49 protein-coding genes (1 of these 49 only partly in view) are annotated in these 56,457 nt (G+C 67.5%); 31 read left to right on the plus strand and 18 right to left on the minus strand.

The genetic code is table 11. The annotated features are described in order from the left end of the window. Positions 1-50: 50 nt before the first annotated feature. Both ACIPR8_RS00725 and ACIPR8_RS00730 read left to right on the plus strand, forming a co-directional pair. The gene (locus ACIPR8_RS00725; RefSeq protein ID WP_446539859.1) at positions 51-1,004 is read left to right on the plus strand and encodes a hypothetical protein; all 954 of its coding nucleotides are present in this window, start codon (positions 51-53) and stop codon (positions 1,002-1,004) included. A 226-nt stretch (positions 1,005-1,230) separates the two neighbouring features. Continuing rightward, positions 1,231-2,304 carry a chitinase gene (locus tag ACIPR8_RS00730; RefSeq protein ID WP_446539860.1) on the plus strand — a complete coding sequence of 358 codons (1,074 nt, stop codon included), beginning with the start codon at positions 1,231-1,233 and terminating at the stop codon, positions 2,302-2,304. 192 nt (positions 2,305-2,496) lie between these two features. On the opposite strand, the gene ACIPR8_RS00735 is transcribed toward ACIPR8_RS00730, so the two are convergent. Then, a complete protein-coding gene (locus tag ACIPR8_RS00735; RefSeq protein ID WP_446539861.1) occupies positions 2,497-2,820 on the minus strand; it encodes a hypothetical protein in 324 nt (107 codons plus the stop codon). Positions 2,821-2,926: 106 nt separating this feature from the next. Here ACIPR8_RS00735 and ACIPR8_RS00740 point away from each other — a divergent pair, with 106 nt between their 5' ends. Further along, entirely contained in the window at positions 2,927-3,700 is a 774-nt protein-coding gene (locus ACIPR8_RS00740; protein ID WP_132865832.1) for a lytic transglycosylase domain-containing protein, read from the plus strand. Positions 3,701-3,718: 18 nt separating this feature from the next. On the opposite strand, the gene ACIPR8_RS00745 is transcribed toward ACIPR8_RS00740, so the two are convergent. Next, a complete protein-coding gene (locus ACIPR8_RS00745) occupies positions 3,719-4,174 on the minus strand; it encodes a hypothetical protein (protein ID WP_446539862.1) in 456 nt (151 codons plus the stop codon). Between the two features lie 88 nt (positions 4,175-4,262). Between ACIPR8_RS00745 and ACIPR8_RS00750 the strand changes: the two genes are divergently transcribed. Next, a complete protein-coding gene (locus ACIPR8_RS00750; protein ID WP_446539863.1) occupies positions 4,263-6,347 on the plus strand; it encodes a gluconolaconase in 2,085 nt (694 codons plus the stop codon). Between the two features lie 117 nt (positions 6,348-6,464). Here ACIPR8_RS00750 and ACIPR8_RS00755 read toward each other — a convergent pair whose 3' ends face one another. From ACIPR8_RS00755 to ACIPR8_RS00770, 4 genes are all read right to left on the minus strand, one after another. Beyond that, the gene (locus ACIPR8_RS00755) at positions 6,465-9,446 is read right to left on the minus strand and encodes a TonB-dependent receptor (RefSeq protein ID WP_323439671.1); all 2,982 of its coding nucleotides are present in this window, start codon (positions 9,444-9,446) and stop codon (positions 6,465-6,467) included. 289 nt (positions 9,447-9,735) lie between these two features. Then, positions 9,736-12,837: a TonB-dependent receptor gene (locus tag ACIPR8_RS00760; protein ID WP_446539864.1), complete on the minus strand. Its 3,102-nt coding sequence runs from the start codon at positions 12,835-12,837 to the stop codon at positions 9,736-9,738. Positions 12,838-13,437: 600 nt separating this feature from the next. After that, complete coding sequence (locus ACIPR8_RS00765; RefSeq protein ID WP_446539865.1) at positions 13,438-16,464, minus strand: TonB-dependent receptor; 3,027 nt, start codon at positions 16,462-16,464, stop codon at positions 13,438-13,440. A gap of 382 nt (positions 16,465-16,846) precedes the next feature. Beyond that, positions 16,847-17,221 carry a YciI family protein gene (locus ACIPR8_RS00770; RefSeq protein ID WP_446539866.1) on the minus strand — a complete coding sequence of 125 codons (375 nt, stop codon included), beginning with the start codon at positions 17,219-17,221 and terminating at the stop codon, positions 16,847-16,849. Between the two features lie 163 nt (positions 17,222-17,384). Between ACIPR8_RS00770 and ACIPR8_RS00775 the strand changes: the two genes are divergently transcribed. From ACIPR8_RS00775 to ACIPR8_RS00825, 11 genes are all read left to right on the plus strand, one after another. Beyond that, positions 17,385-17,813, plus strand: a complete 429-nt coding sequence (locus tag ACIPR8_RS00775) for a YciI family protein (protein WP_446539867.1) — start codon at positions 17,385-17,387, stop codon at positions 17,811-17,813. A 24-nt stretch (positions 17,814-17,837) separates the two neighbouring features. Then, on the plus strand, positions 17,838-18,275 hold the full coding sequence (locus ACIPR8_RS00780) for a VOC family protein (RefSeq protein WP_446539868.1): 438 nt from the start codon (positions 17,838-17,840) through the stop codon (positions 18,273-18,275). Beyond that, positions 18,272-18,682, plus strand: a complete 411-nt coding sequence (locus tag ACIPR8_RS00785; RefSeq protein ID WP_446539869.1) for a VOC family protein — start codon at positions 18,272-18,274, stop codon at positions 18,680-18,682. Before ACIPR8_RS00780 ends, ACIPR8_RS00785 begins: the two co-directional genes overlap by 4 nt. A gap of 19 nt (positions 18,683-18,701) precedes the next feature. Then, positions 18,702-19,058: a DUF1428 domain-containing protein gene (locus tag ACIPR8_RS00790; RefSeq protein ID WP_192287792.1), complete on the plus strand. Its 357-nt coding sequence runs from the start codon at positions 18,702-18,704 to the stop codon at positions 19,056-19,058. A gap of 48 nt (positions 19,059-19,106) precedes the next feature. Further along, positions 19,107-20,348: an RNA polymerase sigma factor gene (locus ACIPR8_RS00795; protein ID WP_446539870.1), complete on the plus strand. Its 1,242-nt coding sequence runs from the start codon at positions 19,107-19,109 to the stop codon at positions 20,346-20,348. Positions 20,349-20,417: 69 nt separating this feature from the next. Continuing rightward, positions 20,418-22,067, plus strand: a complete 1,650-nt coding sequence (locus tag ACIPR8_RS00800) for a M28 family metallopeptidase (RefSeq protein WP_446539871.1) — start codon at positions 20,418-20,420, stop codon at positions 22,065-22,067. A gap of 167 nt (positions 22,068-22,234) precedes the next feature. Further along, positions 22,235-24,205, plus strand: a complete 1,971-nt coding sequence (locus tag ACIPR8_RS00805) for a WD40 repeat domain-containing protein (protein ID WP_446539872.1) — start codon at positions 22,235-22,237, stop codon at positions 24,203-24,205. A 29-nt stretch (positions 24,206-24,234) separates the two neighbouring features. Next, on the plus strand, positions 24,235-24,684 hold the full coding sequence (locus ACIPR8_RS00810) for a GNAT family N-acetyltransferase (protein WP_446539873.1): 450 nt from the start codon (positions 24,235-24,237) through the stop codon (positions 24,682-24,684). Between the two features lie 121 nt (positions 24,685-24,805). Then, complete coding sequence (locus ACIPR8_RS00815) at positions 24,806-26,143, plus strand: sensor histidine kinase (RefSeq protein WP_446539874.1); 1,338 nt, start codon at positions 24,806-24,808, stop codon at positions 26,141-26,143. Next, the gene (locus tag ACIPR8_RS00820; RefSeq protein WP_132865817.1) at positions 26,133-26,906 is read left to right on the plus strand and encodes a LytR/AlgR family response regulator transcription factor; all 774 of its coding nucleotides are present in this window, start codon (positions 26,133-26,135) and stop codon (positions 26,904-26,906) included. The genes ACIPR8_RS00815 and ACIPR8_RS00820 overlap by 11 nt, the downstream gene beginning before the upstream one ends. A gap of 22 nt (positions 26,907-26,928) precedes the next feature. After that, on the plus strand, positions 26,929-27,258 hold the full coding sequence (locus ACIPR8_RS00825; protein ID WP_225591819.1) for a hypothetical protein: 330 nt from the start codon (positions 26,929-26,931) through the stop codon (positions 27,256-27,258). Between the two features lie 73 nt (positions 27,259-27,331). On the opposite strand, the gene ACIPR8_RS00830 is transcribed toward ACIPR8_RS00825, so the two are convergent. Further along, complete coding sequence (locus tag ACIPR8_RS00830; RefSeq protein ID WP_132865816.1) at positions 27,332-27,934, minus strand: hypothetical protein; 603 nt, start codon at positions 27,932-27,934, stop codon at positions 27,332-27,334. A gap of 321 nt (positions 27,935-28,255) precedes the next feature. Here ACIPR8_RS00830 and ACIPR8_RS00835 point away from each other — a divergent pair, with 321 nt between their 5' ends. Beyond that, positions 28,256-29,176 carry an oxygenase MpaB family protein gene (locus tag ACIPR8_RS00835; protein WP_446539875.1) on the plus strand — a complete coding sequence of 307 codons (921 nt, stop codon included), beginning with the start codon at positions 28,256-28,258 and terminating at the stop codon, positions 29,174-29,176. A 235-nt stretch (positions 29,177-29,411) separates the two neighbouring features. Here ACIPR8_RS00835 and ACIPR8_RS00840 read toward each other — a convergent pair whose 3' ends face one another. Beyond that, positions 29,412-31,520 (minus strand): M13 family metallopeptidase, encoded by a 2,109-nt coding sequence (locus ACIPR8_RS00840; protein ID WP_446539876.1) that lies wholly within the window; start codon positions 31,518-31,520, stop codon positions 29,412-29,414. A gap of 303 nt (positions 31,521-31,823) precedes the next feature. Here ACIPR8_RS00840 and ACIPR8_RS00845 point away from each other — a divergent pair, with 303 nt between their 5' ends. Beyond that, a complete protein-coding gene (locus ACIPR8_RS00845) occupies positions 31,824-34,772 on the plus strand; it encodes a bifunctional diguanylate cyclase/phosphodiesterase (protein ID WP_446539877.1) in 2,949 nt (982 codons plus the stop codon). Positions 34,773-34,781: 9 nt separating this feature from the next. On the opposite strand, the gene ACIPR8_RS00850 is transcribed toward ACIPR8_RS00845, so the two are convergent. Continuing rightward, positions 34,782-35,669: a LysR family transcriptional regulator gene (locus ACIPR8_RS00850; protein ID WP_313252331.1), complete on the minus strand. Its 888-nt coding sequence runs from the start codon at positions 35,667-35,669 to the stop codon at positions 34,782-34,784. Between the two features lie 107 nt (positions 35,670-35,776). On the opposite strand from ACIPR8_RS00850, the gene ACIPR8_RS00855 reads away from it, so the two are divergent. Both ACIPR8_RS00855 and ACIPR8_RS00860 read left to right on the plus strand, forming a co-directional pair. After that, positions 35,777-36,577, plus strand: coding sequence for a DODA-type extradiol aromatic ring-opening family dioxygenase (locus ACIPR8_RS00855; protein ID WP_446539878.1), 801 nt, complete (start codon positions 35,777-35,779; stop codon positions 36,575-36,577). Between the two features lie 210 nt (positions 36,578-36,787). Beyond that, positions 36,788-38,431, plus strand: a complete 1,644-nt coding sequence (locus tag ACIPR8_RS00860; protein WP_446539879.1) for a Na+/H+ antiporter — start codon at positions 36,788-36,790, stop codon at positions 38,429-38,431. A gap of 75 nt (positions 38,432-38,506) precedes the next feature. Here the strand turns inward: ACIPR8_RS00860 and ACIPR8_RS00865 are convergent, their stop codons facing one another. After that, entirely contained in the window at positions 38,507-38,755 is a 249-nt protein-coding gene (locus tag ACIPR8_RS00865; protein ID WP_132865809.1) for a DUF3297 family protein, read from the minus strand. A 129-nt stretch (positions 38,756-38,884) separates the two neighbouring features. Between ACIPR8_RS00865 and ACIPR8_RS00870 the strand changes: the two genes are divergently transcribed. Beyond that, positions 38,885-39,427 carry a DUF6630 family protein gene (locus ACIPR8_RS00870; RefSeq protein ID WP_132865808.1) on the plus strand — a complete coding sequence of 181 codons (543 nt, stop codon included), beginning with the start codon at positions 38,885-38,887 and terminating at the stop codon, positions 39,425-39,427. Positions 39,428-39,552: 125 nt separating this feature from the next. Here the strand turns inward: ACIPR8_RS00870 and ACIPR8_RS00875 are convergent, their stop codons facing one another. From ACIPR8_RS00875 to msrB, 5 genes are all read right to left on the minus strand, one after another. Then, a complete protein-coding gene (locus ACIPR8_RS00875) occupies positions 39,553-39,828 on the minus strand; it encodes a DUF4031 domain-containing protein (RefSeq protein WP_446539880.1) in 276 nt (91 codons plus the stop codon). Between the two features lie 14 nt (positions 39,829-39,842). Then, positions 39,843-40,319, minus strand: coding sequence for a hypothetical protein (locus ACIPR8_RS00880; protein WP_192287779.1), 477 nt, complete (start codon positions 40,317-40,319; stop codon positions 39,843-39,845). 188 nt (positions 40,320-40,507) lie between these two features. Next, a complete protein-coding gene (gene motB / locus ACIPR8_RS00885; RefSeq protein ID WP_446539881.1) occupies positions 40,508-41,443 on the minus strand; it encodes a flagellar motor protein MotB in 936 nt (311 codons plus the stop codon). Between the two features lie 10 nt (positions 41,444-41,453). Continuing rightward, positions 41,454-42,308 carry a flagellar motor stator protein MotA gene (motA, locus tag ACIPR8_RS00890; RefSeq protein WP_132865804.1) on the minus strand — a complete coding sequence of 285 codons (855 nt, stop codon included), beginning with the start codon at positions 42,306-42,308 and terminating at the stop codon, positions 41,454-41,456. Positions 42,309-42,446: 138 nt separating this feature from the next. Beyond that, positions 42,447-42,914, minus strand: a complete 468-nt coding sequence (gene msrB, locus ACIPR8_RS00895; protein WP_446539882.1) for a peptide-methionine (R)-S-oxide reductase MsrB — start codon at positions 42,912-42,914, stop codon at positions 42,447-42,449. 102 nt (positions 42,915-43,016) lie between these two features. On the opposite strand from msrB, the gene ACIPR8_RS00900 reads away from it, so the two are divergent. After that, complete coding sequence (locus tag ACIPR8_RS00900) at positions 43,017-43,460, plus strand: classical arabinogalactan protein 4 (protein ID WP_446539883.1); 444 nt, start codon at positions 43,017-43,019, stop codon at positions 43,458-43,460. 162 nt (positions 43,461-43,622) lie between these two features. Here ACIPR8_RS00900 and ACIPR8_RS00905 read toward each other — a convergent pair whose 3' ends face one another. Continuing rightward, positions 43,623-44,102, minus strand: a complete 480-nt coding sequence (locus ACIPR8_RS00905) for a winged helix-turn-helix transcriptional regulator (protein WP_132865801.1) — start codon at positions 44,100-44,102, stop codon at positions 43,623-43,625. A 149-nt stretch (positions 44,103-44,251) separates the two neighbouring features. Between ACIPR8_RS00905 and ACIPR8_RS00910 the strand changes: the two genes are divergently transcribed. Then, a complete protein-coding gene (locus ACIPR8_RS00910; RefSeq protein WP_132865800.1) occupies positions 44,252-45,517 on the plus strand; it encodes a D-amino acid dehydrogenase in 1,266 nt (421 codons plus the stop codon). Next, positions 45,517-46,593, plus strand: coding sequence for an alanine racemase (gene alr / locus ACIPR8_RS00915; protein ID WP_446539884.1), 1,077 nt, complete (start codon positions 45,517-45,519; stop codon positions 46,591-46,593). The genes ACIPR8_RS00910 and alr overlap by 1 nt, the downstream gene beginning before the upstream one ends. A gap of 73 nt (positions 46,594-46,666) precedes the next feature. Here the strand turns inward: alr and ACIPR8_RS00920 are convergent, their stop codons facing one another. Then, positions 46,667-47,236, minus strand: a complete 570-nt coding sequence (locus ACIPR8_RS00920; RefSeq protein WP_446539885.1) for a DUF3016 domain-containing protein — start codon at positions 47,234-47,236, stop codon at positions 46,667-46,669. A 186-nt stretch (positions 47,237-47,422) separates the two neighbouring features. Here ACIPR8_RS00920 and ACIPR8_RS00925 point away from each other — a divergent pair, with 186 nt between their 5' ends. The 5 genes from ACIPR8_RS00925 to ACIPR8_RS00945 all read left to right on the plus strand — a co-directional run bounded on the left by ACIPR8_RS00925 (position 47,423) and on the right by ACIPR8_RS00945 (position 52,306). Further along, complete coding sequence (locus ACIPR8_RS00925) at positions 47,423-49,441, plus strand: hybrid sensor histidine kinase/response regulator (RefSeq protein WP_446539886.1); 2,019 nt, start codon at positions 47,423-47,425, stop codon at positions 49,439-49,441. A 63-nt stretch (positions 49,442-49,504) separates the two neighbouring features. Further along, entirely contained in the window at positions 49,505-49,810 is a 306-nt protein-coding gene (locus ACIPR8_RS00930) for a DUF3247 family protein (protein ID WP_132865796.1), read from the plus strand. Positions 49,811-49,872: 62 nt separating this feature from the next. Further along, positions 49,873-50,928 carry a class I SAM-dependent methyltransferase gene (locus tag ACIPR8_RS00935; protein WP_313252323.1) on the plus strand — a complete coding sequence of 352 codons (1,056 nt, stop codon included), beginning with the start codon at positions 49,873-49,875 and terminating at the stop codon, positions 50,926-50,928. Then, positions 50,925-51,632: a pseudouridine synthase gene (locus tag ACIPR8_RS00940; protein ID WP_446539887.1), complete on the plus strand. Its 708-nt coding sequence runs from the start codon at positions 50,925-50,927 to the stop codon at positions 51,630-51,632. The genes ACIPR8_RS00935 and ACIPR8_RS00940 overlap by 4 nt, the downstream gene beginning before the upstream one ends. Continuing rightward, positions 51,629-52,306, plus strand: a complete 678-nt coding sequence (locus ACIPR8_RS00945; RefSeq protein WP_446539888.1) for an HAD family hydrolase — start codon at positions 51,629-51,631, stop codon at positions 52,304-52,306. The genes ACIPR8_RS00940 and ACIPR8_RS00945 overlap by 4 nt, the downstream gene beginning before the upstream one ends. 101 nt (positions 52,307-52,407) lie before the next feature. Here ACIPR8_RS00945 and ACIPR8_RS00950 read toward each other — a convergent pair whose 3' ends face one another. Beyond that, positions 52,408-52,977, minus strand: coding sequence for a DUF1415 domain-containing protein (locus tag ACIPR8_RS00950; protein ID WP_192287771.1), 570 nt, complete (start codon positions 52,975-52,977; stop codon positions 52,408-52,410). Positions 52,978-53,168: 191 nt separating this feature from the next. Here ACIPR8_RS00950 and ACIPR8_RS00955 point away from each other — a divergent pair, with 191 nt between their 5' ends. The 3 genes from ACIPR8_RS00955 to ACIPR8_RS00965 form a co-directional block, all read left to right on the plus strand. Further along, positions 53,169-54,632, plus strand: a complete 1,464-nt coding sequence (locus tag ACIPR8_RS00955) for a benzaldehyde dehydrogenase (protein ID WP_446539889.1) — start codon at positions 53,169-53,171, stop codon at positions 54,630-54,632. 14 nt (positions 54,633-54,646) lie between these two features. Further along, positions 54,647-55,774, plus strand: a complete 1,128-nt coding sequence (locus tag ACIPR8_RS00960; protein WP_446539890.1) for an NAD(P)-dependent alcohol dehydrogenase — start codon at positions 54,647-54,649, stop codon at positions 55,772-55,774. A gap of 74 nt (positions 55,775-55,848) precedes the next feature. Next, positions 55,849-56,457, plus strand: partial view of a helix-turn-helix domain-containing protein gene (locus tag ACIPR8_RS00965; protein WP_446539891.1) — the 5' portion only. 498 nt of this gene lie beyond the right edge of the window; only the first 609 of its 1,107 coding nucleotides appear in the window; it begins with the start codon at positions 55,849-55,851; its stop codon lies beyond the right edge, outside the window.

Genomic DNA, 56,457 nt, shown 5'->3' on the forward strand with positions numbered 1-56,457 from the left:
GATGGCGGGCCGGTCGTCGTCCCGCGGATTCACCCCCTTGATGGAGATGCATGCGTTATCAGGCCTCGCCCGAGCCATTGTGGAACCGCGTTGCGGCGGTCGCGGTTGCGTTGGCTTTCCTCTCCACGCTGGCGCGGCTGTTGCTGCAGATGCCCGAAGCCACGCCGGTACGGCGCGAGACGCGGATTCAGCTGCGCTGGCTGGCCGCGGAAGGGACCTTGCCCGCGCCGCTGATCGTGGCCCCCGTGCCTGCACGGAGCGCCGCGCCCGTCGTGGCTGCCCGCACCGGGCCGGCCGAGCGGCCGGTCGCGGTGACCGCGCCGGCCACGCCCACCCCTGCGCCCGTCGCAACCGCGACCATCCCGGCCGGCACCTGGTCGCAGCGGCTGTATGGAAAGGACGGCACGCTGGCCGTGCCGGAGGCGTCGACGGCCCGGCAGAAGAGTGCGACCGAGCAGGTGTTCGAGCACCGCGACGCGCTGGCCAGCGGCGTGGGCGAGCGGCCGCTGGAAGGGGCGGTGACGAAGATGTTCGAGGACAGCAAGAAGCCCGGTGAGTCCCCGTATGCGATGGCCGCGCGCGTGGTGCATGGGCGCGACGTGCAGCCGGCGCAGGCCCGTCGCCCACCGCCGGTGGCCTTCAACCCCAATCTGCATGAGCAGAAGGCCGACCTGGGCAGCGAAGCCACCGGCGACGTCTACAAGGCAGCGCCGATCCGGTTCGAGAAGGCGCCCGACCTGAAGGGCGAAGCGAGTCGTCGCATCCGCGTCGCGGTGGGTGATCTGGAACGGCGCTACCCGCGCTGCAGTGCCGAGCAGCGCACGCGCTGGATGGTGCCGGTGCTGGCGCACCTGGACGCGCTGCAGCGGGTGGAGTACCGCTTCAACAACGGTGCCGATCCGGTGGAGGCCGAACACAGCCTGCCGAGCGCCGCTGACAGCGCCTATGACATGGCAAGGCGTGCGCTCTGGGACGCCGAGCGGCGGATGAAGACCTGCAGCTGAGTCGTCGCTGTCCCCTGCAGCGGCTGCGGAAGGGCAAGGGTGGGCAAGGCGTGGACATGCCGAACACATATCCACGGCCGCGCGCCGTCCCTGCTGCGCTGCACACGGGTCATCGCCAGGACAACCCGGCGCCATTATCGGACAGGTTTCATAACCAATTGTTTTTCCGTGATTTTCGGGGCGATCGTGTGCCTAGAATCGGGGTTCTTCCAACCCAGGGACCACGATGAAGTCGATCACCGTTCTCGCCTGTGCATTGGCACTGGCTTCCACGTTTGGCTGTCAGGCAAAGACGGAACCATCGCCTGCGGCGACGCAGGTCGGCGTCACGCCCGGGCATAGCCATGCATTGCCACGGCATGCGTTGGTCGGTTACCTGCACAACTTCGACAACGGCCAGGGCGTGTTGCCGGTATCGCAGGTCGACGACAGCTGGGACGTGATCGTGCTGGCCTTTGCCGACGACATGGGCGAAGGCAAGGTGGCGTTCAACCCCGACCCGGCGCTGGACCGCGCGCAACTCATCGCCGACATCGCCGCCAAGCGTGCCCGTGGACGCATCGTGGTGCTGTCCTTCGGGGGGGAGCTGGGCACGGTGACCTTGAACACGCAGCGCGATGAGGACAACTTCGTGCGCACCACCGCCGAGGCCATCAACACCTTCGGGCTGGATGGCATCGACATCGACCTGGAGAAGATCGCCGGCGTCACGCATGACGCGCCGGTGGTGCCGCACCTGATCTCGGCGGTGAAGCGCCTGCACGGCATGTACCCCAACCTGTACGTGTCGATGGCGCCGGAACACCCGTACGTGCAGGGGGGCTTCGTCTCGATGGAAGGCATCTGGGGCGCCTACCTGCCCTTGATCGATGGCCTGCGCGCCGAGCTGGACCTGCTGCACGTGCAGCTCTACAACAACGGCGGCCTGCCCACGCCCTATCGCGCCGAAAAGTACCCCGGTGGCAGCGTGGACATGATGGTGGGCTCGGCGAAGATGCTGATCGAGGGCTTCCCGCTGGCCGGGGGCAAGGGCCGCTTCGAAGGCCTGCGCGCGGACCAGGTGGCATTGGCGTTGCCATCGGGGCTGCGTGCGGCAGGCAATGGCTACGCGACGCCGGCCGATATCAACCGTGCCTTCGATTGCCTGACCATCGCTTCCAACTGCGATGAAGTCACCCCGGCGCAGCCGCATCCGACGTTCCGTGGCGTGATGACCTGGTCGATCAACTGGGACGTCACCGACAACCGTGCGTTCTCCGCACCCGTAGGCGCACACCTGCGCGCGGCCAGCACGCGCTGACATCCCCGGTAGGTGCCGGCCGAAACCCCGGGCGGCGCAGGCGGTCGGGGGGCCGCTGGCTTCGCGGCCGAGGCCACGCCTACGGCGTGGTGCAGGTCGTGGCGAACTGCGCCCTCCCTTTCGCGCAGCGAAGGGGGAGGGTGGGGGAGGGGTGGTTCCCGGCGTGTGCTGGCTTTTTGGCCGGGGCCGTTCCTACCAGGATGCGGGCCACTGGAAGTGCACGAGGGTGACGGTCTCGTCCTGCTCGAAGCCGGGATACAGCTGTTGCATCACGGCCAGCAGCCCTGGGGGCGTGCGGCAGGCCGGGTCGTGCTCATCGGCCAGGTCGGCCGCGGTCAGGGTGTCGAAGCGGCGCAGTTCGGTCCGCAGTTCCAGCGGGGCGGACAGCTGCCCCGGCGCATATTCGATGCAGGCCTGGGGCGCGCCATGCCAGCGCTGGCCACGCCGTACGCTGGTGTTGCGACCGGTATGGAACAGCGGGGTGGCGAAGCCCAGCAGGGGGACGGCGTTGGGCATGGTGGCAGGCCGGAAGGCGGCCATTCATTCTGCCGCACTTTTCATCACCTGCCGTTCAAACGCGCGGGCCCAGCATCATCGCCCCTTCCCATGATGTGGTTCCGGCATGTCACGCGCGGCTGCGGTTGCGATGGTGTTGCTGTTGTGCGGGCTGTGTGCGCCGTTGCAGGCGCGCACCGTCTACCGCTGCGTGCAGAAGGGCACGGTCAGCCTGGCCACCGCGCCGGAACCGGGATCGCGCTGCACGGCGATGACGGTGGACGACAACGCCGTGCAGGCGCCGAACCTGTGGGGCAACTTCGGGGTGTTCAGTGGCACGTTGTACGAGCGTGAGCAGGACGGCCGGAAGGTGTACTCCACCCGCAACCTGCCCGGTTCGACGCCCTACCTGCGTTTCACCGTGGCCACTCCGCCGGGCGAACCGGCGCACGCCGGCCTGGGACGCGTGGGCACGCCGCAGCTGGACCGGCATGCTCGGCAGTTCCGTGCCGCCGCCAAGGCCACCGGCGTGGATGATGCGTGGCTGCGCGCGGTGGCACATGCCGAGAGTGCGTTCGACGAGAAGGCCATTTCACCCAAGGGCGCGCAGGGCGTGATGCAGCTGATGCCGGAGACCGCGTCGGAGTACGGGGTGACCGATCCGTTGTCGCCGGCGCAGTCCATCAACGGTGGCGCGCGCTACATGCAGTCGTTGCTGCGTCGCTACAACGGTGACCGTACCCTCGCGGCGGCGGCATACAACGCCGGCATCGGCGTGGTCACGCGTTATGGCGGCGTGCCGCCGTACGCGGAAACGCGACAGTACGTGGACAAGGTGCTGGCGCTGTACAGCGCCTACCGGCAGGCGATGGGCAATGGCCCGGAGCGTCCCGCGCAGTAGCGGCCGGGCGTGATGGGCTCAAGCGGGTTGTGGCAGCTGCAGCTGCTGCCAGCCCACGTGGTGCATCAGTTCACGCACCACCACCAGCGCGGCGATGAAGCGCGGTTGCGCAGGCAAACCGGCACGATGTGCGGGCAAGCCGGCGGCCACGTCGGCCAGCAGGTTGAAGGCGCGTTCCACCGCGTCGATGTGCCAACGCGTGCGGGCTTCATCACCAAGTAGCGTTGGCAACGCAGCCAGGCCGTCATCGGCCACCCACAGGGCCTCCAGGGGATGCGCGCGCAGTGCCACCACATGTGGCATCAGTGCATCCTCGGTGGTGGCGATGGCCCGTTCGATCGCTGCCTCGCTCGGGGGAAAGCGCGCCAGCCCCTCGGCCAGCAAGCGGTCCAGCGACAGCGCCAGGGCGATGGCCTCGCCATGCGCCGGTTGCAGCGTGATGGGCGTGGTGTGCAGGTACAGGCGAGTGGTCATGGTGGGCTCCGGGGGTCGGGACCGATGGCAGGTTCCGCCCCGGTCGATCAGCGTCTATCGTGCCGGCTCGGCAATCATTTGGGTGTACATGGATCGCAAGCATTGGATTACGGCCGTCGTCGTCGTTACCGGAGCTGCCCTGGCGGCAAGTTTCCTGTGGGTACCGACGCCGAAAGGCCCGGTGGGCCCGGCGCCCACGCCGCTGGGCTGGCAGGCCCGCATCGACCTGCTGGGCGGTGACGGCGTTGCCGGCAATGCGGCAGGCAGTGCCGCGCAGGTGCGCTTCAGCGACCCGTGGGGCGTGGCCCTCGGTGGCACGGTGCTGTTCGTGGCCGATGCCGGCGACAACAACCGGATCCTCTACCGCGACCTGCTGGGCGGGGCCTTCACGCTGCTGGCCGGTGGCCGCGAAGGCTTTGCCGACGGACAGGGTGCGGCGGCGGCATTCAACACACCGTCCGGCATCGCGCTGGACCGCCACGGCAACCTCTACGTGGCCGATACCGGCAACCATGCCATCCGCAGGATCACCCCGCAGGGGCAGGTGAGTACCGTGGCGGGCGACGGTACGCCGGGCTTCGCCGACGGTGTGGGCGCGCAGGCACGCTTCAACGGGCCGATGGGCGTGACCGTGGGAGCGGATGACCGCATCTACGTGGCCGATACCTGGAACGATCGCATCCGCGTGATCACGCCCGATGGACAGGTTGCGACCCTGGCCGGCGGCGAACGCCCGGGGTGGGAGGACGGCGCCGGTGCGGTGGCGCGGTTCGACACGCCCACCGACCTGAAGCTCGACGCGCACGGCAACCTGTGGGTCGCCGACCTGCAGAACAATGCGCTGCGCGTGATCAGCCCCGAGGGCACGGTCAGCACGCGCGTGGGCATGCGCGACGGGGAGCGTGTGTTGTGGGGACCAATGGCGCTGGCGGTGACGCACGACGACGTGGTCTATGTCAGCGAGCGGTTGAGCGGTCGCGTGGTGCAGGTCTCGCCGCACGGCCACATCGTGGCGGTGGCGGGCAATGACGCACAGCGCTTCGCGCGACCGGCCGGCCTGGCGTTGGCCCCGGACGGCAGCCTGTTGATGGCCGATGCCGATGCCTACCGTGTCCATCACCTGGCACCGGCAGCCGGCGGCCTGCAGGCGTCGCCGCCCGTGCTGGGGCCTTCGCCGGACAACCCGTTGCCGGCCAACCAGCGGCGGTGGCCGCTGGCACCGCAACTGGGCTGGCATGAAGTGACCGGGACCTTGGGCGAGGTGCGTGGCAACTTCAGCGGCGAGAGCCGCCATCACCTGCACAGCGGTTTCGACGTGCGTGGCGATGTCGGCCAGACCGTGCTGGCGATTGCGCCCGGGAAGGTCAGCAGCCCCGCGTCGACCTGGTCACTGGGCGGCCAGGCCGAAGGGTTCTCGCTGGACAAGCTGGACTACATCCACATGAAGGTGGGGCGTGATGCCGGCAACCGCCCGCTGGACGCCGCGCGTTTCCAGCTGCTCGATGACGAGAGCGGCCGCCTTGATCGCGTGCGCGTGCGCCGCGGCACCCGCTTCCAGCCGGGCGACGCCCTGGGGAGCATCAACAACCAGGCGCACGTGCACCTGGCGGTGGGACCGTCCGGCTACGAGCGCAACGCGGTGCGTCTGGGGTTTGCCAACTACGCCGATCACGTCGCGCCGAAGATCGACGACATCGCGCTGCTCGATGCCAATGACCAGCGCCTGGTGACGAAGGTCGATGGCCGCCTGCGGGTGCCCCGTGATGACAGCGGCCTGCAACTGGTGGTGGAGGCGTGGGACCAGGTCGACGACAACCTGCCGCGCCGTCGTCTTGGCCTCTACGCGCTGGGTTACCAGATCCTGGACAGCAACGGTCGTGCATTGCCCGGCTATGCGCAGCCACGGATGAACATCCTCTTCAACCGCATGCCGCCACAACGCGAGGCGGTAAAGGTGGCCTATGCCGCCGACAGCGGCATCACCGTGCATGGCAGCAGCAGCACGCGTTTCCGCTACGTGCTGACCAACACCGTGCGTGACGGCCTGTTGGCCACCGGCCTGCTGCAACCAGCGGAATTGCTGCCGGGGAACTACACGATCCGCATCACTGCGAAGGATTACAGCGGCAATGAGGCGATGGCGGGAACCGAGCTTCCGATAAGGGTCCAGTAACGGCGATCCTCCGGCAGGTACATCGTGTCGTTCGGCAACAAAAAAGCCCCGGCAGATGCCGGGGCTTTTGTTCACCTGCAATCGACGGGCGATTGCCTTGCTGTTGCCTTCCTTCGATCAGAAATCGTAGGAAGCGGTCAGGCGGACCGAACGCGGTGCGGTGTAGTACGTGCCCATGCCGTAGGTTTCCGAGATCTTCTTCGGGCCCACTTCGTAGACGGCATCGCTCTGTACCGGCTTCAGTTCGTTGAACACGTTGAACACGTTCAGGCCGAAGGCCAGCTTGTGGTCAGCGAACGACGGACGGTACTGGACGCCCAGGTCCAGACGCTTGGTCCACGGCTGGCGACCTGCATCACCCGGACGCGAGGGCTTGCCACCGCAATAGTGATACGCCGCCTCGTAGCCCATCGGATCGCTGATGTCGGTGCCGTAGTAGCCCAGGCAGCTCTTGGGCATGCCGGAGGCGACACTCAGCGTTGCCGAAGCGGTCCACTCATCGTTGAACTGATAGGCGGCAAAGCCCTTCAGCTGGTGGCGACGGTCGTTGGCAAGGTAGCCACCGGCATACTCCATCAGGTACGAACCGTCCCAGTCCTGGGTCTTGGACACGTCATCCTGGCCGATGTCCGACTTGACCTGACCTTCGGTGTTGCCGAAGTTGCGCGACCAGGTGTAGTCCAGGCGACCGTACCACTTGTCGCTCATCGGATGCTCCAGGAACAGGTCGATGGCGACGTAATCGCGCTTGGCCTTGTTGTTGCCGAAGCCCCAGTCACTGCCGCTCATCTGCATCCGGGTGTAACCGGATCCATCGACGTTGGCCAGCATGAAGGTGTTGGTTTCGCCGGGGTTGAAGATCAGGCAGCCCGGGATGGTTACCGAAGCCGGGTCCACGCCCATGGCGGTCAACTTGTCGGCCATGCGGTCCGGATCGCAGACATCGTCGATACCGGCTTGCAGGCGACGGTAGGTGACCTTCGCACCGGAGTTCCAGGACTGTCCCAGGGTCTTTTCGAAGCCGAGGATCATTTCGTCCTGGTACTGCGACTTCAGGTCGGTCGGGGCCACCGAGTACGGATCCGGGGCCACGCCGTACTCATTGTTGGAAGACACCGGGCCCGGGCCCAGTGCGGTCAGGCCGGTCGGGTTGCCGTCGGCGTCGATGCCGGTGTACGTGAAGTACTCGCGGGTATAGGTCGAGGCCGACGCACCACGGATGGCGACGCTGTTGGGCAATGCCAAGTAGTAGCGGCCCAGGTTGGCAAACACCTTCAGCGAGGAATCACCGAACACGTCCCAGCTGGCGCCAATACGCGGAGCCCACTGGTCACCGCTTTCCACGTACGGGACGGCGGCGCTGTTGAAGTTGGTGAACTTGTCGTTGCGCAGGCCCAGCGTGACCAGCCAGTTCGGGGTGATCTGCCAGCGGTCTTCCAGATAGTAGGCCTTCTGCTCAACGCTCATGCTGGTGGTGGTGGAGAAGATGTACTTCTGCACCATGTAGCCCTCGCCGCCGGGCGGGGTGATGTTGAACTTGCTGTTGGGCGACTCGTTCGGGTCAAGCTGCGAGTAGATCCATGCATAGCCCGGGCCGGTCATCGACTGGCCTTCGTTGTAGGCGTTGTAATACATGTTGTCGATACCGGCAGTCAGCTCGTGGTTGCCGATGCGGTATTCAAGGTCCACGCGCAGGCCGCGGGTCTTGCTGCCGGCATCGCTGGCCTTGCCGGCGTTGGTGGCCTGCGAGTTGCGGATCGGCGTGCCACCGGTGATGTTCGGATCCTGGTAGGCCGAGCCGCTGATGTACGGGAGCGGGGAGTCGCTCGGGTTTGATGCCAGGTTGTCCTGCTTGCTGCGGCCGTAGGTGGCGCTCAGCGTCAGGTCATCGGTCAGGTAGCCGGTGTACTTGAAGATGTCGTAGCTGTCTTTGATCTTCGTGGTGTTCGGATACACGCCGGTGCGACCGCCGCCGCTCAGATCGTCATAGTCGAACGCGGTGTAGTAGCCGGCCTGGCGGTCGGTGTTCTGGATGCGGGTGTATTCCAGGGTGTGGTCGTCGGTGATGTTCCAGTCGACCTTGCCGTAGAACTTCGGCGAGCTGTAGCTGTAGTGGTTGCGCGCCTGCTGCGCCGCCTCGATGCTGTTGGTGGACACGCCGTCGGTCTTGTCGGCTTCACCGGCCAGGTGTACGAACAGGCGGTCCTGGATCAGCGGGCCGTTGACATAACCGCTGTAGGTGGTCTGGGTCTTGCCGTCACCGTTGCGATAACGATAGATCGAGCCGTCGCGGGGATACCAGACATCGCGCGGCGAAGCGGCGAGGCTGTCGGGCGACCAGGTAGCCTGCACGCCGAAGTGCCATTCATTGGTACCACGCTCGCCGATCTGATTGATCACGCCGCCGGTGGAGCGACCGTAGCGTGCGCTGTAGCCGCCGGTGTAGGTTTCCTGCTGATTGATCGAGCCGTACGGCAGGCTCACGCCGCCCATGTTGCTGAGCGGATTGGAGGCGTTGTAGCCGTTGATGTAGTACGCGTTCTCGGTGACGCTGGCGCCGCCGAAGGAGAGCACGGAGCGCGAGCCGTTGCTGAACTCGCCGCTGCCTGCGATGACGCCCGGGGCGAGCATGGCGATGGCTTCGGCGCTGCGGCCCAGCGGCAGCACTGCGAGCTGCTCGGAGGTCACCACCGACTTGGAGACGGTGTTGCTCACGTCGATCTTCGGCATGTTGGCCGCGGTGACGGTCACGGCGTCCAAGTTGGTGGCATCACCACCGCCGAAGGACACTTCGGTGCCGGCACCGACGCGCAGCTGCACGTTCTCGCGCTTGTCGACCACCTGGCCATCACGCTGCAGGGTGATCGAGTAGTTGCCCACCGGCAGCGAGCCGAGGTTGTAGCGACCATTGGCATCGACCGTCACCGAGCGCTTCAGGCCGGAATCGTTCTGCACCGTGATGGTTGCACCGGCGGCCTGCGGGGCGTTGCCGTACAACGAACCCGTGGTGCTCTGGGCGGCAGCGGCACCGATGACCGAAGTCAGAATCACCGCGAGCGCGGTGCGCTTCAGGCGGATTGCTTGCTTAGCACTGCTCATCTAAATCCCTTGCATTGGAAAGTTGTTTCATTCGCTAGCTGTTTCTGGTGAAACCACCGTGACAACTGAACGAAATCTTAATTTCTTTTTGACAGGTTTTGCAATATCAGCTGAAACTAAATTTAACTTATTGATTTGTAATGAAAATAAAAGAATTGCTGGCAGCTGAATGGGTGCTAGAGAGCGAGGAGGGATGTTCCCAAATGCCGTCGGGTTACGAAAAGCAAAGACCCCGGCCGAAGCCGGGGTCTTTGTCGCTGAGGATCTGATCGCTACGCGGTGTCTGCGATCAGAAGTCGTACGTTGCCGCGAAGCGCAGGAAACGAGGTGTCTGCCGTGCCTGCGGGAGCAGGTAGGTGTTGGACACCGTGTACGGGCCGGTCTCGGAGGTCACATCCACCTGCAACGGCCTGCCTTCGTTGAGCACGTTGAAGACCTGCAGGCTGAAGCCGAGCTTGCCATCGAGGAACGCTGCCGGTCGATAGCTGACGCTCAGGTCGATGCTGCGGGTCCACGGCGTGCGCTGCGAGCCGGGCTTGGCGATGGAACCAAAGCAGGTGTGGTACGCGGCGTCGTAGCCGATCGGGTCGGCATCGGAGGAGCCTTCGTCGATGCTGCCGTCGGGGTTGTAGTAGCCCAGGCAGCTGATCGGCGTGCCCGATTGCACGCGGATGTTGCCGCCCACCGACCATTCCGGGGTGATGGCGTAGCTGCCATACAGCTTCAGCTGGTGGCGGCGGTCATTGGCGAGATAGCCGTTGGCGAACTGCATCATCTGCCATGCGTCCCAGTCCTGCGTCTTGGAGATGTTGGTCTGACCGAACTCCGACTTCACCTGGCCTTCGTTGTTGCCCTCACTCTTGGAATAGGTGTACGAGACGCGGCCTTCCCAGGTTCCATCGAACGGGTGTTCGGCGTACACGTCGATGGCCTTGTAGGTGCGCTTCAAGCCATCCTTGAAGCCCCAGTCGCTGGAGGACATGCGGAAATCGGTACGGCCGCCGACATGGTTCCCGGCGGCGTCGACATTGGCCAGGCTGAAGGTGTTGGTGCCGCCCGGGTTGAACATGTAGCAGGAGGCAATCTCGACGTGCTGGCCGTTGCCGGTGGAAGCAATGTACTTGCCTTCCTTGGTCCCGACCTGGGTCAGCCCGTTCACGTCCATGAAGGTATACGGATCGCAGACGTCATCGATCGAGGACTTCAGGTCACGGTAGGTCAGCTTCGCTCCGACCACCCACTTCTCACTGAGCTGCTTGTCAAAGCCAAGGATGAACTCATCCTGGTACATGTTCTTGAGATCGGAAGGCGCGAAGGAGAGAACGTCCACCGCGGTGCCGTATTCGCCGTTCGAAGAGACCGCGCCCGGAGGCGGTGCGCCGTTGACACCCCCGACTGGCGTGAGACCGGTCGGAGCACCGTTTGCATCGATGCCGGTGTAAGTGAAGTATTCACTGGTGAAGGTCGAGGCGGAGGCGCCACGGATGGCCACGTTGTTGGGCATGGCCAGGTAGTAGCGGCCGGCGTTGCCGAACACCTTCAGGGAAGCATCGCCCATCACGTCCCAGCTGAAGCCCAGGCGCGGCGCCCACTGGTCCTTGGAGGACATGTAGGTGGCGCCGGAGTTGTTCTTGTTGGTGAACTCGTCATTGCGCAGGCCAAGGGTCAACAGCAGGCTGTCAGTGACCTGCCAGCGGTCCTCCAGGTACCAGGCCTTCTGGTCCAGCGACATGCTGGTGTTGGTGAAGTAGTCGCGTTTGGTGACGTAGTAGCCGGCACCACCAGGGGCGCCCACGCCCAGGGCCGCGTTGATATTGCTCGCGGGGTTGGAGGCACGCTGGTAGAGCCAGTAGTCCGATTCCTGCGACGTACCTTCGTTGTCGGCCTCGAACTTGATGTTGTCCATGCCCAGGCTCAGCGTGTGGTCTCCGACCACCCATTCCAGGTCGGCACGCAGGCCGTGGGTATCATTCACGCCATCGCGACCCTGGTAGCCTGCCAGCCGGCTACGGATTGGCGAGTTACCGTTGAGGGCGGGGTTCTGCAATGTCGGATTGGCGATGTGCGGTACACCCGGCAGCAGGTAAGGGGTGTCGCGAGCAGTGAAGCGGCTCTTGCCATAGGTGGCGCTGAGGGTCAGGGTGTCGGTCAGATAGCCGGTGTACTTGAAGATGCGATAGTCGCTGTCGCGCTCCTGCTCGGTCGGCGTCACCGCCAGGCGATCACCGATGGCACCTGTCTCGATGTCATATTCACGGTAATAGCCGCTGTAGTCCTTCTTCTCCTTCATCCACGTTGCTTCAAGCAGGTGGTCGTCGGTGATGTTCCAGTCGATCTTGCCGTAGATCTTGGGGTTGTCCGTATCGGCATAGGTACGGCGGGCCGATCCCAGCGAAGACGAGTTGGTGTCCTGCTTGGTCTTCTGCGCTTCACCGGCGACAAAGAAGAACAGGCGATCCTGCAGGATCGGGCCGCCAACATAGGCGCTGTAGGTGGTGACGTCGGTCTTCTCGCCCTTGCCGCGGGAGTACAGCGTGCCTGCGGCATCCGGATCTTCGTAGTCGTAGCCTGCCGGCAGGTTCTGGTCCGGCAGGTAGAGGTCGCGGTAGTCCTCACGCAGCGACTTGGGATCCCAGGTCACCTGCCCACCGAACGTCCACGCGTTGGTGCCGCGCTTGCCGATCTGGTTGATCACGCCACCGGCCGAACGGCCGTACTTTGCGCTGTAGCCGCCGGTGTAGGTTTCCTGCTGCGAAATCGCGCCATAGGGTAGCGAGAAGCCGCCGAGATTCGAAACTGGCTCGCCGCTGAAGTAGCCGTTGATGTAGTACGCGTTCTCCGATACACCTGCGCCGCCGAAGGAGACCAGCCCGGCGAGCGCGGAATAACCGGCGGCACCTGCCACCGCGCCTGGGGCGAGCAGTGCCAATGCCTCCGCCGAGCGCTGCAGCGGAAGGCGCGCAAGCTGCTCGGTGGTGATCACGGTGCGGGTGTCGGTGGTGGTCAGGTCGATTGCCGCCGGAGCGGTGGCGGTGACCGTGATGGCTTCCAGCGTGGTTGCGCCGCCGGCAGAAGCGAATGAGCCATCCACCGAAGAACCGACGATGACCTGTACCTGGCGGGTGCCGATGACCTGGTCGCCGCGCTTGACCGTCACGGTATAGACGCCGACAGGCAGGGCATTGATGGTGTAACGACCGTTGCTGTCCGCCGCGATGGTTCGATTGAAGCCGCTGTTGTTGGCGACATGGACGGTGGTGGCCGTTCCGGCCTCGACGGGGATGCTGCCTTGGATACTGCCGGTAGTGCTCTGCGCGTATGCGCCGCCAGCGATGCACAGGCTCAGCGCAGCACTGAGGGCTGCGCGTTGGATCGTCTTGCGCTTGACCATCTGCTCTCTCCAGAAGTTGTGTTTGTTCCTGATGCGGGCCCCAAGTCGGGAACCTAAACACCCGGTGAACAGACGTTACAGCTGAATCGACTCAAAATTAATACTTCGTGAATATTTTTTTACCTAGAAAAATAATATCCTTTTAAATCAACATGTTGATGGTCAAGTGGGTCAGGTCATGGCGTGACCTTTGGCACGGGGGGGGCATTGGCACGCGTCCAGCTGCGCGGAACCGCCTTGAGCACCCCCATGGGGAGGCTCTGCTGGGACTGAAGTCCAGCGCCCGCGGGTAGGGCAGGTGCCGCCGAGCTGGGATTCCCACACCTGCGTTGCAGGTGTGGGAATCCCAGCCAGATCGAAGGCCGAGGGGCGATGTCATCCTGTCTGTTGGTGCTTTCCAGCCAGTCCCCCAGCTGTTGATCCGGGCGTGGTTGAAACGTCCAGGCCATATGTCGGTGTGCTTCATGCCGGAAGCGAAACCAAGGGCAAACCGGGTGAACCCGCCCCGCCGCTTTCTGGTGGAAGCCAGACAAAAAGAAGCCCCAGCGCGAGGCTGGGGCTCAGCTGCGTCGCAAGCGCGGGATCGCGCGATGCCGATGCCTAGAAGTCGTAGGACGCGGTCAGGCGAACCGAGCGTGGCGTGGTGAAGTAGGTCTCCATGTCGTAGCTGTTGGAGATCGTGTAGGGGTCAGATTCGTAGACCGCGTCGGATTGGATCGGCTCCAACTCGTTGAGCACGTTGAACACATCCAGGCCGAAGGCAAGCTTGTGGTCGGCGAACGCAGGCCGGTAGATCACCCCCAGATCGATCTGCCTGGTCCAGGGCTGGCGGCCGGCATCGCCTGGCTTGGATGGAACGCCGTCGCAGTAGTGGTAGGACGAGCCGTAGCCGATCGGGTCATCATGATCGGCGCCGTAATAGCCCAGGCAGTTTTTCGGTGCACCGGACATGACGCGCAGCGTCGCCGATGCGGTCCATTCGTCGTTGAACTGATAGGCGCCGTAACCCTTGAGCTGATGGCGACGGTCGTTGGCCAGGTAGCCACCGGAGTACTCCATCAGCAGCGCCGAGTCCCAATCCTGGGTCTTGGAGATATCGTCCTGGCCGATATCGGATTTCACCTGGCCTTCGGTGTTGCCGAAGCTGCGTGACCAGGTGTAGTCCAGGCGCCCGTACCACTTGTTGCGCAGCGGGTGCTCGATGAACAGATCCACCGCGACATAGTCACGCCTGGCCTGATTGTTGCCGAAGCCCCAGTCGCTGGCGCTCATCTGGAAAGCCGTATAGCCAGAGCCATTGGTGTGGGTGGCCAGGAACGTATTGGTTTCGCCGGGGTTGAAGATCACGCAGCCGGGAACCTCCAGCCCGGAGGTATCCACGCCGGTCGACTGCAGTTTCGCCAGCATGCGGTCGGGATCGCAGACATCGTCGATGGCCGCCTGCAGGCGGCGATAGGTGAACTTCGCGCCGCTGTTCCAGGACTGGCCGATGGTCTTCTCGAAGCCCAGGATCAATTCATCCTGATATTGCGACTTCAGGTCGGTGGGGGCGACGTTGGCCGGGTCCGGCGTCTGTCCGTACTCATTGTTGGTCGACACCGGGCCGGGACCGAGTGGGGTCAGCCCGGTCGGATTGCCATTGGCGTCGATGCCGGTGTACGTGAAGTATTCGCGGGTGAAGGTCGAGGCCGACGCGCCGCGGACCGCGACGCTGTTAGGTAAGGCCAGGTAGTAGCGGCCGAGGTTGGCGAACACCTTGAACGAGGCATCCCCGAATACGTCCCAGCTGGCGCCCAGCCGTGGTGCCCATTGGTCACCGCTCTCGACATAGGGCTGGGCGGCGCTGTTGAAGTTGGTGAACTTGTCGTTGCGGATGCCCAGGGTCAGCAGCCAGCGTGGCGTGACCTGCCAACGGTCTTCCAGGTAATAGGCCTTCTGCTCCACCGCCATGCTGGTGGTCGTGGAGAAGATGTACTTGTACACGTAGTAGCCGTCCCCTCCCGGTGGGGTGATGTTGAAGCCCGGGCTGGGCGACTGGCCTGGCGCGATGCGTGAGTAGTACCACGCGTAGCCCGGGCCGGTGATGGTCTGCCCCTCGTTGTGGCCGTTGTAGTACATGTTGTCGATGCCGGCGGTCAGCTGGTGGTCGCCGATGCGGTAGTCCAGGTCCACGCGCAGGCCACGGGTCTTGCTGCCGGCGTCGCGCGCCTTGGTATCGCGCGCCGCCTGGCCATTGCGGATCGGTGTTCCACCGGTGATCGCCGGATCCTGCAGGGTTACCCCGCTCAGGTAGGGGTCGTCGGATTCAAGTGGGTTGTACTGCAGGTTCTTCTGTTCACTGCGGCCCCAAACCGCGCTCAGGGTCAGGTCGTCGGTGAGGTAGCCGGTGTACTTGAAGATGTCGTACTCGTCTTCGAGCTTGGTGATGTCCGGGTACGTTCCCGTGCGCTCGCCGCCCTGCAGGTCCTCGTAGTCGAATGCGGTGTAGTAGCCGCTGCTCCGGTCATTGTTCTGGAACCGGGTGTACTCCAGCGTGTGGTTGTCGGTGATGTTCCAGTCGATCTTTCCATAGAACTTGGGTGTGCTGATGGTGTAGTTGTTGCGCGCCTGGGTGGTCGAGGCAATGCTGTTGGTGCTTGCGCCTTCACGCTTGTTCGATTCGGCCGCCAGATGGACGAACAAGCGGTCTTCGATCAATGGTCCGCTGACGTATCCGCTGTAGGTCGTGGAGCTGGAGGTGTCGTCATCGCGTGATCGGTAGAGCGTGCCGGGGCGGCTCGGGTCCACGTATTCGGAGCCGGGAGTCAGCCTATCGTTGGGATACCAGACATCGCGCGGCGAGGCCGCCAGTGACTTGGGCGACCAGGTGGTCTGGAAGCCGAAGTGCCATTCGTTGGTACCGCGCTTGCCCAATTGGTTGAGCACGCCGCCGGTGGAGCGGCCATAGCGTGAGCTGTAACCGCCGGTGTAGGTTTCCTGCTGGTCGATCGAGCCGTAGGGCAGGCTGGCGCCGCCCAGTGCGTTGTACGGATTGGAGACATTGAAGCCGTTGAGGTAGTAGGCGTTCTCGCTGACGCTTGAACCACCGAAGGACAGCACCGAGCGCGAGCCGTTGCCGAAGGCACTGCTGCCGGCAATCACGCCGGGCGCCAGCAGGGCGATGGCTTCGGCGGTGCGTCCCAGTGGTAGCACGTCCAGTTGCTCGGAAGTAATGACGGACTTGGCCACGGAGGTGGAGACGTCAATCCTGGGCACGTTGGCGGCGGTGACCCTCACCGCGTCCAGCGTGGTGGCGCCGTCGTCGCGAAAAGAGACTTCAGTGCCGGTGCCGACCCGCAACAGGACATCCTGGCGTTGTTCGATCACGCGGCCGTTGCGCTCCAGCTTCACCGTGTACTTGCCTACCGGCAGCGTGCCGAGGTTGTAGCGGCCGTTGGCGTCCACGCTGACGGTACGCTGCAGGCCGGAAGCGTTCTGGACCGTGACGGTTGTTCCATCAGCCGCAGGTGCCTGTCCGAACAGCGCGCCGGTGGTGCTCTGGGCGAAGGCGCCGCTGATGCTCGCACCCAGTACCAACGCCAACGTGGTGCGCTTCAGTGTGTGGTTGTTGTTTTTGAAACTCGTCATGTATATCCCCGAGAAGTTGCGCTCTGTCGTGATGCCCTGTCGTGCGGGGCGGTGACATTGCGGTTCGCAGAGAGTGCAATGCGGCAAGGCGCGGCGTGCCACCCAACGGACCGCTTCGGATCAATGCGGGGAAGGTGCGCGTGCGTATCCCAGGAAATACAAGTGGTTGGTGTTGTTTGTCCGTACCTCCGCGTTTTTCCGGAAAGCGCCTGGAATCGTGATGTTCGTGCGCTTGAAGGGGACAGTTGGACGTAGGTGCGTGCAGACGGCGCCGCGGGTATCAGGCAGCGGGGAGGCGGGCACAAAGGAAAGGGCCCGACGTCGGTCGAGCCCTTCGTGCACATCCATGTTGTCGTCCGTGCGTTCGCATCCAGGCCTGGGATCAGGCGCCGAGGCGTACCCGCTCGGCGTCGAGGTCATCCACGGGCCGTACCTCGATGCTGCCGTAGGCCGACCAGGGGAGTTGCCGGGCGATGCGCATTGCGTCCTCGGCGTCCACTGCCTCGATCAGATTGAAGCCGGCCAGCAGTTCGCGGGTTTCGGCGAACGGTCCATCGGTCACGCGCGCCTGCGTGGCGCGCGTGCGCAACGTGCGCGCCCGTTCGACCGGTTGCAGGCGCTGGGACATCAGCAGCGTGCCCTGCGCCTGCAGGGTGTCGGCATGGCGCAGGCAGCCGCGCATCAAGGCGTCGTATTCCTCGGCCGGCAACGCCTGGGCCAGGTCGGGGTCGATGTAAATCAGTAGCAGGTATTTCATCGGGCGGGGACGGTAGGGCCGGGGCGCCCATCATCGCGCATCGTTGTTGCTGCGATGCCGCATGAATTTGTTCAGAAAATTCCATGCGCGCAATGTCGATCCCTGTCGCGCGGGTTCGTCGTAGTGGATGTGAGCCGGCATGGGGCCGGCGACGGAGACGGTGATGAAAGTGATGGTGATCGTGAAGGCCAATGCCGACACCGAGGCCGGGGTGATGCCCACCGAGGCCGAGCTGACGGCGATGGGCGCCTACAACGAGGAGCTGGTCAAGGCCGGCATCATGCTGGCCGGCGAAGGCCTGCACCCCAGTGCGCGCGGCGCGCGGGTGCGCTTCGAAGGCACGCGCCGCAGCGTCATCGATGGCCCGTTCGCCGAGACCCGCGAGCTGATCGCCGGCTTCTGGCTGTGGCAGGTGCGCTCGATGGACGAAGCCGTGGAATGGCTCAAGCGCGCCCCGTTCAGCAGCGCCGATGGCAGCGCGGTGGAGGTGGAGATCCGGCCGCTGTTCGAGGCCGAGGATTTCGGCGATGCCTTCACCCCGGAATTGCGCGCGCAGGAGCAGCGTCTGCGTGACCGCATCGAGCACAACTGACCCCGCAACGACAGGAGCACGACCATGAGATTGATTCCCTTCCTCGGTTTCAACGGCAATACCCACGAAGCGATGGCGTTCTATGCCAGGGCACTCGGGGGAAAGGTGGTGTCGGAGATGAAGTACGGCGACATGCCGCCCGGCCCCGATTCGGACATGGAGGGCTGCGGGGGCTTCACCCCGGATGGCGACCAGGTGGCGCACTGCCAGGTCGAGGCCGGCGGCGCGGTGCTGATGGCCGCCGATGGACCTGCGGCAGACGGGCAGGCTGCCACCACCATCAACGTCGACGTGGACAGCATCGAAGAGGCCGAGCGCGTGTTCGCCGCACTAGCCGATGGCGGTCAGGTGCAGATGCCGCTGGGCGAGACCTTCTGGGCGCACCGCTGGGGCATGCTGGTCGACCGCTACGGCAAGCCGTGGATGGTCAACTGCATGAAGCCGATGGACGGGGGGCAGTGAGCATGGCCACGCCACAGATGATCTTCGTCAACCTGCCGGTGCGCGACCTGGAGGCCTCCAAGGCCTTCTTCGGCGCCCTGGGCTACCACTTCAACCCGCAGTTCACCGACGAGAACGCCGCGTGCATGATCGTCAGCGACAGCATCTTCGTGATGCTGCTGGTGGAGCCATTCTTCAAGACGTTCACGCCGCTTCCGGTCGGTGACGCACATGCGCAGACGACGGTGATCACCTGCCTGTCGGCGGACAGCCGCCCGGCCGTGGATGCGCTGGTGGACAAGGCGCTGAAGGCCGGCGCCGGCGAGCCGATGCCGGCGCGCGACTACGGTTTCATGTACCAGCGTGGCTTCCAGGACCTGGACGGCCATCTGTGGGAGATCGCCTTCATGGACGGTGAACCCAACTGAGCCCAGTGGAGGAATCGCGATGAGTTACGTCGATGGTTATGTACTGCCGGTGCCGCAGGACAAGCTGGGCGAGTACCAGCGCATCGCCCGCAAGGCGGCCAAGGTATGGAAGGAGCACGGCGCGCTGGGCTACCTCGAAGCGGTGGCCGATGACGTCAAGCCGGGCAAGCACACCTCGTTCCCGCAGGCGGTCAAGCTCAAGCCCGGCGAGGTGGTGGTGTTCGCCTACGTGCTGTTCCGCTCGCGCGCGCACCGTGACCGCGTCAATGCCAAGGCCATGGCCGATCCGCGCCTGGCGGGCATGAACGCGCAGAACGTGCCGTTCGATGGCAAGCGCATGTTCTGGGGTGGCTTCAAGCCGTTCGTGAATGTGTGAGGTCCGGCGCTTGCCGGCCGCGGCGGCGGGTGCTTTGATCGCGGCCTGATGGAACACGCCGAACTCCAGCGCAGGCTCGACACGGTGTGGCGGATGGAATCGCCACGCCTGGTCGCGCGCCTTGCCCGGATGCTGGGCGACCTGGACAGCGCCGAGGAGCTGGCCCAGGACGCGCTGGTGGCCGCGCTCGAGCACTGGCCCCGGCACGGCGTGCCCGACAATCCCGCCGCGTGGTTGATGACCACCGCCCAGCGCCGCGCCATCGACCGCCTGCGACAACGGCGCCTGCACGTGCAGGCCGAACTGACGGACGAGCTGCAGGAGCCGACCATGGGGGCGGATGCGCGGGAGTACCTGGATGATTTCGGTGACGACCTGCTGCGGCTGGTGTTCGTGGCCTGCCACCCGGTACTGCCGGCCGAGGCCCGGGTCGCGCTGACCCTGCGCCTGCTGTGCGGGTTGAGCACGGCCGAGATCGCGCGCGCCTACCTGCAGCCGGAGGCCACCATCGCCCAGCGCATCGTGCGCGCCAAGCGCCTGCTGGCCGAGCGCCAGGTGCCGTTCGAGGTGCCGCGTCGCCAGGACCTGCAGCCCCGCCTGCAGTCGGTGCTGGAGGTGGTCTACCTGGTCTTCAACGAGGGCTATGCCGCCAGCAGCGGCGAGGACTGGATGCGCCCGGCGCTGTGCGAGGAGGCCTTGCGGCTTGTCCGCATACTCAACGGCCTGCTGCCATCCACGGTGGCGGTGCTGGGCTTGCTGGCATTGATGGAGCTGCAGGCCTCGCGCCTGCGTGCCCGCACCGGCGCCGACGGCGCACCGGTGCTGTTGCCGGCGCAGGACCGCAGCCGCTGGGATTGGCTGCAGATCGCGCGCGGCCTGCAGGCGCTGGACGCGGCCGAGGCGCTGGGCGGCGCCGAGGATGCCTACGTGTTGCAGGCTGGCATCGCCGCCTGCCACGCCCGCGCGCGGCGCGCCGAACAGACCGACTGGCTGCGCATTGCCGAGCTGTACACGCGGCTTGGCCAGGTGACGCCATCGCCGGTGATCGAACTCAACCGCGCCGTCGCCATTGCGCAGGCACGCGGCGCGGAGGCCGCCTGGCCGCTGGTGGAAGCCCTGTCCGGCGATGCCCGGCTGAAGGGCTATGCCCCGTTGGCGGCCGTGCGCGGGGACCTGCTGGACAAGCTGGGCCGCGTCGCGGAGGCGCGTGTCGCGTTCGAACTGGCCGCCGAATTGAGCGGCAACGCGCGGGAACGGGAGGTCCTGCTGTCCCGGGCGGCGGCCGTGTAAAAGGGCACTGCCCCGGCCTGCCCGGCGCTGGCTACACTCCACAGGTTGTCTGACCACTGGAGGTGCAGCGTGAAGCGTGTAGTAATCAGCCTGTTGGCGATGTCGGTATCCACGGCCCTGATGGCCGCCCCGCCGAAGTTCGACGGCGCCCGTATTTCGGCCGACGTGAAGGAGCTTTCCTCCGACGCCTACGAAGGCCGTTCGCCGGCCTCGGCGGGCGAGGAGAAGACCATCGCCTACCTGAGCCGGCAGTTCGCCGACGCGGGCCTGCAGCCGGGCGGCGACCTGAAGGACGGCAAGCGCCTGTGGACCCAGGCCGTGCCACTGCTCAAGGGCGACATCGTCGGCAAGCCGCAGCTCACGCTGACCGGCCAGGGCACCCCGCAGGCGCTGACCCAGGGCCAGGAGATCGCCGTGCGCGCCGCGATGAATGGCGACAGCCAGGTGGCCATCACCGACGCGCCGCTGGTGTTCCTGGGCTACGGCGTCAAGGCGCCGGAACGCAACTGGGACGACTTCAAGGGCGTGGACCTGAAGGGCAAGATCGCCGTGGTGCTGATCAACGACCCGGACTTCGAGACCGGCGTGGGTGACTTCGACGGCAAGGGCATGACCTACTACGGCCGCTGGACCTACAAGTACGAGGAAGGCGCGCGCCAGGGCGCGGCCGGCGTGCTGATCGTCCACGAAACCGCACCGGCGTCCTACGGCTGGGCGACGGTGGCCGGTTCCAACACCAACACCATGTTCGACGTGGTGCGCGACAAGCCCGCCGAGGCGCATCCGGCGTTGGAAGGCTGGATCCAGCGTGACCTGGCGGTGGCGATGTTCAAGCGCGCCGGCCTGGATTTCGAAACGCTGAAGAAGCAGGCGCAGTCGCGCGACTTCCAGCCGGTGGAGATCAAGGGCGAGACCTTCTCGGCCAACTACCAGGTCCACAACGAGGTGATCACCTCGCACAACGTGGTGGCGCGGCTGGAAGGCAGCACCCACCCGGACGAGACGGTGATCTACAGCGCGCACTGGGACCACATCGGCGTGGGCGAGCCGGATGCACGCGGTGACCGCATCTTCAACGGTGCCATGGACAACGCCAGCGGCACCGCCGCGCTGGTCGAGCTGGCCCGCGGCTTCGCCACGCAGCCCAAGCCGCAGCGCTCGGTGGTGTTCCTGGCGGTGACGGCCGAGGAAAAGGGCCTGCTGGGCTCGGAATACTACGCCAGCAACCCGCTGTACCCGCTGTCCAAAACGGTGGCGGTGATCAACATGGACGGCATGGCGCCGTACAGCCCGTCGCGTGACTTCGGCATCTACGGTTCGGCGAAGATGGAACTGCTGGACCAGCTCAAGGACGTGGCCAAGGGATGGGACCTGCACTACACGCCGGACCCGAAGCCGGAGGCGGGCCTGTTCTTCCGCTCCGACCACTTCCCGTTCGCCAAGCGTGGCGTGCCGGCGTTGTCGTATTCGGCCGGCCAGGACTGGATCGACGGTGGCGTGGAAGCCGGCAAGAAGGCCTCCGACGACTACACCGCCAAGCGCTACCACCAGCAGGGCGACGAATGGCAGGCCGACTGGACCTTCGCCGGCGCGGTGCGTGACCTGGAAGTGGTCTACACCCTGGGCGAGAAGCTGGCCAATTCGCGTGACTGGCCGAACTGGAGACCGGAAGAGGCATTCCGCGCCACGCGCGATGCCAGCGCGGCCGAGCGCAGGTAACGCACGCCCTGAGCCCCTCTCCCGGAAACGGGAGAGGGATCGGGCTTTGGGCACCCAAGGGCACTCCAGTCACGGCCATTGATTCCCCCGTCACCACCCCAACCCTTAAGGTCAGGCCTTATCGCGACAAGGGAACACGGATGGCGGATGCTGGCAGATGGAAACGCGTGTTGTGGCTGCTTGCCATGGGCAGCGCAGGATGGGCGAACGCCGCGGCCTTGCCGCCGAACTGGCAGGTGGTTCCCACCGACCCCGGTGCCGTCGAGAACGGACTTCCCTCCGTGCTGCGTTCCCCGCAGTTGGCCCGCGAAGGCAAGCGCCTGGCGCAGGTGCAGATGGTCGTGGACCTGCCCTACGCGCAGGTGTTGCCGGTGGTGCAGGCCACGCTCAAACCGCTGGGAACCGTGGCCGGGGAAGACAACCACAACCTGGTGGCACGCATTGGCCAGGGCTGGGGCGATGTCCTGCTGGCGCGGCGCCCCGAACTCACGCGCGACTACCTGCGCCGCTACGCCTTGCCCGAGCTGCAGCAGTACGTCAGCGATGGTGCGCTGCTGGAATCGGAAATCCCCGGGCGCATGGCGCGGCTTGAGCGCCAGTTCCGCTTCGAGGGACACGGTGAACGCATGCCGGACCTGCAGCAGCCCTTCAGCTACTGGGATGGCCGCATCACCCAACGGCACGGGGCGATGGGGCGCAGCACCAGCACGCTCAACGTGCGCGTGACCCAGCTTGATGCGGTGATGGGGCAACCGGCCACGGCGGTGACCGTGTGGCGCAGCGATGACTGGCCCAATCCCGGCGGTGGCGTCGTCGGGCAGCTGCGCGCGCTGGCTGACGCCAACATCTTCAGTACCGGGCCGCAGGCGCGGCTGCAGCGCAGCAGCGTGCCGGAGCAGGCGTTCAACCCGATATACGAGGCATTGAGCGTGCTGCCCGGGGCACGCATGCGCATCGGTACCGGTGCCTCGGAGTGGATCGCGGCGGCGCAGCCGCAGGTCACGATCGCCGAGCCACAGCGCAAGCTGCCCGACGCCGATGCGGCAATGCTCGATGCCAAGGCCGTGCTGCGCATCGAGCGGGTGGCCTCGCTCAAGACCTATGATGCCGATGGCATGCAGGTGCTGGCCGATGGCAGCGTGCTGCTGATCCAGCGATATCCGTTCACCCTGATGCATTGGCGGCCCGACGACGGTGCCACGCCGCGCACGCTGTGGGCGTCACCGCAACCGCACGCCAACCGTTGGCTGCTGGCCGCTGACGCGCGCGGCCAGGTCGCCCATCTGTTGGTGGATGGGCGGGTGATGCGCTACGACACGGTGGCCCGGTCACTGAGCACGCATCCGCTGGCGTTCGACCAGAAGGGCGTGCTCGGCGACAGTTACGTGCGCTATTTCCACGACGGTAACGGCGTGCCGCTGGCGTACCTGCGTGACTACGTGGACAAGCGCGACACGTTCAAGCTGTGGGCGCCGGTGCAGGCCGCGAGCACCGACGGTGCCCGCTGGGATTACGCGCAGCAGTTCGCCGCGCCCCGCCAGCACGTGATGCGCGGCGATTTCCCCGGCAACGCGCAGTCCAAGCCCGTGCAATGGGATGGCCCGATGGCCAATCCCTGGGTCGAGGATGTGTTTGGCCTCACCGAGCTTGATGGCGGCACCGGTCGCGTGCTGCGCGTGCTGCCACTGCCACGGCGCTTCGGTTCGGCGGACCCGTTCGATGACATCGGCATGGCGCAATGGACGCCCGAGCCGTTCGGCTCGGTCAAGGGGCGCTGGGTCGCGGTTGGCTTCGTGTTGATGGACGGCGAGCGCCGAAACCCGGGCATGCATGTGGTCGACGTGGACAGCGGAAAGGTGCGCTACTCCTTGACCCTGCCGGGGCGGGACTCGCTCAAGGTTGCCGCCGGCTCGCCGGACGGCCGCCTGCTGGCCCTGGGCACGGCCGCGGGCGACGTGGCCGCGGTGCTGTGGAACCTGGACAGTGGTCGTTCGCTGAGCCTGCGTGCGGACGATGCCCACTGCGAAGAGCTGAACCAGTTGCAGTGGAGCCCGGATGGCCAACGGCTGTGGGGGCGTTGCGTCAATGCGCTGGTGCAATGGGAGCTGCCGGCCAACTGGCAATCGCGGCGGGAATGAAGCAGGCAACGTACAGGCAGGGCAACCCGATGGCATTCACCGTACGGCCGGCCGCCGTTGCTGATGTCCAAGTGCTGTTCGACATCCGCACCAGCGTCACCCAGAACCATCTCTCGCGCGAGCAGATGGCGCAGTTGGGCATCGATGCCGACGTGCTTGCCGCGATGCTCGCGGCCGCGCCCTGCGCGTGGCTGGCGGAGGTGGAGGGCCAGCCGGTGGCGTTCTCGATGGTCGACCTGGACGATGCCTGCCTGTTCGCGGTGTTCGTCAAGCCCGGCTTCGAGGGGCAGGGGCTGGGCGCGGCGGTGCTGCGGCCGGCCGAACAGGCGCTGTTCGCGCGCCATGCGCGGATCTGGCTGAGCACCGACGGGCACGAGGACGTGCGTGCCAATGGCTTCTACCGCCGCCATGGCTGGGAAGTGGTGGCCGCGCTGGACGACGGCGACCTGCGCTACGAGAAGGCCCGGCCGGCGGCCTGAACGGGGTCGCTCCGCCGGCGGCCGGGTTCAGACGCCGATTCCGGGGTTTCGTCGCACGGCCCTTGTGCCGGCGCGGGCGGCACTTATGCTCGACGCCAGTTCCCCGCCATCAGGTCCGACCATGTTCGCCAGCCTCTTCCTGGGTTTCCGCATCCTGTTGGCGTGGGCGTTGACGCTCATCGCCGCCGGCTTCCTGTGGAGCGGGCTGTTCAGCGGCATGGACGAAGCGCCGGGCTGGATCTTCGGCCTGGCCGCGATGGCGCTGATGGTGTTCGCGCTGACCTCGATCGTCGGCCATGTGCGGCGCGTCGCGCTGGTCGCCGACCGCCTGGACGCGCAGACCCTGGCCAACCGCCACCGTCGCCAGGTCGAGCTGCCGATGGACGCGGCCACCGCCTTCGCCCTGCTGGAGCAGGTGATCGGCCAGATGCCGCGCATCGAGCACATGGAACGCTCGGTCGGCACCTTGCAGGTGCGCGCCACCCAGCGCCGCGCCGACCCCTATGGCGACCGTCCGCCATCGCGCTGGAACCCGCTGGCGCGGCTGGCGATCAAGCGCAACCAGATCACCGCCCGCGTCGCCCCTGGCGCGGACACCAGCAGCGTCACCCTGCTGTTCGAACCCGATGCCGGGGCCTGGGTGGACCTGCTGCTGCTCGATGAAGGCAGCAACTACGAAAACGCCGATGCCGTGACCCATGCGCTCAGTGGCAAGGTCGCCGAGCTGCGCCGCGAGGAGCGGGAGCACGCCGCGCGCACCGAGGCCGAGAAGGAGCTCACCGTCGCCCGCCTCAATCTGCTGCATGCCCAGGTCGAGCCGCACTTCCTCTACAACACGCTGGCCAACGCACAGGTGCTGACCCGGGCCGATCCCGAGCGTGCCGAGCAGATGCTCGGCCACCTGATCCAGTACCTGCGCAGCTCGCTGCCGGGCATCGACCAGTCGGTGTCCACGCTGGGCCAGGAGCTGGAACGCGTGCAGGCCTACCTGGAGATCCTGCGCATCCGCATGGGCGCCCGGCTGGCCCTGCAGATCGACGTACCCGAGGCGCTGCACGAGGTCAGCTTGCCGTCGATGTCGCTGCAGACCCTGGTCGAGAACGCGATCAAGCACGGCTTGGAGCCCAAGTCCGGCGGCGGCACGGTCTGGATACTGGCGCGTGCGCTCGACGGCCAGTTGACCATCACCGTGGCCGACGACGGGCAGGGCATCAGCGCCCACACCGCCGGCACCGGCATCGGGCTGAAGAACCTGCGCGAGCGGCTGCGCCTGACTTGCGGCGAGCAGGCTGCGCTGGCGATGGTGTCCAACTTCCCCAGCGGCGTGGCCGCGACCATCAGCCTGCCGTACACGGGCAAGGCCCCGGCGCCGCCCACCCTGACGATCGTGCCCGGCGTCGCATCGCCGGCCGGCGCACCGGTACTGCCGCCGCTGCCGGAGGTGCCACATGCGTCTTGATGCCCTGATCGCCGAGGACGAGCCGCTGCTGCGCCAGGCGCTGGTCGGGCAACTGCAGCGGCTGTGGCCGGAGTTGAACCTGGTGGCCGAGTGCGAGGACGGCGCGGCCGCGCTGGAAGCGCTGGAGAGCCAGCAACCGGATCTGGCCTTCCTGGACATCCGCATGCCCGGCGTCACCGGCATCGACGTCGCCCGCGCGTTGCAGACAGTGAGCCCGCAGACCCAGGTGGTGTTCGTCACCGCCTACGACCAGTACGCCATCGCCGCGTTCGAGCAGGGCGCGGTGGACTACCTGCTAAAGCCGGTCACCGACGAGCGCCTGCTGGCCACCCGCCAGCGCGTGCTGGCGCGACGCCAGGCCGGGCTGCCGGATCCCACCCTGCTGGAACGCCTGCTCAGGCAGCTGGCGCAGCAGCCGAGCACGCCACAGGCGGCGCCGCCGCTGGCCTGGATCACCGCCAGCAACGGTCGCGAGACCCGCCTGGTGATGCTGGAGGACGTGCTGTATTTCCGCGCCGACAGCAAATACACCTCGGTGGTGACCGCCGATGAGGAACTGCTGCTGCGCAGTTCGCTGCGCGAGCTGGCCGAGGCGCTGGACCCCAACCGCTTCCGTCAGGTGCATCGCTCCACCATCGTCAACATGCAGGCGGTGGCATCGGTGAGCCGAGAGGATACCGGCCGCGGCGTGCTGCGCCTGAAGCACCGCAGCGAGACGCTGGTGGTCAGCCAACCCTTCATGAGTCTGTTCCGCGGCATGTAACGCCGCTGCCAGGAGAATCGCCATGCATTACCTGACCATGCTGTTGGGCAGCCTGTTGTCGATGCTGGGTTTCAGCGAGCCGCCGGGGCAGACCTCGGTCACCCGCATCAGCGGCGAGCACAGCCTGCTCAGCCGCACCACGGTGCGGCAGGACGTGGCCCGCTTCCAGTGCCTGCAGAGTGAAAGCGGTCGCTGCTTCTACCAGCTCTACCGCGAACAGTGCGCCGACGGGCAACGCGCCCAGGTGTGCAACCGCGAGGCGTTGATGGATTTCGCCGTGGTGGTGGGCTACACCCGCGAGATGACCGGGCTGCCGGATGGCTTCGCGCAGCAGGTGACGATCCACAAGTGACATCGCCGCGACGGGCGCGGCGATGGGGGTGCAGGTTGCCTCGTCCCGGCGGGAGGACGCGGGCAGGGGCGGGCTAGAACGCCGGTTGCAGGCGCAGCCCGTCGTCGCCGATGTGGTTGAGTTCGCCGACCAGTTGCGAGTGCTGCCGCATGCGGCCCAGCTCGCGCATGATGCGGATGTCCTCGTGGCGCAGTTCGCGGCTGGCGGTGACGGCCTGCTTGTAGTCCAGCACCTCCGGATAATGCCTGGCCATGTCCAGTGCCTCGGCCACGTCGTCGACGCTGTCGGCGTCGGAGCTGATCCGGGCGCGGCTGTTGAAGGCCTTCATCCAGCGCTCGAAGCCGGCGGTGTGGTCGAACATGTTGGCCATGAACCAGATCACGAACAGGATCGACACCCACGAACCCAGCACGATCACGATGCGGGTGAAGGTGATATGGAAATCGTCACGCCACAGATAGTTGGTGATCAGCCCAAGGATCAGCAGCGAGGACGCCTGCCAGATCACGATCGAGGCCATCAGCCATTGGCACTTGGCCTTGGCAAGCAAGGACACTTCCTCACGGATCTGCTGGTCGCTCAACCCTTTCCAGTGTGCAACCTGTTTCTCGAACGGGCTGTTGTACAGCTCGTTGTCTTGCAGCAACAACCCCAAACCTTTGAACAACGCGATCATGGTGAGCTCCTTGCAGTAACTATCTGGAACGAGCGACGGATGCAGCGTGGAACGGTGAGGCACGGCCAGTTCTAGCACTTTCACCACGCTTGGCAATGGGGAAAACGCGAAGATTCCGCGTCCGGCCACCGGCGGTGATCCGCCTGCGGGGCGGTTTTTTGCAGCGCACCACGATGCAAGTAATGGAGCCGGAAGTTGAAATCCGGTCGGCGTGCTGCGCCCGCACATGGCACGTCCGCGGGCGAGCAGGGGACCTGGCCGCGCGGCTGTCACCGGCGCCGGACACGCCAGTTGCGCGGCTGCCCGGCTACGATAGCGGCCATGCTGCCCTTGTCCCGACGTGTCTCCACCGCTGCCACCGCCCAGATCCGCCGCTGGGTGCTTGATGCCTTCCCCCGCAACCAGAACGGCGTGGACTACGACGTGCCAGCCGGTGACCCGGGCTGGTTCGGCCCGGGCAGCGTCACCTGGCGTATTCATTCCGAGTTCCCGGGCATGCTGGCCGGCGGGCTGTGCGCCTTGATGCTGCAGTTGCTGCACCCGCGTGCGCTGGCCGGTGTCTATGACCACTCCAACTTCCGCCAGGACCTGGTCGGCCGGTTGCGGCGCACCACCAGTTTCGTGGCCGGCACCAGTTACGCGCCGGCGGCGGAGGTGGACGCGCTCATCGCGCGGGTACGGAAGATCCACGCCCAGGTGGTCGGCACGTTGCCCGATGGCAGCGCGTACACCGCCGAGGATCCCGAGCTGCTGACCTGGGCGCACGTGACCGAGGCCTATGGCTTCCTGGAAGGCTGCCGCCGGTACTGCCGCGATGTACCGCAGGCCATCGCCGACCGCTACTACGACGAGTACCGGCGCGTGGCCGAGGCCCTGGGCGCACGTGATGTGCCGGCCAGCGAGGCGCAGGTGCAGGCGTACTTCGCCGCGCGGCAACCACAGCTGCGGATGGACGAGCGCTCGCGCGAAGTGCTGGACGTACTCAGTGCGGTGCGCTTGCCGGTGCCGCTGCCGGGGGTGTCACGCGACATGTTTCTGGCCGCCGGCGCGGCGCTGTTGCCGGAATGGGCGACGCGCCTGCTGGGCCGCAGCCGCGGCCAGCAGCTGCAGTCGGTGGTGGCCGCACGCGTGCTGCGCAGCGTCGCGCCGCTGTTCCGGATCGCCCTGGATGATGGCATCTCCACGCGCGCCTGCCGGCGGGTGGGGGAGGACCCGGCGATCCTGATGCGCTGGCCGGCATAGGGGCAGAAGCAGAAGCAGAAGCGACCCCTCCCCAGCCCTCCCCTGCGCCTTCGGCGCAAGGGAGGGGGTGGTAATGCGTGGCCTGTCCGATTGCAGCGAAAGCGCTCTTGCCCCCTCCCTTGCGCCGAAGGCGCAGGGGAGGGCGGGGGAGGGGTAAGGCTCCGCTCCTCACCGCAGCAACAAAGAAAACGGGCGCTTTCGCGCCCGTTCTCCTTTCAAGCTTCCAACCCGCCGGTTACCAGACCTTGACCCGCTTTTCCGGGGCCAGGTACAGCTTCTGGCCGTCCTTGACCTCGAACGCCGGGTACCACGCATCCAGGTTGCGCACGGTCAGCGCACGGAACTGGCCCGGCGCATGCACGTTGGTCAGCAGCGAGTTGCGCAGTGCCTGCTCGCGGGCCTTGCTGCGCCAGGCCTGGGCAAAGCCCAGGAAGAAGCGCTGGTCCGGCGTGAAGCCTTCCAGCGTCTGTTCCTGCTTGCCCTGCAGCGACAGCCGGTAGGCGTCGTAGGCGGTGGCCAGGCCGGCCACGTCGGCGATGTTCTCGCCCAGGGTCAGGCGGCCGTTGACGTGCACGCCGGGGAACGGCTCGTAGCTGTTGAACTGTGCGGCCAGCGCATCGCCGGCGGCGTTGAACTGCTTCAGGTCTTCGGCCGTCCACCAGTTGTGCAGCTTGCCGGTCTCGTCGAACAGGGCGCCGGCGTTGTCGAAGCCGTGGCTGATCTCATGGCCGATCACCGCGCCGATCGCGCCGTAGTTGATCGCGTCATCGGCCGCACCGTCGAAGAACGGCGCCTGCAGGATCGCCGCCGGGAACACCAGGCGGTTTTCCAGCGGCACGTTCATCGCGTTGATGGTCTGCGGCAGCATCGCCCATTCGCTGTGGTCCACCGGCTGGCCGAGCTTGGCGAGGTTGCGCCGGTACTCGAACAGCGAGGCGCGCTGCGCGTTGCCCAGCGCGTCATCGCGCTTGACTTCCAGCGCGCTGTAGTCGCGCCACTTGCTCGGGTAGCCCATGTCCACCTTCAGCCCGGCGACCTTGGCCTTGGCGTGGGTCTTGGTTTCCGGCGACATCCATTCCAGCGCATCGATGCGCTTGGCGAAGGCGGCGATGATGTTCCTGGCCATCTCGTCGGCACGGGCCTTGGTGGCCGGGTCGAAGTGGCGCTCGACGTAGATCTTGCCGACCGCTTCGCCGATGGCATCGTTGGTCTGGCCCACGGCGCGCTTCCAGCGCTCGCTCTGCTGCGGCGTGCCGCTCATGGCGGTGCCGTGGAAGGCGAAGTGGGCGTCGGCGAAGGCCTTGGGCAGGTACGGTGCGGCTTCGTCCAGCGCGTGGAAGGCCAGGTAGTCCTTCCAGGTGTCCAGCGGCTCGCTGGCCACCAGCTGGGACAGCCCGGCCACGGCCTTGGGCTGCCACACGATGAAATCCTGCTGCGCCGACAGGCCGGCCGCGTCGAGGAACGCCGCCCAGTCCATGCCCGGTGCCTTGGCGGCCAGGTCGGCCTGCTTCCAGGCGTTGGCGCCCTTCTGCACGTCGTTGGTTTCCTCCTGGGTGGCGTGGGCGCGGGCGATCCGGGTTTCCAGGGCGACGATGCGCGCGGCCTTGGCGGCGGCATCGGTGTCGCCGGACAGCGTCAGCAGCTGGGCCACGTAGCCTTCATAGGCCTTGCGCAGCTCGGCCATGCGGCCGTCCTGCAGGTAGAAGTCGCGGTCGGGCATGCCCAGGCCGCCCTGCACCAGGTACGGCGCGTTGCGGTCCGGCTGCATCAGGTCCACCGAAACCCATACGCCAAACAGGTGCGGCGTATAGAAATTGGTGGCGTTGAGCAGGTCCACGTCGGCGCGCAGGGTGCCGCCCAGGGCCTTGGCCAGGGCCTGCTTGTCGGCGATGCCGGCAATGGCCTGCAGCTGCGGCTGCACCGGCGCGGCGCCGCGTGCCTCGATGCCGGCCTCGTCCATGTAGGCGGCGTAGTAGTCGCCGATCTTGCGGGCTTCGCCGTCGCTGGCTTTGCCGGCTTCCTCCATGATCGCGCGGGTGTCGGCCAGGGTCTTCTCGGCGATCACGTTGAAGCTGCCGTAGTTGGAGCGGTCGGCCGGGATCTCGGTGTGCTTGACCCATTCGCCGTTGGCGAAGTCGAAGAAGTTGTCGCCGGCGGCGACAGCACGGTCCATGCCGGCGGCATCGAAGCCGAAGCTGCCCAGCTGCGGCTTGGCCGCCGCCGTCGCATCCGACGCGGACGGTGCCTGGCCTTCGGCCGCGGGCTGGGGGGCATCCTTGTTGCAGCCGCTGAGCGTGAGCGCAGCGCCGATGGCAAGCATCAGGAGGGAACGTTGCAGGACCATGGCAGATTCCGTGTTGGTGAAACCACCAAGTCTAGAGCGGGCGGAGTGTGACCGGGAATGCCCATTCTGGCCCTTGGCATCACCCGCCCATATCAAAGTCGCGCTTAATATCGTGAACCCGTCTTCACGCCGCCGTGGTTGTGCTGCATGCTGTCGTGCGTTTGATGCATGCCGTGTCTGGGGAGACAACAGCTGCGAGGGGACCACCGGTCAATGGTGTTCGCTTGCCGACTCCCCCGTCGCCAACTTTCCTGGAATGCCCGTGATACCTGTGTGCCGACTGCCGCTGCGTTGGATGTCTCCGTGAGCCGGGGCGCCGTGCACCCGTTGCGGGTGATCGCCATCGCCGGCACGGCGGTGGCGGTGTTGCTGGCGGTCGGGCTGGTGATGATGCTGTGGAACGACCGCAGCACCCGCATCGAGGGCGCGCAGCGGCAGAGCATGGCACTGGCCTCGGGCAGCGAGCGCCTGATGCGGGCACAGCTGGTCACCCTGGAGCGCGCCCTGCGCGGTACCGCCAACGACGGCCGCGAGTTCTACCGGCAGGTGCCGGACAAGGCGGTGCAGCTGCTGGAGGCCAACATCGCGGGCGTGCTGGCGCGCAACCGCGACCTGGCCTCGATCACCCTGGTGGACGACCAGGGCATGGCGTTGTCGCAGGGACAGGGCGATCCCACCCTGCACAGCTGGACGATCGCGCAGAACCGGCTGCTCAGCGGCGAGCTCTACATCGGCGCGCTGGAGGAACTGCCAGGCGGGCACTGGGTGGTGCGCACGGCACTGCCGATGCAGAACGGCCAGTGGCTGCTGGCGCGGGTACGGCTGGGCACCTTCCAGCAGGTGGTCAGCGGCCTGGACCTGGGCCGCGATGGCGTGGCGTCCATCGGCAACCGTTATGGCCAGCTGCTGGCGCACAGCCGTGACCCCGGCCTGGTGGGGCGGACGCTGCCGTCGCCGATGATCATCCTGCCGCAGTCGGCCTCGGTGATCCCGCGCGGGGTGGTCCACAGCCCGTCGGACGGGCAGAAGCGCATCGCCGCGGTGAGCGTGCCGCTGGACTACCCGCTCACCCTGTACACCGCGCTGTCCTACCGCGAGGTGATGGCGCGCTGGTACGTGTTCCTGTACGCAGCCACCGGCCTGTACCTGGTCTACCTGATCGGCTTCGGCTTCCTGATGGGGCGCCTGCGCCGCAGCGCCTCGCACGAGCAGCAGTTGAACGAGGAACTGCAGGCCGGCGCCGCCGAACTGGCGCTGGCGCATGAAGTGGGCAAGGTCGGCACCTGGTCGATCCGCGGCGACGGGCGGACCCTGCACTGGTCCGCGCTGACCCAGCAGATGCTGGGCCTGGAAGGGCGTTCATCCACCCTCCAGGCGCTGTACGCGCGCGTCCATGGCGAGGACGTGGCGGTGCTGCGCGAGGTGCTCGATGCCGCCGGCGAAGGGCAGGGGGCGGTCAACGCCACGTTCCGGCTGCTGTTGGCCGATGGCTCGTTCCGCTGGCTGTCGGCGCGTGGCGACCAGGTCCGTGACCGGCACGGCGGTGCCGCGCACCTGGCCGGCGCGGTGGTGGACATCAGCGAGCGGGTGCACGTGGAGGCCCGGGCGCAGGAGGCCGAGCGGCAGTTCCGGCTGGTGTTCGACCGCAACCCTGCGCCGTTCTGGATCTTCGACATGGTCAACCTGCGCTTTCTGGAGGTGAACCAGGCGGCGATCGACCAGTACGGCTACAGCCGCGAGGAGTTCCTGGGGATGTCGATCCTGGACATCCGCCCGCCCGAGGAATGGGACGAACTGCGCCAGACCATCCGCAGCATCAACAGTGGTGCGCCGCAGCAGCTGATCGCGCGCACCCACCACCGCAAGGACGGCAGCAGCTTCATGGTGGTCGCGCACAGTGCGCTGCTGGACTTCGCCGGGCGCAAGGCCTGCCTGGTGCTGGCCGAGGACGTCAGCCAGCGGCTGCGCTTCGAGAACGAGCTGGCGTACCGGGCCAGCCACCATTCCAGTACCGGCCTGTTGACCGTGCGCGCGCTGGGCGAGCGCCTGGACAGCGGTGCGCGCGGCTACACCATCGCCCACGTGCAGTTGCGCGGGCTGCAGATGATCACCGACACGCTGGGCCGCGAAGCCGGCGAGGACGCGCTGCGCGCGGTGTCGGTGCGGCTGGGGGGGCTGGCCGCACGCTATGGCCTGCTGGCGCACCAGCCGGCCGAGGATTTCGTCCTGGCCATCCTGGACCCGGCCGCCGCGCCCTTGGCGCTGGACGCACTGCAGGCGGCGGTGGCCGAACCGGTGCGTGGCCGCGACACCTTCCACCAACTCGAGGCCCGCATCGGCGTGGCCAGCTGCCCGCGCGACGGCGAACTGGCCGAGCAGGTCATCGGCCGCGCGGCGCAGGCCGCCCATGCCGCGCGTGAAGGCGGGCTGGCGCTGGCGCGCTTCAGCCAGGCCATGGCCACCCGCTACACCGAACGCCTGCAGCTGGCCGGGCGCATCCACGTGGCCATCGACCGCGACGAGTTCGAGCTGCATTTCCAGCCGATCCGGCATGCCGCCGATGGCAGCCCGGTGGCATTGGAGGCGCTGCTGCGCTGGCCGCAGCCCGATGGCAGCTACATCCCGCCCGGCGACTTCATCCAGCTGTGCGAGGACACCGGCCTGATCATCGCGCTCGGCCGCTGGGTCACCCGCGCCGCGGCGCGGGCGCAGCGGCAGCTGGCCGATGCCGGCTGGGGCGAGCTGTCGGTCGCGGTCAACGTGTCGGCGGTGCAGTTCTTCAACACCGACCTGGCCGGCGAGTTCACCCACGCGGTGGAGGAGTACGGCCTGCGCCGCGGCGCGTTGCAGATGGAACTGACCGAGAGCAGCCTGATGCGCAACCCGACCCAGGCGCTGCAGACCATGCAGCGCCTGCACGAGAAGGGCATCCACATCTCGCTGGACGACTTCGGCACCGGCTTCTCGTCGATGTCCTACCTGCAGCACCTGCCGCTGGACGCGCTGAAGATCGACCGCAGTTTCGTCTCCGACGTGGAGACCAACCCGCGTAATGCCGCCATCTGCCGTGCGCTGCTGTCGCTGGGCCACAGCATGGGCCTGTCGGTGATCGCCGAGGGCGTGGAGACCGAAGGGCAGTACCGCTGGTTGGCCGCGCATGGTTGTGACCAGGTGCAGGGCTACCTGCTGGGCCGGCCGATGGCGCTGGAGGCCCTGCTCGCCGCGCTCGGCGAGCCGGGTGACGCGGCCTGAGCGCCGGGGTCACGCCGGGCCCAGGCACTCCACCAGGTAGTCGATGAAGCTGCGCACCTTCGGTGCCAGGTGGCTGCGGCTGGCGTAGACCGCATGGATGCCGATCGGCGGCACGGTCCAGTCGCGCAGAATCGGTACCAGCTGGCCGCTGGCCAGCGCCGCGTCGATGATGAAGTCCGGTTGGGCGATGATGCCCATGCCGGCGATGGCTGCCTCGCGCAGCACCTCGCCGTTGTTGGCACGCATGCGCGGCACCACCGGGATGCTGACGTCCCCATGCGGCCCCTGCAGCGTCCAGGCGTCCCCGGTGTCCGAATAGCTGTAGGCCAGGCAGTCGTGCTCGGCCAGGGCCTGCGGCGTGGCCGGCTCGCCGCGCCGGGCCAGGTAGGACGGCGCCGCGCACAGGATGATCCGCGCCTGCGACAGGCGCCGGGCGATCAGCGAGGGTGAGGGCTGGCGGGTGATGCGGATGGCCAGATCGAAGCCTTCCTCGACCATGTCCACCAGGCGGTCGGACAGCGACAGGTCCAGTTCCACCTGCGGGTAGCGCGCGCTGTAACCGGGCAGTAGTGCCGCCAGGCGCGAGATGCCGTAGCTGACCGGCGCGTTGATGCGCAGCCGCCCGGCCGGCTGCAGGGCCTGCGCGCCGACCGAGGCTTCCAGCTCATCGAATTCGTTGAGCAGCTGCACACAGCGCTGGTAGTAGGTTGCCCCGGTGCTGGTCGGGCTGACCCGCCGGGTGGTGCGGTTGAGCAGGCGCGCGGACAGGCGCTTCTCCAACGCGGCGATCTGCCGGGTCACCGCTGCGGTGGACAGGTTCAGGGCATCGGCAGCGGCACTGAAGCCGTTGCGCTCCACGACCGCGACGAAGACCCGCATGGCATCGATGGTGTCCATTATTTCCATCCCTGCAATAAAACGTTGATGTCGAGGCTATTTGTTGCCCCTTTGCCGCGCAATAAGCTGCGTCCCAACTTCTGTTCTTCCCACGCCGGGAGCCTGCCATGAATCGCCTGCCTTCGTTGTTCATCTCCCACGGTTCGCCGATGACGGCGCTGCAGCCGGGGCAGGTGGGACCGCGCCTGGCCGAACTGGCGGCGGGCCTGCAGCGACCGCGCGCCATCGTCATGGCCTCGGCGCACTGGCTGGGCCGGGCGCCGCTGGTCTCGGCGGCCCCGCAGCCGGAAACCATCCATGACTTCGGCGGCTTCCCCGAGCCGCTGTACCAGCTGCAGTACCCGGCCCCGGGTGCGCCGGCACTGGCGCAGGAGGTGGCCCAGTGCCTGGCCGATGCCGGGTTGCAGCCGGGCATCGACCCGCGGCGCGGCCTGGACCACGGTGCCTGGGTGCCGCTGCGCTACCTGTACCCGCAGGCTGACATCCCGGTGCTGCAGGTCTCGATCCAGCCGATGCTCGGCCCGCAGCACCAGTTCGCGCTGGGCCGCGCGCTGGCACCGCTGCGCGAGCAGGACGTGCTGCTGATCGGCTCGGGCAGCATCACCCACAACCTGCATGACTGGCACAGCTACTCCGAGGCCAAGGAGGCCCCGTACGTGCGGCCGTTCATTGGATGGGTGGAGCAGAAGCTGGAGGCCGATGACCTGCCGGCCCTGTTCGATTACCGCCGCCAGGCCCCGTTCGCCGCACAGGCCCATCCGACCGACGAGCACCTGCTGCCGCTGTACTTCGCGATGGGTGCCGCCGGCGGTGACCAACTGGGCGCGCAACGCATCGATGCCGGCATCGACCAGGGTTTCCTGGCGATGGACATCTACCGTTTCGATGGGGCCGACGCGGCCGCGTAGGAGCGGTTTGGGGCGCGAGGTTCACCCTCGCTGCACCCGCGCGGGCATCGGTGATTGCACGCCGCACCGGCTTGGCGGCCAGGGCCGCTCCTGCGCAGTGTCGACGCCATGCTGCATTGCACATGGCTGTGATAGTTTTCCAAGGGTTAATCAACCGTCGCTGCCAGCGCCGGCAGCATGCTGCCGTGGTGGTGAATCCGTGGAACGGGCATGCACACGATCGAAGTCGTCCTGGCCATGCTGGTGGCCGTCGTCGCCAGCGGCTATCTGGTAAGAATCCTTCCCTTTTCCCTGCCGCTGCCGTTGGTGCAGATCGGCTTGGGGGCGTTGATCGCCGGGGTGTTCAAGCGTGGCCATGCGCTCGACCCGGAGATGTTCTTCCTGTTGTTCCTGCCGCCGCTGCTGTTCCTCGATGGCTGGCGCATTCCCAAGCAGGGCCTGTTCCGCGACAAGGGCGCGATCCTGGAGCTGGCCTTCGGCCTGGTGGTGTTCACCGTGGTCGGTGCCGGCCTGCTGATCCACTGGATGATCCCGACCATGCCGTTGGCGGTGGCCTTCGCGCTGGCGGCGATCATCTCCCCGACCGATCCGGTGGCGGTCAGTGCCATCGCCTCGCGCGTGCCCATCCCCAAGCGGCTGATGCACATCCTGGAAGGCGAGTCGCTGCTCAACGATGCCTCGGGCCTGGTCTGCTTCCGCTTCGCGGTGGCGGCGGTGATGACCGGTACGTTCTCGCTGGCGCAGGCCTCGCTGACCTTCCTGTGGGTGGCCTTCGCCGGCCTGGCCATCGGCGTGGCGGTGACCTGGAGCGTGTCCACCTTCCAGCGCTGGCTGTGGCGCGGCTTCGGCGAGGAGCCCGGTGCCGCCCTGCTGGTCAACCTGCTCATCCCGTTCGCCGCCTACCTGCTGGCCGAAGAGCTCAGCGCCTCCGGCATCCTGGCCGCGGTCGCGGCCGGCATCACCATGAGCTACGTCGAGCTGACCGGCCGCATCAGCGGCAGCATGCGCGTGCAGCGCAGCGCGGTCTGGAACATGGTGCAGTTCACCTTCAACGGCATCATGTTCGTGCTGCTGGGCGAGCAGTTGCCGGGCATCGTCGAGCGCGCGGTGGAGACCATGTCGGTCACCGGCCACCAGAGCCCGTGGTGGCTGCTGGTCTACGTGCTGGCGATCAACGCCATCCTGATCGCGATGCGCCTGGCCTTCGTGTGGCTGTCATTGCGCTGGAACCTGCTGCGCGCGCGCATGCGCGGCGAGAAGGGCACCAGCACGCCACTGCGCGTGGTGCTGGCGATGTCGGTGGCCGGCGTGCGCGGTGCGATCACCCTGGCCGGCGTGCTGACGCTGCCATTGATGATCCCCAGCGGCGCGCCCTTCCCGGCCCGTGACCTGGTGATCTTCCTGGCCGCGGCGGTGATCCTGGTGTCGTTGATCGCCGCCAGCCTGCTGTTGCCGCGCCTGCTGCGCGGGCTGGAGCTGCCCAAGGACGATACCTCGCGGCGCGAGGAAGACCTGGCCCGCAAGTCCTCGTCCAAGGCCGCGCTGGTGGCGGTGGAGCGGGCCCGCCAGGAACTGGCCGACGGCCAGCCCACCGGCAACGTGCAGCTGCTCAACGACGCGGCGGCGCGGGTCAGCCTGTTGTACCAGCGCAACCTGGACAAGGGCATCACCCCGGACGAAGACCCCGACAAGATCAAGCGCATGGAGCAGGCCTACCGCAGCCTGCGCTCGGCCGGGCTCAACGCCGAGCGCGAGGAATTGTTCCGGTTGACCCGGCGCGGGCAGATCTCCGATGAGATCTCGCGCAAGCTGATCCGCAACCTCGACCTGCTGGAAAGCCGCCAACGCGAATAGGCCGCTCCTGCCGGGAAATGCCGAAGGGCCGCGCGAGCGGCCCTTCGGTATCCCGCCGAACCGGTGGTCCCGGTATCAGGCGTTCTTCAGCTCAAGGAAGTACGGTTCCACCGCGCCCTTGATCTTCAGCGTCATCGGGTTGCCGCGACGGTCGCGGGCCTTGCCGGCCTGCACGCGGATCCAGCCTTCGCTGACCGAATACTCCTCCACGTCATCGCGCTCGATGCCGTTGAAGCGGACGCCAACACCGCGCTCGAGGGCGGCGGCATCATGGAACGGGCTTTGCGGGTTGACCGCCAGGTGATCGGGAGGGGTATCGCTCATGGCACTGATTCATTGACGGCCACCGTGGCCATCTTCCGTGCCACAGGATAACCGCTGGGCGCACGGACGGCTTCCGCCGCCGGGCGCGTGGCGGCAGAATGCGCGGCAAACACGCCGTGGAAGACCGCAATGCCCGACAACAGCGCCGATTACGAAGACGCCGACGAACTGCAACCCACCTTCGACGAGGATGACCATCCGGCGCGGGTCTGGAATCTGCTGTGGCTGATCAACCCCGGTGACGAGGACGCGGCGCTGCAGCAGTTCGATGCCTGGCGCGAAGCCCGTGCCGGTGCCGAGGACGATCCGTCCGATGAAAGCTGGCTGTGGGACCTGAAGGATGCCATCGACTGGCGCGCCGGCTTCTACGTGGACTGGAAGGACACCGACTCCTTCGTCGCGGCGCTGCAGGAGCTGGCCGCGCGCTGGAACCTGGGCATCGACTGGGGCGGCGACCTGGACGACGAGGATTTCGCCGAGGACCTGGATGTCCCGGCGCTGATGAGCATCGCCTACGACCGCCTGCGTGAGCACGGCTATTCGGTCTGGAACTGGAACACCGGCGGTGATGCCTATGCCGGCTGGATCGCGCTCAGCCGCGACGACGAGGCGATGATGGCGCTGTGCTCGTTGCTGGGCGTGGAAGTACGCCCGGGCAGCGACCCGTTCTGATCATCCACTAGGAGCGGCCTCGGCCGCGAAACCGGAAGGCCATCAGGTTGCCGATCAACCCGGCGGCGCGGTGCCACCGGCTTCGTGGCCGAGGCCGCGCCTGTCGATTTCGGCACTCGCCGTGCCTAGGGCTGGTACAGCGCCCGGGCGTTGGCGATCACCTGGCGCATCCGCGCGCGGTCGGTGTGGCGGGAAATCGGCTGCGCGCCCAGGGCGATGGCCTGCTCGCGCAGCGGCGCGGGCACGTCGTAGTGCACGCCGCTGGGCAAGTTCTGGAAGGCGCGGCGGGGAATCCCGAGCTGCTGCGCCAGCGCATGCAGCTCGGGCAGGGTGTCGGCCATCAGATGCGCCCAGCGCTCGCCGCGCCAGGGATGTACCGCATCGTCGATATAGACCGTCACGATCGGCCCGGGGCTCAGGCCTTGGGCTGTTCGTCGGCGTCGGCCGCCGGTGCATCGGCCTGCTCGGCCGCTTCGCTGGCTTCGGCCACGTCCGTGGCTTCCTCGCCCTCGACGCCTTCGAATTCGGCGACCAGGCCGGCCAGGTAGTCGTCGGCGGTCTTGCCTTCGTCGGCGGCCAGGTCGTCGATCATCTGCTGCAGCTGCGCGGAGTATTCCAGCGTGACCTTGCGGCCTTCCTTCTCCTGCACGTTGGCCAGGTGCTTGAGCATGGCCAGCATCGGCACCGGGTTATCGGCATTGCCCATGGTCTGGCCGCCGATGGCCAGCAGCCATTCGTTGCCCTGCAGGCCAATGGCCGCCACGACCTGGCCTTCTTCATTGACCAGCACGGCGTGGTTCTGGATCTGCTGCTGGGCGTTCAGGCGGGCGAACGGGCGGCGCGGGGCCTGCTTCTTGCGCTTGTCGCGCTTGGCTTTGGACTGCTTGGACATGGGCTCGGTAGAGAAGGAAAACAGCGGCCATTGTAGGCGCCCGGGCCGGCTCCTGCCTTGATGGGCGCCCTTTGGGCCGCCCCCGTGCTCGCCTTCGATGTGCAAAAGGGGGCAGAAATGGGGTGCGCGGGGATCGGCCGGAACCGCGTGGAATGCCCTCCCGCAGGCCCGGGATGCCCCCGGCTTCCTTACTCCACCGCAGGCGGCGTTACCGCAGTCACCGGCGCCGTACCGGGCGCAGGCACCGGCAGCGACTCGGTCTCGTTCAGGGCGGCGGCCTCGGCTTCCTTGGTCATCACCACGATGCTGATGCGACGGTTGATCGGGTTCTGCGGGTTGGCCTTGTCGAACAGTACCGAGGAGGACAGGCCGACCACGCGGGCGACCTTGGCCTCGTCCATGCCACCTTCGATCAGGATGCGGCGCGCGGCATTGGCACGGTCGGCGCTCAGTTCCCAGTTGCCATAACCCAGCTGCGTCGAGTACGCGGTGGTGTCGGTGTGGCCGGTGATGCTGATGCGGTTGGGCACCTGGTTGATGAAGTGCGACAACTCCAGCAGGATCGACCGCGTGTAGGGCATCAGCCGCGCGCTGCCGAGGTCGAACATCGGCCGGTTCTGCTGGTCCACGATCTGGATGCGCAGGCCCTCGGGGGTGATGTCCAGCAGCAACTGGTCCTTGAACGGTTCCAGCGCCTGGCTCTTGCTGATCGCTTCCTGCAGGTCCTGCTTCAGCGCCTCCAGCCGCTGACGCTCGCGCTCGCGTTCGGCCACCGGCGTCGCCATCGCTTCCTGCTTGTTCTGGAACGGGTCGTTGCTGTTGCCGCGCGAGATGTCGGTGGCACCGCCGAGCTTGATCATCGACGTGCTCGCACCGCCCGGCCCGGCCATGCCCGGGGCCGGCGTGCTGCTGGTGCCGCTCAACGGGCTGGGGTTGCGGAAGTACTCGGAAATGGCCGCGCGCTCGGGCTTGCTGGTGCTGCCCATCAGCCACATCACCAGGAAGAAGGCCATCATCGCGGTAACGAAGTCGGCGTAGGCCACCTTCCAGGAGCCGCCGTGATGGCCGCCGCCCTGGACCTTCTTGACCCGGCGCACGATCACCGTGGGCTTGGTATCGCTCATCGTGGCTGCCTTACTTGACCGACTTCAGGTGCTGCTCGAACTCGCTGAAGCCCGGGCGCAGTGCCGAGGGCACGGTCTTGCGCGCGAACTCCAGCGCGATCTTCGGGTTGTAGCCGCGCAGGCAGGCCAGCAGTGCGGTCTTGACCGACTCGTAGATGCGCGCGTCCTGTTCGGCGCGTGCTTCCACCGCCGCCGCCAGCGGGCCGATGAAGCCGTAGCCGAGCAGGATGCCGAGGAAGGTGCCGACCAGCGCGCCGGCCACGTGGGCGCCGACTTCCTTGATGTCACCGCCGATCGAACCCATGGTGATCACGATGCCCAGCACCGCGGCGACGATGCCGAAGCCGGGCAGGCCATCGGCCACCTTGTTGAGAACGTGCGCCGGCTCGATGGCCTCGTGGTGGTGTTTTTCCAGCTCCAGTTCCAGCAGTGGCTCGAGCTCGTGCGGCTCGATGTTGGAGCCGATCATCAGGCGCAGGCAGTCGGTGATGAAGTCCATCAGGTGGTGGTCGGCCAGCACCTTGGGATAGTTGGCGAACACCGGGCTTTCCTGCGGTCGCTCGACGTGGTCCTCCAGCGCCATGAAGCCTTCGCGGCGGGCCTTGTTGAGCAGTTCGTACAGCAGGCTGAGCACGTCCAGGTAGTCCTGGCGCTTGTACTGCGGGCCCTTGAAGACGCCGACCACGGCCTTGAGCGTCTGCTTGACGGTCTTGACCGGCGTGCCGACCAGGAACGCGCCCAGCGCCGCGCCGCCGATGATGACCAGCTCGTAAGGCTGCCACAGCGCGCCCAGGCGGCCGTGCGCGCCGACGTAGCCGCCGAGCACGCTGATGATGACGATGAGCAGGCCAACGAGGATGAGCATGGTGCGGGCACGGGGAAGGGGATATCCCGTTGTCGGCACGCTCGCCGGATTCTGTAGGCGCGGGCTTGGCCGCGACGCAGGGCGTGCGTGCAGGCGGCCAGGCGCCGCCATGCCCCCGGCATCGCTCGGCGCGATGGCTCAGCGCGCCGGTTCGGCCTCGGCGCCACCGCGCTGCAGCGGGTCGGGGTAGGGCTGGCCCTGGTCGACGAAGCCCAGCGACACCGAGTTCAGGCAGTGCCGCTCGAAGGTCGGCGGCGGGCCGTCCGGGAACACATGGCCCAGGTGGCTGCCGCAGCGGGCGCAGACGATCTCGGTGCGCACCATGCCGTGGCTGGTATCGCGGATCTCGCCGACATGGGCCGGGTCGAACGGGGCGAAGAAGCTGGGCCAGCCGGTGCCGGAGTCGAACTTGGTGCTGGAGCGGAACAACGGCAGCGCGCACAGCCGGCAGCAGTAGACGCCCTGGCGCTTGTTGTCCAGGAACACGCCGCAGAACGGCGCCTCGGTGCCGTGCTGCAGCAGCACGCGCTTTTCCTCCTCGCTCAGGCCAGCGATGAGGGCATCACGCTGTGCAGCGCTGGGGGGTGTCAGGTCGAAAGCGGTCATGGCGAGGAATCCGTGGGGCAGGGAACCATGGTGGTGGCCGGTTCATCGCCATGCAAGTCGAATGGGTGCATGCTTCGAGCCGGATACAGACAGGGACGGGTGATGTTCCGCACGACCACGGTATTGCTTGTCGCATTGCTCCTGCCGGTGACGGCGCTGGCCCAGTTGCAGGCCCCGGCCTCGCCGACCGCCACGCGGCCGGTGAGCCTTCCGGGTTCGCCACCGCCGACCTCACCGACGGCCACCCGCCCGTCGAGCGTGCCGCCGCCTACCCGCGACGACGCGCAGCGCGAGGACCCGCAACCGCGGGTGCCACCGCCGCCACGACCGACCAAGCCGCCGACCAAACCGCCGATCAAGCCGGTGACCCCGCCACCGCCGATGCGCCCGATCTACGACAGCAAGGGCCAGCGGGTCGAAGGCATGCGCCAGGCCGGGCCGAACCGGGTCTTCGACCCGCGGACGGGGCGATACCACACCACCGAGCCGAGCGGCGTCGGCCAGCGCATCGTGCCGCCGCCGGCCGGAGCAACGCCGCAGAGGTGACGTGTGTTTTCCATGCGTGAAAGGGCCTCTCCCCAGCCCTCCCCTTTGCTGCACGAAAGGGAGCAGGTGGACAGTCCGGGGCTCCGTGCTCCCTGCAGCGCGCCTGACTGCGCCTGCCTTGCGCCGAAGGCGTAGGGGAGAGGGACTTCTGCCATCGGCCACTCACTCATCAATCGGCAGCGACAAGGTCTCCTTCACCTCTTCCATCACGATGTAGCTCTTGGATTCGCGCACGTGCGGCATGGTCAGCAGGGTGCTGCCCAGCAGCTTGCGGTAGGAGGCCATTTCGTTGATGCGGGCCTTGAGCAGGTAGTCGAAGTCGCCCGATACTAGGTGGCACTCCAGCACGTTGGGCAGTTTGAGCGCGGCGCGGCGGAACTCCTCGAAGATGTCGCCGGACTTGTAGGCCAGGCTGATCTCCACGAATACCAGCAGGCTGGCCTTCACGAACTGTGGATCGAGCCGGGCGTAGTACCCGGTGATCACCCCTTCGCGTTCCAGGCGGCGCACCCGGTCGGTGCAGGGCGTGGTCGACAGCCCCACCCGTTCGCCCAGTTCGGTGAAGGAAATACGGCCTTCCTGCTGCAGGATGCGCAGGATCCTGCGGTCGATCTTGTCCAGTTCGCGGCTGCGCGTGGCCATCGGGATTCTGCTTTTGATGGACGAAACAAGAAATTACCCTGCATCGGCCAATCAATACAGGGAAAAGTTCTGGAAGGACCTGAATATACTGCGCCGTTTCCAGTGCCTGCCCACTCCCGGGCAGGAAATGATCGGGTCAGGAGAGGGCAATGCGAGTTCTGGTGCTTGGCAGCGGTGTGATCGGCACGACCAGTGCCTGGTATCTGCGGCAGGCCGGCTATGACGTCACCGTGGTCGACCGGCAGCCGGGCCCGGCGCTGGAGACCAGCTTTGCCAACGCCGGCCAGCTGTCCTTTGGCTACACCTCGCCCTGGGCCGCCCCGGGCGTGCCGTTCAAGGCCATCAAGTGGCTGTTCGAGGAACACGCGCCGCTGGCGATCCGCCCCACCGCCGACCTGAACCAGTACCGCTGGCTGTGGCAGATGCTGCGCAACTGCACCGCGGCCCGCTACGCGGTGAACAAGGCGCGCATGGTGCGGGTGTCCGACTACAGCCGCGACTGCATCAACGAACTGCGCGCGGCCACCGGCATCGACTATGAAGGCCGCCAGCTCGGCACCACCCAGCTGTTCCGCACCCAGCAGCAGCTCGACGCCGCCGCCCAGGACATCGAGGTGCTGCGCCAGTACGGCGTGCCGTACGAGGTGTTGGACCGCCAGGGCATCGCCCGCGTGGAGCCGGCGCTGGCCAGCAAGACCGACCTGCTGGTCGGCGCGCTGCGCCTGCCCGAGGATCAGACCGGCGACTGCCAGCTGTTCACCCGCAAGCTGGCGGCGCTGGCCGCCGATGCGGGCGTGGAGTTCCGCTTCGACCAGGACATCAGCGCGATCCAGGGCGACGGCGACCGCATCACCGGTGTGCGCGTCAACGGCGCGCTGGAAACCGCCGACCAGTACGTGCTGGCGCTGGGCAGTTACTCGCCGCAGCTGCTGGCGCCGCTGGGGATGCGCCTGCCGGTCTACCCGCTGAAGGGCTATTCGCTGACCCTGCCCATCACCGATGCGGCGATGGCACCGAACTCGACCATCCTGGACGAGAGCTACAAGATCGCCATCACCCGCTTCGAGGACCGCATCCGCGTCGGCGGCATGGCCGAGGTGGCCGGCTTCGACCTGTCGCTGGAGGCGCGTCGCCGCGCCACGCTGGAGAAGGTGGTCAACGACCTGTACCCGCAGGGCGGCGACCTGTCCAAGGCCACGTTCTGGACCGGCCTGCGCCCGGCCACGCCGGACGGCACCCCGGTGATCGGCGCCACGCCGTACCGCAACCTGTTCCTCAACACCGGCCACGGCACGCTGGGCTGGACCATGGCCGCCGGCTCGGGCCGTTACCTGGCCGACCTGATGAGCGGCAGGACGCCGCAGATCAGCAGCGAAGGCCTGGACATCTTCCGCTACGGCAAGGGGCAGCACTGATGCGCCCGGCACAGGCACTGATCGACCTGGAGGCGTTGCGCCACAACTACCGGCTGGCCCGCCAGCTGGGGGGCGGCAAGGCCTTGGCGATCATCAAGGCCGACGCCTACGGCCACGGTGCGGTGACCTGCGCACGCGCGCTGCAGGACGAGGCCGACGGTTTCGGCGTGGCCTGCATCGAGGAAGCGCTGGAGCTGCGCCAGGCCGGCATCCGCGGGCCGATCCTGCTGATGGAAGGCTTCTTCGATGCGGCCGAGTTGCCGCTGATCGTCGAGCATGACCTGTGGACGGTGGTGTCCTCGTCGTGGCAGCTGGAGGCGGTGGAAGCCTTCCGCACCGATGCCACGCTGCACATCTGGCTGAAGCTGGACAGCGGCATGCACCGGTTGGGGTTGTCGCCGGATCAGTTCCGCGATGCGCACGCGCGCCTGAGCGCGCTGCCCACCGTGGGACCGCTGGTGATGATGAGCCACCTGGCGCGCGCCGACGAACTGGACAGCAACCGCACCCGCGAGCAGTTGGACGTGTTCCAGCACGCCATCGCCGGCCTGGCCGGTGAGACCAGCCTGTGCAATTCGCCGGCGCTGCTGGGCTGGCCGGACGTGCGCAGCGACTGGGTGCGCCCGGGCCTGATGCTGTACGGCGCCGATCCGCTGTACCCGCAGCCCAGCCCGCACGCGGCGCAGCTGCGCCCAGTGATGACGTTGCAATCGCGGGTCATCGCGGTGCGCGAGCTGGGTGTCGGTGAGCCGCTGGGCTACGGCGCGCGGTTCATCGCCCAGCGCCCGACCCGCGTCGGCGTGGTGGCGATGGGCTATGCCGATGGCTACCCGCAGTTCGCGCCCAATGGCACGCCGGTGTTGATCGATGGCGTGCCCGGTCAACTGATCGGCCGCGTGTCGATGGACATGCTCACCATCGACCTCACCGACCACCCGCAGGCGGGCCACGGCAGCATCGTGCAGCTGTGGGGCAATGCGCCGACCATTTCCGAGCTGGCCCCGCGCTGCAACACCAGCGCCTACCGCTTGCCGTGCAGCCTCAAGCGCACCCCGCGCGTCTACCTGAGCGAGTAAGCCGCGCCGCCGGCCACCCATGCAGAAGGGCCGCATGCGCGGCCCTTCCTGGAAATGCCCGGTTCGGGTGGAGTTACAGCCCGGCGGTCTTGCGTTCCGGTTGCAGCTCGCGGCGCAGCCAATCGTCGAGCAGGCGCTTCTCGTAACGCAGCGGATCGGTGTTGCTGGGCAGGCTGCTGTTGAACAGGTAACCGGTGTCCGACAGCCGGCGCTCGCCCTGGTCGATCACCTGGCCATTGGCATCGGTCAGGGTGAACTGCAGGTTGATGCGCGGCGGGTAGATGTCACGCAGGAAGCGCACGTCGTCCATCTGCGGCCCATGCCATGGCTCGTAGTCACCGGCACGCTTGATGTCGGTGATGGTCACGTCCAGTTTCTGTCCTTCGGGCAGGCGCTTGTCGGCCTGCTTGCGCAGGTGTTCGGCCAGGGTCACCACCCAGTCGCCGCGCTGGGCTTCCCAGCGGTTGCGGCTGTTGCGCAGCTCGGTGAACTGGGCCGGGTCGGTCCACTGCACCTGCACCGTACCTTCGGTGGGCAGGGCACGCGGGGCCTCCGGGTCGGACACGTTGCGCGGCTTGGCATGGGCACCGGCAACCGCCAGCAGGCAGGCCAGGCCAAGTCCGGTGACGGTCAGGGTTCTCATGGCACGTACTCCGGTGGGTTGGGATGGACCAAGTGTGATCGGGGTTGGGAGAGCCGGCAATGAACGCTGTCAACCTGCCAGCCCCGGATTGCGTGATGGTTCATCATCACGTCCTGTGGATCGCCCGCTGCGCAGACTGCAGCAGCGCCGCCGCCAGCCCGAGTACGCCCCCCGAACGCCCCGCCGATGCTCCCCTTCGACCACGAAATCCGCCGCCCGCTTCCCAACCTGCCTGACCTGGACCTGGAGAATGCCTCCGTGTACCGGGAGGTGTTCGATGCGGTGGGAACCGGCTTCTGCGTGATCGAGCTGCTGTTCGAGAACGAGGAGGCCGTCGATTTCCGTTACCTGAAGGTCAACCGCGCGTTCGAGCGCATCACCGGCCTGGCCGAGGTGACCGGCCGGCGCGTGCGTGAAGTGCTGCCGGGGGTGGAGCCGTACTGGTTCCAGTTGTTCGGCCACGTGGTGCGTGAAGGGCGGATGGTGCAGTTCGAGCGCGAGGTGCGCGAGCTCGGCCGCTGGTACTCGGTGGAGGCCGTGCGCGTTGGCGCGCCGGAGCAATGCCGGGTGGCGATGCTGTTCTTCGACATCTCCGAGGCCAAGCGGGTGGAAACCGAGCTGGCCGAGAGCGAGGCGCGCTTCAGCGCGCTGGCCGACGGCCTGCCGATGCCGGTCTGGGTGCTGGATGACCTGGGCCAGGTACGTTTCGTCAACGCCGCCTTCGGCACCTACTTCGGCCTGGCCCCGGACGTGGACATCGGCCCCGGGCATTGGCAGAAGCTGCTGCATCCCGACGACCTGGCGCCGTTCGGATACGAACTCGAAGCGGCCCTGGCCGAGCGCCGCGAGCTGCACATGAGCGTGCGCGTGCGCCGCCACGACGGGCAATGGCGCTGGCTGGAGATGAATGCCGTGCCGCGATTCTCCCCGGACGGCCGCTTCATCGGCCTGGCCGGCAACAGCCCGGACGTCACCGAGCGCCGCGAGATCGACATGGCGCGCGAGGAACTGCTCGCCGCCGAGCGTGCCGCGCGCAACGCCGCCGAAGGCACCGCGCGGATGAAGGATGAATTCCTGGCCACGCTGTCGCATGAACTGCGCACGCCGTTGACCACGGTGCTGGGCTGGAGCGAGCTGCTGCTGCAGCGCATGGACGCCGACCACCCGATGCGCAAGGGGCTGGAGGTGATCGCCAGCAGCGCGATGACGCAGAAGCACCTGATGTCGGACATGCTCGACCTGAGCAGCATGCTGCTGGGCAAGGTGCAGCTGGAAGTGGAGGTGCTGGACCTGGCCGAGCAGGTGCGCGAGACCGTCCGCGCGCAGGAGCTGGTGGCCGAAGGCAAGGCGCAGGAGCTGACCCTGTCGCTGCCCGAGCACCCCTGCCAGGTGCTGGGCGATGCCACCCGCATCCGCCAGATCCTCTCCAACCTGCTCTCCAACGCGATCAAGTTCACCGCCGTCGAAGGCCATATCCACATCCGCGTGCTGCGCGACGGCGAGCATTACGAAGTACGGGTCAGCGATGACGGCGACGGCATCGCGCCAGAGTTCCTCCAGCAGCTGTTCAGCCGCTTCAGCCAGGCCGATGGCACCACCACCCGGCGCCATGGCGGGCTCGGGCTGGGCCTGGCCATCGTCCAGCAGCTGACCGAACTGCATGGCGGCACGGTGTCGGCCGAGAGTGCCGGCGAGGGCCGTGGTGCCACCTTCCGGCTGCGGCTGCCGGTCCATCGCGCCCGCGAGGCGGAGGGACGACCGCGGCGCAAGGTGCAGCGTGGCCCGATCGGCGCACAGGTGGTGGCCGCGCACGCGCTGGCCGGGCTGCGCATGCTCGCGGTCGAGGACCAGCCGGACATGCTGGTCTACCTCAAGCGCCTGCTGGAGGAGCAGGGTGCCTCGGTGGTGGCCGTCAGCAGCGCCGCCGAAGCGCTGGAACTGCTGGGCATGGGTGGCCATGCGGCCTTCGATGTGCTGATCAGCGACATCGGCATGCCCGGCATGGACGGCTACGGGCTGGTCACCACCCTGCGCGAGACGCTGGGCATCGGCGGGGCCGAACTGCCGGCGGTGGCGGTGACCGCGCTGGCCCGCGAGGACGACCGGCGCCGTGCGTTCTTGGCCGGCTTCCAGGGCCATATCGCCAAGCCGTACAGCGTGGCCCAGCTGGTGGGCGCCATCCGCGATGCCCGCTTGCCGCGCTGAATCTTTGCGCCGGTTTCACGCGCCGCCCCGCTAATGTGATGGCGAGCACTCTTGGACGCTCGCATGGCCCTCTACGCGCCCCACGTCTATTCCGACCCGCTGACCATTGCCGCGCTTGAAACCCTGGCGGGGGAACTGCCGGGGCAGGCGCGGGTGATGCTGGTGCTCAAGGACGGCAGCCGGGTCGCCGGCACAGTGGTGATGCGGCCTTGCCTGCAGCACTTTTCCGACCCGGCCGAGCAGGCCGGGGTCAACGCCATGGTGCGCCTGGACGACCTGGCGCGGATCTCCCAGCAGCACGTGATCTGGCTGGACAGCGTCCGCCAGGTGCTGCGGCTGGGCGAGCCGGGGCCGGGCGAGGTCCTGTAGCGTTGCGGTGGGCCGGGGCCAAGCCCCGGTAGAATGGACGGCCCGTTCCAAGAAGTACCGGCATGCCCGCCCTGCAAGACGCCCCGCTGCAAACCCTGTTCCTGCCCTTTTCCCATGCCGGCCTGCGTTGGCCGGCCGGTCCGGTGTTGTTCCTGCGCGCCCGCGATGGCTGGCCGCTGCGCGAGCACGCCGCGCCGGGGCAACTGGTCTGCGCGCAGAGCTTCCGCCCGTTCGCCGACGCGCTGGGGCGCAGTGGCTGGCAGGTGGTGGACGAGGACGCGCTGGACGCCGACGACACGCGTTATGCGCTGGTGCTGGTGCTGCCGCCGCGCCAGCGTGATGAGGCCCGCGCGCTGTTCGCCCGTGCGCTGTCGTCGTTGGCACCGGGCGGCATCGTGGTTGCCTGCCAGTCCAACAACGAGGGCGCGCGCTCGGGCGAGAGCGACCTGCAGCAGCTGGCCGGGCTGGGCGGCAAGTTGACCAAGAACCACTGCCGCACCTACTGGACCGCGCCGGCCGATGGCCGTCACGACGAAGCCCTGCGCAAGCGCTGGGCGGCACTGGACGCGCCGCGCGGCATCGTCGATGGGCGCTTCCAGAGCCGGCCTGGCGTGTTCGCCTGGGACCGCATCGACCCGGCCTCGGCGCTGCTGGTCGAACAGCTGCCGGCCGACCTGGCCGGGCGTGGCGCCGACCTCGGCGCTGGCTGGGGGTATCTGTCGGCCGAAGTGCTGGCACGCTGCCCCAAGGTCACCGCGCTGGACCTGTACGAAGCCGAGTCACGCGCGCTGGCGCTGGCCCGCCGCAACCTGGCCGGCAGCAGCGCCAAGCTGGACTTCCGCTGGCATGACGTCACCGCCGGCATCGACGGCCGCTACGACTTCGTCGTTTCCAACCCGCCATTCCACACCCCGGCGCGCGAAGACCGCCCCGACATCGGCCAGCGCTTCATCGCCGTGGCCGCGCAGGCACTGCGCCCGGGCGGGCAGCTGTTCATGGTGGCCAACCGCCACCTGCCGTACGAGCAGATCCTCAACGAGAGCTTCGGCCAGGTACGCGTGGCGGCCGAGCGCGATGGCTTCAAGGTGATCGTCGGCACCCGCGGGGGCCGCGCATGAAGCTGGTCAAGCACATCGCCAACCTTGGCTACGGCAGCCGCAAGCAGGTGCAGGGGATGTTCCGCGAAGGCCGCATCACCGACGCCGACGGCGAGGTGCTGTATGCCGACGACAAGGTTGAGCACGACGCCATCCGCGTCGACGGCGAACCGCTGGACCCGCCGCCCGGGCTGGCGCTGATGCTGTACAAGCCGACCGGCTACACCTGCTCGACCAAGGACCAGGGGCGGTTGGTCTACGACCTGCTGCCCGAGCGTTTCCGCGACCGCGACCCGGTGCTGTCCAGCGTCGGCCGCCTCGACCGCGATACCTCCGGCCTGCTGCTGATGACCGACGACGGCCAGCTGCTGCACCGCATCGTTTCGCCCAAGGCACGCCTGGACAAGGTCTACGTCGCCGAGCTGGCGCAGGACCTGCGCGGTGACGAGGCGGCGCAGTTCGCCAGCGGCACGCTGCTGCTGGAATCGGACGACAAGCCGCTGCTGCCGGCCGAACTGGAGGTGCTGGGCCCGCGCCAGGTGCGCCTGACCCTGCACGAAGGCCGCTACCACCAGGTGCGGCGCATGTTCGCCGCGGTCGGCAACCACGTGCAGGCGCTGCAGCGGGTGCGCATTGGCGGCCTGGACCTGGGCCAGCTGCAGCCGGGGCAATGGCGGCAACTGCAGGCCGCCGATCTGGAGACCCTGTTCGGAGCGGCCCAGTGAACCTGATGACGGGGCTGCCGGCACGTCCACAGGCGGTGATCTTCGACATGGACGGTCTGATGCTGGACAGCGAACGCGCGCTGCTCGGTTGCCTGGAACAGACCGCGCGCGCGCATGGCTACGAGGTGCCGCGCGCCCTGCTGCTGTCGCTGGTGGGCTCGGCCGATGCGGTTACCCGCCGCAGGCTGGGCGATGCACTGGGGGTGGAGCGCACCGACGCGCTGCTGGCCGATTCCTATGCCCGTTACGACGGCATCGTCGAAGCCGGCGTGCCGTTGCGCCCAGGCATCCTCGAACTGCTGAAGCTGCTGGACGCGCACCAGGTGCCGCGCGCGGTCGCCACCGCCACCCGCACGCCGTTGGCGCAGCGCAAACTGGAAGCGGCTGGCCTGCTGGCGTATTTCCAGGCCGTGGCCACCAGCACCGAAGTGGCCCATTCCAAGCCGGCACCGGACATCTACCTGCTCGCCGCGGCGCGGCTGGGCGTGGCACCGCAGCATTGCCTGGCGCTGGAAGATTCGCCGACCGGCGTGCGCGCGGCGCTGGCGGCGGGCATGACCACCATCCAGATTCCCGACCTGCTCGAGCCGGACGACGACGTCCGCGCACTGGGCCACCGCATCACCGGCTCGCTGCACGACGTGCACCAGATGCTGCAACCCTGGCTGGGCTGAACCCGGCCACGTTCCCTCACGGCAGCGCGGGCAAGCGGTTCGCCCGGTGACCCTCCCGCAGGCCGGGATGCAATCCCGGCGCCATGCAACGCACGTGGGTTTCAGTGCGGCTTTTCGCCCGACAACAACCGCTCCCAGCCGTCCACGCCCAGCTTGTCCAGCGTGGCGATGTTGCGTTCCACGATCACGTCCGGGTCGGGGAAGGCCGCCACCGCGCGCTCCACGCTGTCTTCGCGCAGCAGGTGCAGGATCGGGTAGGGCGCGCGGTTGGTGTAGTTGCTGACGTCGTCCGGAGCCACGCCCTCGAACTGGTACTGCGGATGGAAGCTGGCCACCTGCAGGATGCCCGGCAGGTCCAGCGCTTCCAGCACCGCGTCGGCGTTGTCGAGGAAGTCGTTGTACTCCAGGAAATCGGTCAGCACGTCCGGATGGATGATCAGCGTCGTGTCGATCTGCTCGGCCGGGGTGTCGCGCAGCAGCACCAGCTCCTCGGCGAGTTCTTCCAGCAGTGCCTCGGGCGTGGTCGCATCGCTGAGCACGAAGCGCACCTGCTGCTTGACGTACACCGCCTTGGCGAACGGGCACAGGTTCAGGCCGATCACCGCCTTCTCCAGCCAGTTCCGGGTAACAGCGATGGGATCGGGGGCAAGGTGGTCGGTGAAGTCGGTCATGGCAGGCCCTTTGGGCTGGCTGGGGGGCCGATTGTAGAGGTTCCGGCACACCTGCTGTCCCGCAATGAAACACCCGCAAGTCCCGTAATGGCGGCCTGCGCGGGCATCTGCGTGATTGTCGGGCACGGCCAATAGCCAACGCCGGGGTGGGGGTATCCAATGCATCGCAAGCGATGCGTGGAGCGTGTGTGATGAGCGTACAGACCTTCCTGCCGGCCGCACTCTGGTCGGGCAAGCAGTTCGTCGGGCAGTGTCGGGACGGACGCATCCTGCACGAGGTACGCGAGCCGGCGACCGGGCGTGCCCTGGGCCAGGTGGCGATGGCCTCGCCCGAGCAGATCGCCGAGTCGGCGGCGCGGGCCGCGCACGTGCAGCGTGCATGGGCCGATGCCGGGCACGAAGTGCGCGCAGGTGTGCTGCGTCGTGCCGCCGTGCTGGCCGAAACCCATTCCGGCGAGATCGTTGACTGGCTGGTGCGCGAGGGCGGGTCGACGCGGCTCAAGGCCGGCTCCGAGCTGAAGGTGGTTGTCCGCGTGCTGCACGAGGCGACGGCATTGCCCTCCCGTGCCGTTGGCGAGGTGCTGCCGTCGCAGCCGGGGCGGTTGAGCCTGGCGCGGCGGCGCCCGCTGGGCGTGGTCGGGGTGATCTCGCCGTTCAACTTCCCGCTGTACCTGGCCCTGCGCGCGGTCGCGCCGGCCTTGGCGCTGGGCAATGCGGTGGTGCTCAAGCCGGACCCGCGCACCGCCGTGTGCGGTGGGCTGGTGATCGCCCGCCTGTTCGAACTGGCCGGCCTGCCGGAAGGCGTGCTGCATGTCCTGCCCGGGGATGGCGCCGCCGGTGCGGCGCTCAGCCGTGACCCGCACGTGCGGATGATCCAGTTCACCGGGTCCACCGCCGCCGGGCGCAAGGTCGGCGAAACCGCGGGCCAGCACCTGAAGAAGGTGTCGCTGGAACTGGGCGGGAAAAACACTCTGATCATCCTGGACGACGCCGACATCGACCTGGCCGTGGCCAACACCGCCTGGGGCGCGTACCTGCACCAGGGCCAGATCTGCATGGCGACCGGGCGCGTGCTGGTGCAGCGTGGCCTGTACGCGGCGTTCGTGGAAAAGCTGGTGGCCAGGGCAAAGCAGCTGAAGGTGGGTGACCCCGCGCAGGAGGACGTCGCACTGGGGCCGCTGATCAACGCGCAGCAACGCGACCACGCCATCGGCATCGTCAACGCCGCGCGCGCGGCCGGCGCCACGCTGGCGGCCGGCGGTACGTTCCACGACCTGTTCTTCGCGCCGACCGTGTTGGCCAACGTGGGCCGTGACAATCCCGCGTTCGGCGAGGAGATCTTCGGCCCGGTGGCAGTGGTGGTGCCCTTCGACAGCGACGATGAAGCGGTCGAACTGGCCAATGACACGCCCTACGGCCTGTCGATGGGCGTGATCAGCGCCAACGTCGGGCGTGCCTTGAAGCTCGGCGAGCGCCTGCATGCCGGCCTGTTGCACATCAACGACCAGACCGTGAACGACGAGGTGCTCAACCCGTTCGGGGGCGTGGGCATCTCGGGCAACGGCACCAGCATTGGTGGCCCGGCCAACCTCGACGAGTTCACCCAGTGGCAGTGGCTGACGATCAAGGCCGATGCCCCTGCCTATCCGCTGTAAGCCAGGAGACCGGCATGAATGCGATTGATGCAACGCGCGAGATCACCGTGGCAGTGGTGCGCGGCAAGGAACAACCCTTCCATATCGAGCAGGCGCGTATCCGCGGCCCGCGCAGCGACGAGGTGCTGGTACGGATCGTGGCGACGGGCCTGTGCCACACCGACCTGATCGTGCGCGACCAGTACTACCCGGTGCCGTTGCCGATCGTGCTTGGCCACGAAGGCGCGGGGGTGATCGAAGCGATTGGCCCGGAAGTGAAGGGGCTCGCGGTGGGGGACCACGTGGTGCTGGCCTACGGTGCCTGCGGGCATTGCAAGCCGTGCAGCAGCGGCCACGGCGCGTACTGCGTCGACTTCTATGCGCAGAATTTCGGCGGCGCCGCGGCCGATGGTTCCAACGCGCTGGAGGACGCCCACGGCGCCCCGCTGCACGACCACTTCTTCGCCCAGTCCTCCTTCGCCACCTATGCCCTGGCGCGCGAGAACAACGCGGTGAAGGTGCCCGACGACGCACCGCTGGAACTGCTGGGGCCGTTGGGCTGTGGCATCCAGACCGGTGCCGGGGCGGTCATCAACTCGATGAAGGTCACGCCCGGCAGCAGTTTCGCCGTCTACGGCGCCGGTGCGGTCGGCTTGAGCGCGGTGATGGCCGCGCACGTGGCGGGTGCGGCCGTCATCATCGCCGTGGACGTGGTGCCGTCGCGGCTGGCGCTGGCGCGGGAACTGGGCGCCACCCATGTCATCGACAGCCACACGCAGGACATCGTCGCGGCGGTGCAGCAGATCAGCCCCGGCGGCGTGGACTACGCGCTGGAATCCACCGGCCGCGCCGACGTGCTGGAGCAGGGCGTCACCGCCTTGGCCAAGCTCGGCGTGATCGGCGTGGTCGGTGCTTCGAAGATGGGCACCCAGGCCAGCTTCGACGTCAACAATCTGCTGATGGGCGGGCGTAGCATCCGTGGCGTGGTCGAAGGCGACAGCGTGCCGCAGGTGTTCATCCCGCAACTGGTGCAGTTGTACCTGCAGGGGCGCTTTCCGTTCGACCGGCTGGTGACATTCTACCCGCTGGCGCAGATCAACCAGGCGGCCGAGGACAGCCGCCGTGGCATCACGCTCAAGCCGATCCTGCGCATCGGCGGCTGAAGGCGGGACGAGGTGTCGGGAATGCACACAACGCGGGCAGGCCGCCGCCGCGCCCAGCCGCAGGAGTCGCCGTGATGACCGGGATCATCCAGGAGCGCCAGCAACAGCTGGCCCATGCGCGCCACGCGTTCGCCGAAGGCGGACCGCTGCCCGTCCACCTGCTGCCGCCCCCGCTGCTGCGCTCGTGGCAACGCTCGCGGCAGGCCGGCATCGCGCCGCGCGAGGCCCCGCTGCTGCAGCCGCGCATCGCCCGTCCACCACCGCCGGAGCACCCGGACGACCGGCGCCTGGCACGCTGCGTGCAGCATGAACTGGACCGGCTGTGGGCCGCGTTCGGCGGCCGCCACTGGACCCTGTTCTGCGTGAATGCACAGGGATGGATCGTGGCCCAGCGCGAGCACGGCCTGACCGATTCGCCGCTGCTGCGCTCGATCCAGCTCGGCCGGCGGCTGCGCGAGTCGCACCTGGGCACCACCGCCCCCAGCTGCGCGCTGGCCGATGACCTGCCGGTGCTGGTGCGTGGCAACGAACACTACCTGGACCACTTCGCGCGCACCTTCTGCCTGAGCGTGCCGCTGCATAGGCTGGAAGGCCAGGTGCTGGGCGCGCTGGACATCACCGGCAACGGCGACCGCAACGCCGCGCTGCTGCTGGACTACTTCCGCCAGGCGGCGTTGTCGGTG

This window comes from Stenotrophomonas sp. LARHCG68 (genome assembly GCF_052871705.1).

Excerpts from the sequence above, each read along its gene's own strand:
- ACIPR8_RS00725 (WP_446539859.1), top strand. The coding sequence starts at position 51 with ATGCGTTATCAGGCCTCGCCCGAGCCATTGTGGAACCGCGTTGCGGCG.
- ACIPR8_RS00730 (WP_446539860.1), top strand. The coding sequence starts at position 1,231 with ATGAAGTCGATCACCGTTCTCGCCTGTGCATTGGCACTGGCTTCCACG.
- ACIPR8_RS00735 (WP_446539861.1), bottom strand. The coding sequence starts at position 2,820 with ATGCCCAACGCCGTCCCCCTGCTGGGCTTCGCCACCCCGCTGTTCCAT.
- ACIPR8_RS00740 (WP_132865832.1), top strand. The coding sequence starts at position 2,927 with ATGTCACGCGCGGCTGCGGTTGCGATGGTGTTGCTGTTGTGCGGGCTG.
- ACIPR8_RS00745 (WP_446539862.1), bottom strand. The coding sequence starts at position 4,174 with ATGACCACTCGCCTGTACCTGCACACCACGCCCATCACGCTGCAACCG.
- ACIPR8_RS00750 (WP_446539863.1), top strand. The coding sequence starts at position 4,263 with ATGGATCGCAAGCATTGGATTACGGCCGTCGTCGTCGTTACCGGAGCT.
- ACIPR8_RS00755 (WP_323439671.1), bottom strand. The coding sequence starts at position 9,446 with ATGAGCAGTGCTAAGCAAGCAATCCGCCTGAAGCGCACCGCGCTCGCG.
- ACIPR8_RS00760 (WP_446539864.1), bottom strand. The coding sequence starts at position 12,837 with ATGGTCAAGCGCAAGACGATCCAACGCGCAGCCCTCAGTGCTGCGCTG.
- ACIPR8_RS00765 (WP_446539865.1), bottom strand. The coding sequence starts at position 16,464 with ATGACGAGTTTCAAAAACAACAACCACACACTGAAGCGCACCACGTTG.
- ACIPR8_RS00770 (WP_446539866.1), bottom strand. The coding sequence starts at position 17,221 with ATGAAATACCTGCTACTGATTTACATCGACCCCGACCTGGCCCAGGCG.
- ACIPR8_RS00775 (WP_446539867.1), top strand. The coding sequence starts at position 17,385 with ATGAAAGTGATGGTGATCGTGAAGGCCAATGCCGACACCGAGGCCGGG.
- ACIPR8_RS00780 (WP_446539868.1), top strand. The coding sequence starts at position 17,838 with ATGAGATTGATTCCCTTCCTCGGTTTCAACGGCAATACCCACGAAGCG.
- ACIPR8_RS00790 (WP_192287792.1), top strand. The coding sequence starts at position 18,702 with ATGAGTTACGTCGATGGTTATGTACTGCCGGTGCCGCAGGACAAGCTG.
- ACIPR8_RS00795 (WP_446539870.1), top strand. The coding sequence starts at position 19,107 with ATGGAACACGCCGAACTCCAGCGCAGGCTCGACACGGTGTGGCGGATG.
- ACIPR8_RS00810 (WP_446539873.1), top strand. The coding sequence starts at position 24,235 with ATGGCATTCACCGTACGGCCGGCCGCCGTTGCTGATGTCCAAGTGCTG.
- ACIPR8_RS00815 (WP_446539874.1), top strand. The coding sequence starts at position 24,806 with ATGTTCGCCAGCCTCTTCCTGGGTTTCCGCATCCTGTTGGCGTGGGCG.
- ACIPR8_RS00820 (WP_132865817.1), top strand. The coding sequence starts at position 26,133 with ATGCGTCTTGATGCCCTGATCGCCGAGGACGAGCCGCTGCTGCGCCAG.
- ACIPR8_RS00825 (WP_225591819.1), top strand. The coding sequence starts at position 26,929 with ATGCATTACCTGACCATGCTGTTGGGCAGCCTGTTGTCGATGCTGGGT.
- ACIPR8_RS00830 (WP_132865816.1), bottom strand. The coding sequence starts at position 27,934 with ATGATCGCGTTGTTCAAAGGTTTGGGGTTGTTGCTGCAAGACAACGAG.
- ACIPR8_RS00835 (WP_446539875.1), top strand. The coding sequence starts at position 28,256 with ATGCTGCCCTTGTCCCGACGTGTCTCCACCGCTGCCACCGCCCAGATC.
- ACIPR8_RS00840 (WP_446539876.1), bottom strand. The coding sequence starts at position 31,520 with ATGGTCCTGCAACGTTCCCTCCTGATGCTTGCCATCGGCGCTGCGCTC.
- ACIPR8_RS00850 (WP_313252331.1), bottom strand. The coding sequence starts at position 35,669 with ATGGACACCATCGATGCCATGCGGGTCTTCGTCGCGGTCGTGGAGCGC.
- ACIPR8_RS00855 (WP_446539878.1), top strand. The coding sequence starts at position 35,777 with ATGAATCGCCTGCCTTCGTTGTTCATCTCCCACGGTTCGCCGATGACG.
- ACIPR8_RS00860 (WP_446539879.1), top strand. The coding sequence starts at position 36,788 with ATGCACACGATCGAAGTCGTCCTGGCCATGCTGGTGGCCGTCGTCGCC.
- ACIPR8_RS00865 (WP_132865809.1), bottom strand. The coding sequence starts at position 38,755 with ATGAGCGATACCCCTCCCGATCACCTGGCGGTCAACCCGCAAAGCCCG.
- ACIPR8_RS00870 (WP_132865808.1), top strand. The coding sequence starts at position 38,885 with ATGCCCGACAACAGCGCCGATTACGAAGACGCCGACGAACTGCAACCC.
- ACIPR8_RS00880 (WP_192287779.1), bottom strand. The coding sequence starts at position 40,319 with ATGTCCAAGCAGTCCAAAGCCAAGCGCGACAAGCGCAAGAAGCAGGCC.
- motB (WP_446539881.1), bottom strand. The coding sequence starts at position 41,443 with ATGAGCGATACCAAGCCCACGGTGATCGTGCGCCGGGTCAAGAAGGTC.
- motA (WP_132865804.1), bottom strand. The coding sequence starts at position 42,308 with ATGCTCATCCTCGTTGGCCTGCTCATCGTCATCATCAGCGTGCTCGGC.
- msrB (WP_446539882.1), bottom strand. The coding sequence starts at position 42,914 with ATGACCGCTTTCGACCTGACACCCCCCAGCGCTGCACAGCGTGATGCC.
- ACIPR8_RS00900 (WP_446539883.1), top strand. The coding sequence starts at position 43,017 with ATGTTCCGCACGACCACGGTATTGCTTGTCGCATTGCTCCTGCCGGTG.
- ACIPR8_RS00905 (WP_132865801.1), bottom strand. The coding sequence starts at position 44,102 with ATGGCCACGCGCAGCCGCGAACTGGACAAGATCGACCGCAGGATCCTG.
- ACIPR8_RS00910 (WP_132865800.1), top strand. The coding sequence starts at position 44,252 with ATGCGAGTTCTGGTGCTTGGCAGCGGTGTGATCGGCACGACCAGTGCC.
- alr (WP_446539884.1), top strand. The coding sequence starts at position 45,517 with ATGCGCCCGGCACAGGCACTGATCGACCTGGAGGCGTTGCGCCACAAC.
- ACIPR8_RS00920 (WP_446539885.1), bottom strand. The coding sequence starts at position 47,236 with ATGAGAACCCTGACCGTCACCGGACTTGGCCTGGCCTGCCTGCTGGCG.
- ACIPR8_RS00925 (WP_446539886.1), top strand. The coding sequence starts at position 47,423 with ATGCTCCCCTTCGACCACGAAATCCGCCGCCCGCTTCCCAACCTGCCT.
- ACIPR8_RS00930 (WP_132865796.1), top strand. The coding sequence starts at position 49,505 with ATGGCCCTCTACGCGCCCCACGTCTATTCCGACCCGCTGACCATTGCC.
- ACIPR8_RS00935 (WP_313252323.1), top strand. The coding sequence starts at position 49,873 with ATGCCCGCCCTGCAAGACGCCCCGCTGCAAACCCTGTTCCTGCCCTTT.
- ACIPR8_RS00940 (WP_446539887.1), top strand. The coding sequence starts at position 50,925 with ATGAAGCTGGTCAAGCACATCGCCAACCTTGGCTACGGCAGCCGCAAG.
- ACIPR8_RS00950 (WP_192287771.1), bottom strand. The coding sequence starts at position 52,977 with ATGACCGACTTCACCGACCACCTTGCCCCCGATCCCATCGCTGTTACC.
- ACIPR8_RS00955 (WP_446539889.1), top strand. The coding sequence starts at position 53,169 with ATGAGCGTACAGACCTTCCTGCCGGCCGCACTCTGGTCGGGCAAGCAG.
- ACIPR8_RS00960 (WP_446539890.1), top strand. The coding sequence starts at position 54,647 with ATGAATGCGATTGATGCAACGCGCGAGATCACCGTGGCAGTGGTGCGC.